The organism is Amycolatopsis sp. (genome assembly GCF_035546795.1).
GTDB lineage: Bacteria > Actinomycetota > Actinomycetes > Mycobacteriales > Pseudonocardiaceae > Amycolatopsis_E.
On sequence record NZ_DASZWC010000019.1, the window covers coordinates 1 to 56,191 of the forward strand.

General features: G+C 69.8%; 57 protein-coding genes and 3 pseudogenes (1 of these 60 cut by a window edge). 28 read left to right on the forward strand and 32 right to left on the reverse strand.

Translation table 11 applies throughout. The annotated features are described in order from the left end of the window. Positions 1-483 precede the first annotated feature (483 nt). The gene (locus tag VHD82_RS36780) at positions 484-744 is read right to left on the reverse strand and encodes a transposase (protein ID WP_414637496.1); all 261 of its coding nucleotides are present in this window, start codon (positions 742-744) and stop codon (positions 484-486) included. Between the two features lie 1,158 nt (positions 745-1,902). Between VHD82_RS36780 and VHD82_RS36785 the strand changes: the two genes are divergently transcribed. Next, positions 1,903-2,202, forward strand: coding sequence for a hypothetical protein (locus VHD82_RS36785; RefSeq protein ID WP_414637502.1), 300 nt, complete (start codon positions 1,903-1,905; stop codon positions 2,200-2,202). Here VHD82_RS36785 and VHD82_RS36790 read toward each other — a convergent pair. The 3 genes and pseudogenes from VHD82_RS36790 to ligD form a co-directional block, all read right to left on the reverse strand. Then, positions 2,160-2,480 (reverse strand): annotated as a pseudogene (locus VHD82_RS36790) (tyrosine-type recombinase/integrase); the annotation flags it as partial. The gene VHD82_RS36785 and the pseudogene VHD82_RS36790 overlap by 43 nt on opposite strands. Continuing rightward, positions 2,432-2,800 carry a hypothetical protein gene (locus VHD82_RS12225; RefSeq protein ID WP_325701369.1) on the reverse strand — a complete coding sequence of 123 codons (369 nt, stop codon included), beginning with the start codon at positions 2,798-2,800 and terminating at the stop codon, positions 2,432-2,434. The gene VHD82_RS12225 and the pseudogene VHD82_RS36790, both read right to left, overlap by 49 nt. A 24-nt stretch (positions 2,801-2,824) precedes the next feature. After that, positions 2,825-3,847: a non-homologous end-joining DNA ligase gene (ligD, locus tag VHD82_RS12230; RefSeq protein WP_325701373.1), complete on the reverse strand. Its 1,023-nt coding sequence runs from the start codon at positions 3,845-3,847 to the stop codon at positions 2,825-2,827. Between the two features lie 44 nt (positions 3,848-3,891). Here ligD and VHD82_RS12235 point away from each other — a divergent pair, with 44 nt between their 5' ends. The 4 genes from VHD82_RS12235 (at position 3,892) to msrB (ending at position 6,931) form a co-directional block, all read left to right on the forward strand. After that, complete coding sequence (locus tag VHD82_RS12235) at positions 3,892-4,620, forward strand: TVP38/TMEM64 family protein (protein ID WP_325701376.1); 729 nt, start codon at positions 3,892-3,894, stop codon at positions 4,618-4,620. A gap of 68 nt (positions 4,621-4,688) precedes the next feature. Then, positions 4,689-6,191 (forward strand): serine/threonine-protein kinase, encoded by a 1,503-nt coding sequence (locus tag VHD82_RS12240; RefSeq protein WP_414637497.1) that lies wholly within the window; start codon positions 4,689-4,691, stop codon positions 6,189-6,191. After that, positions 6,191-6,499: a hypothetical protein gene (locus VHD82_RS12245; RefSeq protein ID WP_414637498.1), complete on the forward strand. Its 309-nt coding sequence runs from the start codon at positions 6,191-6,193 to the stop codon at positions 6,497-6,499. Before VHD82_RS12240 ends, VHD82_RS12245 begins: the two co-directional genes overlap by 1 nt. 9 nt (positions 6,500-6,508) lie before the next feature. Next, positions 6,509-6,931: a peptide-methionine (R)-S-oxide reductase MsrB gene (gene msrB / locus VHD82_RS12250; RefSeq protein ID WP_325701382.1), complete on the forward strand. Its 423-nt coding sequence runs from the start codon at positions 6,509-6,511 to the stop codon at positions 6,929-6,931. Positions 6,932-6,939: 8 nt separating this feature from the next. Here the strand turns inward: msrB and VHD82_RS12255 are convergent, their stop codons facing one another. The 4 genes from VHD82_RS12255 to hemE are packed head-to-tail and all read right to left on the reverse strand — an operon-like array spanning position 6,940 to position 11,438. Beyond that, positions 6,940-8,274, reverse strand: a complete 1,335-nt coding sequence (locus VHD82_RS12255) for a CoA transferase (protein WP_325701385.1) — start codon at positions 8,272-8,274, stop codon at positions 6,940-6,942. Continuing rightward, positions 8,274-8,966 (reverse strand): hydrogen peroxide-dependent heme synthase, encoded by a 693-nt coding sequence (gene hemQ, locus VHD82_RS12260; RefSeq protein WP_325701388.1) that lies wholly within the window; start codon positions 8,964-8,966, stop codon positions 8,274-8,276. Before hemQ ends, VHD82_RS12255 begins: the two co-directional genes overlap by 1 nt. Positions 8,967-8,985: 19 nt before the next feature. Beyond that, positions 8,986-10,362 (reverse strand): protoporphyrinogen oxidase, encoded by a 1,377-nt coding sequence (gene hemG, locus VHD82_RS12265; protein WP_325701392.1) that lies wholly within the window; start codon positions 10,360-10,362, stop codon positions 8,986-8,988. Then, positions 10,359-11,438, reverse strand: coding sequence for a uroporphyrinogen decarboxylase (gene hemE / locus VHD82_RS12270; RefSeq protein WP_325701395.1), 1,080 nt, complete (start codon positions 11,436-11,438; stop codon positions 10,359-10,361). Before hemE ends, hemG begins: the two co-directional genes overlap by 4 nt. A gap of 87 nt (positions 11,439-11,525) precedes the next feature. On the opposite strand from hemE, the gene VHD82_RS12275 reads away from it, so the two are divergent. The 5 genes from VHD82_RS12275 to VHD82_RS12295 all read left to right on the forward strand — a co-directional run bounded on the left by VHD82_RS12275 (position 11,526) and on the right by VHD82_RS12295 (position 18,782). Beyond that, the gene (locus tag VHD82_RS12275; protein ID WP_325701398.1) at positions 11,526-12,089 is read left to right on the forward strand and encodes a DUF3000 domain-containing protein; all 564 of its coding nucleotides are present in this window, start codon (positions 11,526-11,528) and stop codon (positions 12,087-12,089) included. A 460-nt stretch (positions 12,090-12,549) separates the two neighbouring features. Then, positions 12,550-13,266 carry a response regulator gene (locus tag VHD82_RS12280; protein WP_139096005.1) on the forward strand — a complete coding sequence of 239 codons (717 nt, stop codon included), beginning with the start codon at positions 12,550-12,552 and terminating at the stop codon, positions 13,264-13,266. Between the two features lie 68 nt (positions 13,267-13,334). Continuing rightward, on the forward strand, positions 13,335-14,660 hold the full coding sequence (locus VHD82_RS12285; RefSeq protein WP_325701407.1) for a ribonuclease D: 1,326 nt from the start codon (positions 13,335-13,337) through the stop codon (positions 14,658-14,660). 823 nt (positions 14,661-15,483) lie between these two features. After that, complete coding sequence (locus tag VHD82_RS12290; RefSeq protein WP_325702121.1) at positions 15,484-16,677, forward strand: thiolase family protein; 1,194 nt, start codon at positions 15,484-15,486, stop codon at positions 16,675-16,677. After that, complete coding sequence (locus VHD82_RS12295; protein WP_325701410.1) at positions 16,674-18,782, forward strand: 3-hydroxyacyl-CoA dehydrogenase NAD-binding domain-containing protein; 2,109 nt, start codon at positions 16,674-16,676, stop codon at positions 18,780-18,782. The genes VHD82_RS12290 and VHD82_RS12295 overlap by 4 nt, the downstream gene beginning before the upstream one ends. Before the next feature lie 40 nt (positions 18,783-18,822). Here the strand turns inward: VHD82_RS12295 and VHD82_RS12300 are convergent, their stop codons facing one another. From VHD82_RS12300 to VHD82_RS12325, 6 genes are all read right to left on the reverse strand, one after another. Continuing rightward, positions 18,823-19,608: an aldo/keto reductase gene (locus VHD82_RS12300; RefSeq protein WP_325701413.1), complete on the reverse strand. Its 786-nt coding sequence runs from the start codon at positions 19,606-19,608 to the stop codon at positions 18,823-18,825. Positions 19,609-19,634: 26 nt separating this feature from the next. After that, positions 19,635-21,269 carry a heme peroxidase family protein gene (locus tag VHD82_RS12305; RefSeq protein ID WP_325701416.1) on the reverse strand — a complete coding sequence of 545 codons (1,635 nt, stop codon included), beginning with the start codon at positions 21,267-21,269 and terminating at the stop codon, positions 19,635-19,637. A gap of 98 nt (positions 21,270-21,367) precedes the next feature. Next, positions 21,368-22,501, reverse strand: a complete 1,134-nt coding sequence (locus tag VHD82_RS12310) for a HAMP domain-containing sensor histidine kinase (RefSeq protein ID WP_325701419.1) — start codon at positions 22,499-22,501, stop codon at positions 21,368-21,370. After that, a complete protein-coding gene (locus VHD82_RS12315; RefSeq protein WP_325701422.1) occupies positions 22,498-23,175 on the reverse strand; it encodes a response regulator transcription factor in 678 nt (225 codons plus the stop codon). The genes VHD82_RS12310 and VHD82_RS12315 overlap by 4 nt, the downstream gene beginning before the upstream one ends. A gap of 34 nt (positions 23,176-23,209) precedes the next feature. Then, on the reverse strand, positions 23,210-24,379 hold the full coding sequence (locus VHD82_RS12320; RefSeq protein WP_325701425.1) for an RNA polymerase sigma factor: 1,170 nt from the start codon (positions 24,377-24,379) through the stop codon (positions 23,210-23,212). Further along, the gene (locus VHD82_RS12325; protein WP_325701428.1) at positions 24,376-24,780 is read right to left on the reverse strand and encodes a YciI family protein; all 405 of its coding nucleotides are present in this window, start codon (positions 24,778-24,780) and stop codon (positions 24,376-24,378) included. The genes VHD82_RS12320 and VHD82_RS12325 overlap by 4 nt, the downstream gene beginning before the upstream one ends. A gap of 154 nt (positions 24,781-24,934) precedes the next feature. On the opposite strand from VHD82_RS12325, the gene VHD82_RS12330 reads away from it, so the two are divergent. Beyond that, positions 24,935-25,381 (forward strand): nitroreductase family deazaflavin-dependent oxidoreductase, encoded by a 447-nt coding sequence (locus VHD82_RS12330; protein ID WP_325701431.1) that lies wholly within the window; start codon positions 24,935-24,937, stop codon positions 25,379-25,381. Here VHD82_RS12330 and VHD82_RS12335 read toward each other — a convergent pair. The 6 genes and pseudogenes from VHD82_RS12335 to VHD82_RS12360 all read right to left on the reverse strand — a co-directional run bounded on the left by VHD82_RS12335 (position 25,378) and on the right by VHD82_RS12360 (position 30,697). Then, positions 25,378-26,061, reverse strand: a complete 684-nt coding sequence (locus VHD82_RS12335; protein ID WP_325701433.1) for a zf-HC2 domain-containing protein — start codon at positions 26,059-26,061, stop codon at positions 25,378-25,380. The two genes, VHD82_RS12330 and VHD82_RS12335, sit on opposite strands and share 4 nt — an antisense overlap. Next, positions 26,058-26,612, reverse strand: a complete 555-nt coding sequence (locus VHD82_RS12340; RefSeq protein WP_325701435.1) for a sigma-70 family RNA polymerase sigma factor — start codon at positions 26,610-26,612, stop codon at positions 26,058-26,060. Before VHD82_RS12340 ends, VHD82_RS12335 begins: the two co-directional genes overlap by 4 nt. 23 nt (positions 26,613-26,635) lie before the next feature. Next, positions 26,636-27,535, reverse strand: a complete 900-nt coding sequence (locus tag VHD82_RS12345) for an SCO0930 family lipoprotein (protein ID WP_325701438.1) — start codon at positions 27,533-27,535, stop codon at positions 26,636-26,638. A 124-nt stretch (positions 27,536-27,659) separates the two neighbouring features. Beyond that, positions 27,660-29,258, reverse strand: coding sequence for a DUF1996 domain-containing protein (locus VHD82_RS12350; RefSeq protein ID WP_325701441.1), 1,599 nt, complete (start codon positions 29,256-29,258; stop codon positions 27,660-27,662). A 788-nt stretch (positions 29,259-30,046) separates the two neighbouring features. Then, positions 30,047-30,142 (reverse strand): annotated as a pseudogene (locus tag VHD82_RS36795) (zf-HC2 domain-containing protein); the annotation flags it as partial. A gap of 6 nt (positions 30,143-30,148) precedes the next feature. Then, positions 30,149-30,697, reverse strand: a complete 549-nt coding sequence (locus VHD82_RS12360) for a sigma-70 family RNA polymerase sigma factor (protein ID WP_325701447.1) — start codon at positions 30,695-30,697, stop codon at positions 30,149-30,151. A 240-nt stretch (positions 30,698-30,937) separates the two neighbouring features. On the opposite strand from VHD82_RS12360, the gene VHD82_RS12365 reads away from it, so the two are divergent. From VHD82_RS12365 to VHD82_RS12390, 6 genes are all read left to right on the forward strand, one after another. Continuing rightward, positions 30,938-31,471, forward strand: coding sequence for a hypothetical protein (locus tag VHD82_RS12365; protein WP_325701450.1), 534 nt, complete (start codon positions 30,938-30,940; stop codon positions 31,469-31,471). Positions 31,472-31,511: 40 nt separating this feature from the next. After that, the gene (locus VHD82_RS12370; protein WP_325701453.1) at positions 31,512-32,228 is read left to right on the forward strand and encodes a DUF4142 domain-containing protein; all 717 of its coding nucleotides are present in this window, start codon (positions 31,512-31,514) and stop codon (positions 32,226-32,228) included. A 63-nt stretch (positions 32,229-32,291) separates the two neighbouring features. Then, complete coding sequence (locus VHD82_RS12375) at positions 32,292-32,903, forward strand: hypothetical protein (protein WP_325701455.1); 612 nt, start codon at positions 32,292-32,294, stop codon at positions 32,901-32,903. Then, entirely contained in the window at positions 32,900-33,142 is a 243-nt protein-coding gene (locus VHD82_RS12380) for a ferredoxin (RefSeq protein ID WP_325701458.1), read from the forward strand. The genes VHD82_RS12375 and VHD82_RS12380 overlap by 4 nt, the downstream gene beginning before the upstream one ends. Then, a complete protein-coding gene (locus VHD82_RS12385) occupies positions 33,135-34,391 on the forward strand; it encodes an FAD/NAD(P)-binding oxidoreductase (RefSeq protein WP_325701461.1) in 1,257 nt (418 codons plus the stop codon). The genes VHD82_RS12380 and VHD82_RS12385 overlap by 8 nt, the downstream gene beginning before the upstream one ends. Beyond that, on the forward strand, positions 34,384-34,524 hold the full coding sequence (locus VHD82_RS12390) for a hypothetical protein (protein WP_325701464.1): 141 nt from the start codon (positions 34,384-34,386) through the stop codon (positions 34,522-34,524). Before VHD82_RS12385 ends, VHD82_RS12390 begins: the two co-directional genes overlap by 8 nt. Positions 34,525-34,617: 93 nt before the next feature. Here the strand turns inward: VHD82_RS12390 and dxs are convergent, their stop codons facing one another. Next, a complete protein-coding gene (dxs, locus tag VHD82_RS12395) occupies positions 34,618-36,528 on the reverse strand; it encodes a 1-deoxy-D-xylulose-5-phosphate synthase (protein ID WP_325701467.1) in 1,911 nt (636 codons plus the stop codon). A gap of 305 nt (positions 36,529-36,833) precedes the next feature. On the opposite strand from dxs, the gene VHD82_RS12400 reads away from it, so the two are divergent. Both VHD82_RS12400 and VHD82_RS12405 read left to right on the forward strand, forming a co-directional pair. After that, the gene (locus tag VHD82_RS12400) at positions 36,834-38,303 is read left to right on the forward strand and encodes an aldehyde dehydrogenase family protein (RefSeq protein ID WP_325701470.1); all 1,470 of its coding nucleotides are present in this window, start codon (positions 36,834-36,836) and stop codon (positions 38,301-38,303) included. Between the two features lie 261 nt (positions 38,304-38,564). Next, a pseudogene (locus tag VHD82_RS12405) lies at positions 38,565-38,735 on the forward strand (choline oxidase); the annotation flags it as partial. A gap of 215 nt (positions 38,736-38,950) precedes the next feature. Here VHD82_RS12405 and VHD82_RS12410 read toward each other — a convergent pair. Genes VHD82_RS12410 through VHD82_RS12420 form a run of 3 tightly spaced genes read right to left on the reverse strand, consistent with a single transcriptional unit; the run spans position 38,951 to position 43,410 of the window. Next, on the reverse strand, positions 38,951-40,105 hold the full coding sequence (locus VHD82_RS12410; RefSeq protein ID WP_325701473.1) for a DUF2786 domain-containing protein: 1,155 nt from the start codon (positions 40,103-40,105) through the stop codon (positions 38,951-38,953). Positions 40,106-40,153: 48 nt separating this feature from the next. Next, positions 40,154-41,398: a class I SAM-dependent RNA methyltransferase gene (locus VHD82_RS12415; RefSeq protein ID WP_325701476.1), complete on the reverse strand. Its 1,245-nt coding sequence runs from the start codon at positions 41,396-41,398 to the stop codon at positions 40,154-40,156. Continuing rightward, positions 41,395-43,410: an APC family permease gene (locus VHD82_RS12420; protein ID WP_325701478.1), complete on the reverse strand. Its 2,016-nt coding sequence runs from the start codon at positions 43,408-43,410 to the stop codon at positions 41,395-41,397. Before VHD82_RS12420 ends, VHD82_RS12415 begins: the two co-directional genes overlap by 4 nt. Before the next feature lie 178 nt (positions 43,411-43,588). Between VHD82_RS12420 and VHD82_RS12425 the strand changes: the two genes are divergently transcribed. Together VHD82_RS12425 and VHD82_RS12430 are read left to right on the forward strand one after the other, a co-directional pair. Continuing rightward, on the forward strand, positions 43,589-44,254 hold the full coding sequence (locus VHD82_RS12425; RefSeq protein ID WP_325701481.1) for a TrkA family potassium uptake protein: 666 nt from the start codon (positions 43,589-43,591) through the stop codon (positions 44,252-44,254). Next, complete coding sequence (locus VHD82_RS12430) at positions 44,254-44,910, forward strand: TrkA family potassium uptake protein (protein ID WP_325701484.1); 657 nt, start codon at positions 44,254-44,256, stop codon at positions 44,908-44,910. Before VHD82_RS12425 ends, VHD82_RS12430 begins: the two co-directional genes overlap by 1 nt. Here the strand turns inward: VHD82_RS12430 and VHD82_RS12435 are convergent. Beyond that, positions 44,904-45,461: a TetR/AcrR family transcriptional regulator gene (locus tag VHD82_RS12435; RefSeq protein WP_325701486.1), complete on the reverse strand. Its 558-nt coding sequence runs from the start codon at positions 45,459-45,461 to the stop codon at positions 44,904-44,906. The genes VHD82_RS12430 and VHD82_RS12435 overlap by 7 nt on opposite strands. Positions 45,462-45,528: 67 nt before the next feature. Between VHD82_RS12435 and VHD82_RS12440 the strand changes: the two genes are divergently transcribed. Then, on the forward strand, positions 45,529-45,987 hold the full coding sequence (locus tag VHD82_RS12440) for a cupin domain-containing protein (RefSeq protein ID WP_325701489.1): 459 nt from the start codon (positions 45,529-45,531) through the stop codon (positions 45,985-45,987). A 180-nt stretch (positions 45,988-46,167) separates the two neighbouring features. Here the strand turns inward: VHD82_RS12440 and VHD82_RS12445 are convergent, their stop codons facing one another. Then, positions 46,168-46,887 carry a DUF3159 domain-containing protein gene (locus tag VHD82_RS12445; RefSeq protein WP_325701492.1) on the reverse strand — a complete coding sequence of 240 codons (720 nt, stop codon included), beginning with the start codon at positions 46,885-46,887 and terminating at the stop codon, positions 46,168-46,170. A 15-nt stretch (positions 46,888-46,902) separates the two neighbouring features. Next, positions 46,903-47,280: an OB-fold nucleic acid binding domain-containing protein gene (locus tag VHD82_RS12450; protein WP_325701495.1), complete on the reverse strand. Its 378-nt coding sequence runs from the start codon at positions 47,278-47,280 to the stop codon at positions 46,903-46,905. Positions 47,281-47,410: 130 nt separating this feature from the next. On the opposite strand from VHD82_RS12450, the gene VHD82_RS12455 reads away from it, so the two are divergent. Next, a complete protein-coding gene (locus tag VHD82_RS12455; RefSeq protein WP_325701498.1) occupies positions 47,411-48,103 on the forward strand; it encodes an alpha/beta hydrolase in 693 nt (230 codons plus the stop codon). Here the strand turns inward: VHD82_RS12455 and VHD82_RS12460 are convergent. The 3 genes from VHD82_RS12460 to dut are packed head-to-tail and all read right to left on the reverse strand — an operon-like array spanning position 48,090 to position 49,855. After that, positions 48,090-48,710: a LysE family translocator gene (locus VHD82_RS12460; protein ID WP_325701501.1), complete on the reverse strand. Its 621-nt coding sequence runs from the start codon at positions 48,708-48,710 to the stop codon at positions 48,090-48,092. The two genes, VHD82_RS12455 and VHD82_RS12460, sit on opposite strands and share 14 nt — an antisense overlap. Positions 48,711-48,713: 3 nt before the next feature. Further along, positions 48,714-49,370 (reverse strand): DUF3710 domain-containing protein, encoded by a 657-nt coding sequence (locus VHD82_RS12465; protein WP_325701506.1) that lies wholly within the window; start codon positions 49,368-49,370, stop codon positions 48,714-48,716. Next, positions 49,370-49,855 (reverse strand): dUTP diphosphatase, encoded by a 486-nt coding sequence (gene dut, locus VHD82_RS12470; RefSeq protein WP_325701509.1) that lies wholly within the window; start codon positions 49,853-49,855, stop codon positions 49,370-49,372. Before dut ends, VHD82_RS12465 begins: the two co-directional genes overlap by 1 nt. Positions 49,856-49,879: 24 nt before the next feature. On the opposite strand from dut, the gene VHD82_RS12475 reads away from it, so the two are divergent. Further along, positions 49,880-50,362: a DUF3093 domain-containing protein gene (locus VHD82_RS12475; RefSeq protein ID WP_325701512.1), complete on the forward strand. Its 483-nt coding sequence runs from the start codon at positions 49,880-49,882 to the stop codon at positions 50,360-50,362. Between the two features lie 21 nt (positions 50,363-50,383). On the opposite strand, the gene VHD82_RS12480 is transcribed toward VHD82_RS12475, so the two are convergent. Further along, the gene (locus VHD82_RS12480; RefSeq protein WP_325701515.1) at positions 50,384-50,692 is read right to left on the reverse strand and encodes a DUF4193 domain-containing protein; all 309 of its coding nucleotides are present in this window, start codon (positions 50,690-50,692) and stop codon (positions 50,384-50,386) included. A gap of 392 nt (positions 50,693-51,084) precedes the next feature. On the opposite strand from VHD82_RS12480, the gene cei reads away from it, so the two are divergent. Beyond that, positions 51,085-51,765: an envelope integrity protein Cei gene (gene cei, locus VHD82_RS12485; RefSeq protein ID WP_325701517.1), complete on the forward strand. Its 681-nt coding sequence runs from the start codon at positions 51,085-51,087 to the stop codon at positions 51,763-51,765. Positions 51,766-51,771: 6 nt separating this feature from the next. Here cei and VHD82_RS12490 read toward each other — a convergent pair whose 3' ends face one another. Further along, positions 51,772-52,599 (reverse strand): inositol monophosphatase family protein, encoded by an 828-nt coding sequence (locus tag VHD82_RS12490; RefSeq protein ID WP_325701520.1) that lies wholly within the window; start codon positions 52,597-52,599, stop codon positions 51,772-51,774. A 156-nt stretch (positions 52,600-52,755) separates the two neighbouring features. Between VHD82_RS12490 and ppgK the strand changes: the two genes are divergently transcribed. The 3 genes from ppgK to VHD82_RS12505 all read left to right on the forward strand — a co-directional run. Further along, positions 52,756-53,517: a polyphosphate--glucose phosphotransferase gene (ppgK, locus tag VHD82_RS12495; protein WP_325701523.1), complete on the forward strand. Its 762-nt coding sequence runs from the start codon at positions 52,756-52,758 to the stop codon at positions 53,515-53,517. 160 nt (positions 53,518-53,677) lie between these two features. Continuing rightward, complete coding sequence (locus tag VHD82_RS12500) at positions 53,678-55,132, forward strand: RNA polymerase sigma factor (protein ID WP_414637503.1); 1,455 nt, start codon at positions 53,678-53,680, stop codon at positions 55,130-55,132. 100 nt (positions 55,133-55,232) lie between these two features. Continuing rightward, positions 55,233-56,191, forward strand: partial view of an amino acid permease gene (locus VHD82_RS12505; protein WP_325701529.1) — the 5' portion only. Its footprint extends 505 nt past the window's final position; only the first 959 of its 1,464 coding nucleotides appear in the window; its start codon is at positions 55,233-55,235; its stop codon lies off the right edge, out of view.

Below are 56,191 nucleotides of genomic sequence, written 5' to 3' on the forward strand. Positions count from 1 at the left end.
GGTGACCACCCCGGCCGGTACTCCCACGCCCTCGAAGGCCAGCCCGCCGCACCCACCCGAAGGCCGTGTTCAGGTTCACCCCGACGCCTCGCGACGCCACCGAGACGTTGCCACCTTCCCACCTTCCCGCTCCAGCGCCTCGAAGAACCTCCCTCGCAACTCCGGTAACACCACGATCCCCGCAACACCCTGCAATCCAGGATGTTGCGGGGATCGCTAGAACCCGCCGGTAGCGAGGGGGCTCTGCTGTGGGAGGGGGAGCCTCCGGCAGGCGCGCAGAACCGGTTTGGGAGCGGCGTACAAATTCTGAAACTCGACCGACTGCCCTATCTGCGGGAAACGTGTCAGAGCCCCTGACGGGGGCTATTCCGATCACACGCGTAGTTACCCATCCCCAGCCGTAGCTCGGCACGCAGCTTCCGCAGGATCTCCAGCTGACGGATCCGCCGCTTCGCTGCCACCAGATCCGCGTGCTCCTGCTGCTCAGACCAGCAGGTTCACCACGGTCAATTCGGTTCTGCCCGACCCGATTGTGCAAGCACGACTCACTGATCCCGCGCTCACGTGCGGCCTCCCGCACCGGCTTGGCCGCTTCCCGAGAGTCTGCTCCAGCACCCCCAAGTCGCGGGCCACCTCAGCGATCGAACGTGACCGCTCGACCACTTCCTTCGCAACCGCCTCCCGGAACTCCGCGAATACCGCGAACGTCTCTGTCCCACAACGACTCCCGTCAGTCGACCCCAATCCCAGGCCGGGGCCGCTGTCCGAGAACCCTCCGGCACCTCAGCTCTGCGGCTGGCTTTGATCGGGACTGTGCCAAGATCGGTGTTTCCGGCCCGACACGCTGGGCTGAGGTCCGGCGGGATGGGCACGGTGAGTGATGACATCGGAGCTTGTGGGGCCAGGCGAGCCTGAGTCGAAGCCGGCGCAGGAGATGTCGCCGGAGCAGGCCGCCGCGGCGGCGATGGTGGCCGAAGCCAAACATCTCGGACGCGACTCCTGTCCGGTGCGTATAGGAGCATTGCCCGACATTCCCGACTTCCCGATAACGTCCGCCCTGTCACACTTCTGGCGGCGATGCACGCCCTTGCTCACGCCATCGCGGTCCACGACGGTTCGATCTCCATCCGCACCTGGGCCGAACAGGCCCATCTCGCCCCGAAAAGTGTTCGCCGAGCACGCGACGCCGCGGTTCAGCTCGGTCTCATCCGTCGCCGTCATGCCTACCGTGAAGGCCGCCACGATTGTGACGCCTGGGAATTGACTGGAGAACTCACCGCCGAGGTGGGGACATCGAGAGGCCGTTCCCCCACTCCGTACACCCCCACGCGTGGCTCGGCTGATCGTGACCGACTGCACCCCAGCATGATCCTGCCGCCTGAACGCCCCCAAGCAGCGCCAACCTTCATGGTTCACGCCGCCTACTTCTCAACGCGGACCGGCGAGAAGTCCACACGCGATACTGGCGTCAGCCATTTTCCCGGGATACCGCGTCAAACACGAGCGGGCCACGATCCGGATACGGAGCCAGCGTCTGTCGCATCACTCCTACATCAGCTACGCGACTACTTACAGCACCATCATCGACCAGTGGCGCGCAACCAATGGCTGGGACGATACGAAAATCGACAGCTACCTCGAAACCACCATGGACGCAATGACGGACGACGACTGGTCCTTGCCGTACCGACTTGGCTTCGTCCTGCTGTTCCCAGTTCTCTTGAGGTCAGGTGAATCCCGACCCGGGCAGGCGGCCTACCCCTCGCGTCTGCGCATGCCCGACGACGCGAAGGGCATGGTCTGGCTTTTCGACATCCTCCGCTCGTCGCCACCCCGGACTACGTCGCGCGCGTCTTTCTACAGAACCAGTAGTTACTGACGATCGCTCGCGAGCATGGTGGCGTGCGGTATCCGATCGGCAGTCCGAACCGCGCCGATGTCGACTGGAGTACGCATTACGGCGAAGTCTGGCCGGCTGTTCGGCGAGCCCTTCGCAGATACGACCCGGGGGACATTCTCGCGCCGGGACAGAAGATCGGACGGCCCGCTTGCCCTGCGCGCAATTCCAACATGTCACGGACGCCGTCGGGGCTGACGGCTCCTCGCTGGGTCAGGAAGAGAGCGTCGAGATGCGCCCAGCGTGGTGAGCGGCGGACTCGCAGGTACCGGTCGAGCGCGCGTTCGGTGCGGGCACCGAAGTAGACCACACGCTGTTTGCCTCGCTTACCGGTCACCAAGGCGGAGCCGCTGTCCAGGTCGAGAGTGCCGGGAATCGTCGTGCCCTCAACCTCGCGGTCGATCGTGAGACCGCACGACTCGGACACTCGCACGCCGGCGTCGAGCAGAAACCGGATGATGGCCTCGTCACGGCGTTCCCGGAAACCGCGTCCCTGGGCGGCTTTCAGCAGCGCCTTGAGTTCGTCGTCGGACATCACGGGGACCGGTTTCTCCGGCGGATCAGGCTTGCGGATCTCTGCCATCGGGTTGGTGTCGAGCTCACCTCGGCGGTGAGCCAGCCGATGAACCGGCGCATCCCCGCGCGACGTATGCGGATGGTGCCGGGTTCCTGCCTGCGGCCGCGGAGGTGGTTGAACCAGCCGACGAGGTTGTCCTGGGTCAGGTGGTCGACTTCGGGCTCCTGGCCGTTGTCAACCAGCAATGCCGCGAAAATGCGGGGCGCTTGGGTGTGGAGCTGGACGGCGCGGTAGGCGCGCCCTTCGGCGCGCAAGTGCCGGGCAAACGCGTTTTGGTGCGGCCATGAATCCGAAGTTGTCCGGGGAGTGAGCGACGTGCGCACCACCGGATCGCCCCTCGGGACCGCGTTTCAGCTGGTCGGATCCACCGCGCGGCTGGGCTGTACCCGCTTCGGCTCCCCCGGCATCTTCGGGTAGTCGGGCGGATACGGCATCTCGCCGAGGCCGTGGTCGCGTTCGTCCCGTTCGTACCACTCCAGGGCGGTCTCCAGGCCGAACGCCTCGCCATCCATCCCGGCGTGCGCATCACCGTGCTCGGCCAGCCAGCCGGGCACGGTGAGCACGTCGAAATCATCCGGATGCACCTCGTCGAGCTGCGCCCAGGTCACCGGCGTGGACACGGTCGCCCGCGCGGTGGCGCGCACCGACCAACTCGACGCGACCGTCCGATCGCGGGCGGCTTGGTTGTAGTCAAGGAAAACCCGCCCGGCGCGTTCTTCCTTCCACCACGCGATGGTGGCCAGCTCGGGCATCCGCCGCTCGACCTCGCGGCCGATCGCGATCACCGCGTGCCGCACCTGGATGAAGTCCCATTCGGGCCGGATCCGGGCCAGTACGTGCACCCCGCGGCCGCCGGAGGTCTTCGGGTATCCGGTCAGCCCGGCCTCGGCGAGCACCTCGCGCACGGTCCGCGCCACGCGTACCGCGTCGCCGAATCCCGTGCTGTCCGAGGGATCCACGTCGACACGCAACTCGTCGGGATGGTCCACGTCAGGCCGCCGCACGGGCCACGGGTGGAAATCGAACGTACCGAGGTTGGCCGCCCACAGGATCACCGCCTGCTCGGTCGGGCACACCTCCTCGGCCGTGCGCCCGGACGGGAACGTGATCCGCACCGGCTGCACCCACGACGGCGCACCCTTGGGCACGCGTTTGGCGTAGAAGAATTCGCCGTCCACGCCGTCGGGAAAGCGTTTCAGCGTGGTCGGGCGCTCGCCGATCGCGCGCAGCAACGGCTCGGCCACCGCCAGGTAGTACTCGGCCACCTGCCGCTTGGTGATCCCGCGCTCGGGGAAGTACACCTTGTCCGGGCTGGACAGGCGGACACTCCGCCCGCCAACCTCGTATTCGATCGGCTCGCCGTTCTTGGGCACGATCCTCACCGTAGCCGGTATCCCGCGTGCAATACCGTGGAGACGTGCCCCGTCGTGTCAAACTCATCGCCGCCCTCGTGCTGCTCGCCGCCGTCGTGGCGGCGGCGCTGCTGCTGCCCGTGCCGAGCCCGGCGCAGCTGCGGGACTGGGCCGCCGGTGCTGGCCCGGCGACGGCTTTCCTTTTGCTGGGCGCATATTCGATACTCACGGTGGCCCCGTTGCCGCGCACGGTGTTCAACCTCGCCGCCGGGCTGTTGCTGGGCGACGTCGTGGGAATCGTCGTCGCGATCGTGGCCACCGCGATCTCCGGCGCGCTCGGTTTCGCGCTCGCCCGGCTGCTGGGCCGGGATCTCGTGGCACGGCACATGCACCGGAAATCCGTGCGCGCGGTGGACGAACGACTCGCCGGCGGCGGTGTTCTCGCGGTCACGTCGCTGCGGCTGATCCCGGTCGTTCCGTTCGCCCCGCTGGGTTACTGCTGCGGAATTCTCAACGTGCGCTGGTGGCCGTACCTCGCCGGTACCGTGCTGGGCAGCCTGCCCGGCACGATCGCGGTGGTGGTGCTCGGCGACGCGCTCACCGGCGGCACCCCGCCCGCGCTTTTTGTGTGTTACCTCGCATTCGCGCTGGTCGGGGCGCTCGGAATGATCAAGGTCGTTCGGGGGGCAGCTTACGACGGGCGCACGAAGCAGCCCGCTACACTCGACGCGATGCGCGAAGAGGGTGTGCGCGCTCGGTCAGGCCAAGAAATGCAGGTAGTTTCCGAGGAGTAGTCGCCATCGACACCGGTCAACTGATCGCAGGGCACTATCGCCTCGTTGAGCACATCGGCAGCGGCGCCATGGGCGTCGTCTGGCGCGCGGTCGACGAGCGGCTCGAACGCGCGGTGGCGGTGAAGCAGATTCTCGCCCAGCCGGGGCTTTCCGAGGCCGAGCGAAGCAGCATGCGGCAACGGGCGATGCGCGAGGCGAAGAACGCAGCGCGGTTCCAGCATCCGAACGCGATAGTCGTGTTCGACATCGCGGAGCAGGACGGCGACCCGTGCCTGGTCATGGAGTACCTGCCGTCGCAGAGCCTGTCCGCGGTGATCGCCGAGCACGGCACCCTGCCGCTGGGCCAGGTCGCCCGCATCGGCGAGCAGGTCGCCGCCGCGCTGGTCGCCGCGCACCGCGCCGGCATCGTGCACCGCGACATCAAGCCCGCGAACATCCTGATCGACGAGCACGGCACCGCGAAGATCACCGACTTCGGCATCTCCCGCGCCGCCGGTGACCTGACGCTGACCCAGACCGGGCTGATCGGCGGCACGCCGGCGTATCTGGCGCCCGAGCTGGCGCGCGGCTCGGATCCGTCACCGGCCTCGGACGTGTTCTCCCTCGGCGCCACGCTGTACCACGCGCTCGAAGGCCAGCCGCCGTACGGCAACTCGACCAACCAGCTCGCGCTGCTCTACACCGCGGCCAACGGCCAGGTGATCCCGCCCAAGCAGTCCGGCAAGGCCACCGCCCTGCTGATGCACCTGCTGCGCGTGGAGCCCGACGAGCGCCCGACCATGGCCGAGGCGCGGGACAGGCTGTCCATGCTGGTCGCGGACGAGCCACTGGACTCCAGCTCGGCTGCCACCAGGGTGTCGCCGCCGCTGTACAACGCCGGGCGCCAGCCCGCCGCCGTCGCCGCCGAGCCGCCGGCCGAACGCCCCCCGTGGGCGCGCAACCCCGGCAACGTCGCGGCCCCGCCGCCGCAGCGTTCACCGCGGCAGCCCACGGCGGCGTTCATCCCGCCCTCCCGCCCCGCCGCGCCGCAACAGAGCGGCGGCGCGACGGCCGTGAACAAGCGCAAGGGCATCATCATCGGCTCGGCCGCCGCCGTGGTGGTCGTCGTGGCGCTCGTGCTGTTTCTCACCCTCAGCTCCAATGGCGACGGCACGGGCAATACCGCCCAGGGCGTGCAGACAGGCAGCCAGCAGACGTCCGCGCCGCCGTCGAGCGCGTCCAGCTCGGCTTCGTCCGCCGCGCTCGGCCAGACCCAGAACGCGGCGGGCTCGATCGGGTACGCGGAGGCGGCGGTGCCCGTGGAGAGCTACATCAACAGCGTCGGCACCGACACGGCGTGGAACCTGCTCACCCCGGCCGCGCAGGCGGTCTTCGGCGACGAGGCGGCGTTCCAGGCGTACTGGGCCGCGCACAAGATCACCGCATACCGGACCATCACCGCGGACAAGGGCGCGAACGCGGACGGCTCGGTGGACATGTACGTGACGATCAACAACGGCGCCCGCCCGGGCTGGCGGGTGGTCGGCACTTCAGCCGGGCTCCGCATCGACGCGGACACGCGCATCGGCTGATGGCTTACCTTGGTCCTATGACCGAGAGTGAGCGCAACCCTCGTTTCGACGAGGAACTGCTCGGGCTGGATCCGGCGGATCCCGAGGCCCAGGCGTTCGCCGCGCACCTGGACCGGATGCAGCGCTGCGAACCGGGGTTCACGGTCGAGTCGTCGCTGAGCAGGGTGGCGGACTTCGCCGACTCCAGCAACCGCGCGGGCGGCCTGCGGTACTGGGTCGCGGCGCTGGTCGCGGCCCTGATCGTGTTCGGGGTCGTGGTGGCCTCGTGGGACATCATCGTCCGGGCTGTACAGTGGCTGGCTCGGTAAGCTGAAGACATGGAACCTGTCACCGGAACCGCGCCCAAGGTGGTCAAGTCGGATCAGGAGTGGCGGGAGCAGCTCGGGCCGGAGGAGTACGCGGTACTTCGCCAGGCGGCCACGGAGCGCCCGTTCACCGGCGAGTACACCGACACCAAGACCGAAGGCGTCTACGAGTGCCGCGCCTGCGGAGCCGAGCTGTTCTCGAGCGACACCAAGTTCGAAAGCCACTGCGGATGGCCGTCGTTCTTCGACCCGTCCGGCACCGACGCGGTCGTGATCCGCGAGGACCGCTCGCTGGGCATGGTGCGCAAGGAGGTGCTGTGCGCGACCTGCCACAGCCACCTCGGTCACGTCTTCGAGGGCGAGGGCTACGACACCCCGACCGACCAGCGCTACTGCATCAACTCGATCTCGCTGAAACTGATCCCGAAGTCCTGATCGGGTCGTTACCTCCACGCGGGCGAATCCGCGCCGGGCCGCGGCGAGCCGTGTGCCCAGCGCGGGTTCGAACCGGGCAGTGTGCCCGGCACCCGGACGTGGGTGAGCCGCCCGAAGGGGCTGTCGATCTCGTCGAGCAGGCCGGTGACGTCCAGCTCGGCGGACGTGTTCTCCTTACGTCCCAAGGAATCCAGCCACCGGCCGGTGCTCGCCAGCGCGAGCCGGGCACGGTGGCTGCCACCGTCGACGGCCCGCCGGCGCAGGCCGGTCATCGCGGCTGCCGCCGCGACCCAGCCCGTCCCGTGGTCCAGTGCCTGCGCGGGCAGCGGGCGTGGCTCGTCCACCGCCGTCTCCGCCGCGATTCCCGAGGCCATCTGCACCAGGCTGTCGAACCCGCGGCGCGCCGCCCACGGACCGTGCCAGCCGTAGGCGGCCAGCTCCACCAGCACGATCCCCGGCCGCGCCTCGGCGAGTTTTTCGGCCGTGAACCCGAGCTCCGCCAGCGCACCCGGCCGGTAGGACTGCAGCAGCACGTCCGCCTCGGTGATCAACCGCCACAGCAGGGCACGCCCGTCGTCGGTGCGCAGGTCGACGAAGGCGGACCGCTTGCCGAGCCCGGTGTCGATGTGCAGCGTCCGCAGCCTGGGCAGATGCTCAGCGCCGACGTGCAGCACGTCAGCCCCGTGCGCCGCCAGCACCCGGCCGGCGACCGGTCCGGCGATCACGTGCGTCAGCTCCAGCACCCGCACCCCGCCCAGCGGCCTGTCCGAAGTGGACAGTGCGCGGGCCGGAGCCGCGCCGATCGGCGTGAACTCCACGATCGGCGCCGGCGCCTGTCCCTGCGGATGCGCCCGCCACTCCGCTTTGGTGCGCATCGCCGCTGCCGCGCCACCGGCCGCGACGACGGCCTCTTGCACGTCCCACGCGGTGCGCTTCGCTACGGCGGCAACGGCCTCGTCGCGGCTGTCGGGGATGCCGAGCGCGCGCTGGACCGCCTCGTTGTGCTTGGGGTAATTGCAATGCAGCTTCACCCAGCCGTCGGCCGACCGATAGTCACCGGAAAGCCCGCCCCACACCCCGCTTGGCGCTTTGCCGTCCACGCGGAGGTACCGTTCGCTGCGGAACGCGGCCGCCGCGAGCCGGGTGTCCACCGCTACAGTGCCCGGCTCGATTCCCTTGAGGCGCAACAACTCCCCGGCCGCGAGCGTGGCCGCCGCGATACTCGCGGAGGCTGCCGCCGCGACCCGGAACGGGCCCGGCAGCACCGACTCCGCACCCTCGATCACCGCGGCGCCCGGCCGGAGCTCCTCCCCGGTCAGCGACCGCCACAGCTCGCCGAGCACTACGGCAGCGCCGCGATCAACTCGGCCGGGGCCAGCTTGGTCCCGGTGTAGAACGGGACCTCTTCACGCACGTGCCGCCGGGTTTCGCTGCCGCGCAGGTGCCGCATCAGGTCGACGATCCGGTGCAGCTCGTCGGCCTCGAAGGCCAGGATCCACTCGTAGTCGCCGAGCGCGAAGGACGCGACGGTGTTGGCCCGCACGTCCGGGTAGTCCCGCGCCATCTTGCCGTGCTCGGCGAGCATCTTGCGCCGCTCTTCGTCCGGCAGCAGGTACCACTCGTAGGAGCGGACGAACGGGTACACGCAGACGTACTTGCGGGCCTCCTCCCCGGCCAGGAACGCCGGGATGTGGCTCTTGTTGAACTCGGCCTCGCGATGCAGCGCGAACTGGCTCCACACCGGCGTCGACACGCGGCCCAGCGGGGTGCGCCGGAAGCCGGCGTAGGCGGCCTGCACCTGCTCGGCTTCCTCGGCGTGCCACCAGATCATGAAGTCGGCGTCCGCGCGCAGGCCGGCCACGTCGTACACGCCGCGCACGACGACTCCCTTGCCCTCCAGTGCTTCGAGGTACTCGGTGGTCTCGCTCGCGACGGCACCCCGGTCCTCGGGGAGCCTGCCCGGCTCGACCCGGAACACCGACCACGCGGTGTAGCGGATGGTGCTGTTCAGCTCGGCGTAGTTGAGGCGCGACATGCCCCCATCTTGGCACTCCTCAGCGCCGCGGCAGCCCCGAGGTGATGCGGCTCGCGGCCGCGGTCGCCGTCGCGATACAGGCCGGCACGCCCACACCGTGCAGCGCCGCCCCGGCGATGGCCAGGCCGGGCAGGTCCGCCACCGCGCGCTCGGCCTTCCCGACGGTGTCGAGGTGCCCGACGCCGTACTGCGGCAGCCCGCCGCCCCAGCGCTGGACATGCACGTCGATCGGCTCGGCGGTGATTCCGGTCAGCTCCGCCAGATCGCTCCGCACGAGCCGCACGAGTTCGTCGTCTTCCGCGCGCAGCGCACCGGGTTCGCCGAAGCGCCCGACGGAACCGCGCACGAGCACCGGGCCGTCCAGGTGCGCCCATTTCCTGCTGGAGAAGGTGAACGCCTTCGCGGCGAGCGGCCGGCCATCCGGATACCGCTCACTCGCGCCGATCAGCACTCCCGACGCGGCGGGCAGTTCGGTGCCGGGCGGCAGCGCGAGACCGACCACCGCCATCGAGGCCAGCTCGACCCCCGCCAGCGCGGCCGACGCCACCGGCGCGACGTGTTCCAGCAGACGCCGGGCGGCGGGCGCGGGCACCGCTAGCACCACCGCGTCGACCTCCAGCCCCCCGCCGGCCAGATCGAGGCTCCAGCCGGCAGCCGTGCGGCTCAGCCCGCGCACCAGCGTGTTCAGGCGGAGCTCCGGCTTGCCCAGCTCGACCAGCCGGTCGACGAGCGTGCCCAGTCCGTGGGACAGCGTGCCGAACACCGGCTTTTCGCTGGGTGTGGCGGGCAGCAGCGACGCGGCGGCCGACGTCAGCGAGGGTGCTCCGTCGTCGATGGCCTTGGCCAGCGCGGGCACCGTCGCACGCAACCCCAGCCCGTCCGGGCCACCCGCGTAAACGCCGCCCAGCAACGGATCCACCAGCCTGTCGACCAGTTCGTCGCCGAACCGGCCGCGCAGCAGCTCGCCCAGCGCGACATCTCCGTCCAGCCGCACCGCGGGCAGCTCGGCCTCGGCCGCGACGCGGCGGCGTCCGTCGTCGGACAGCACCTCGGCGACGGCGTCCGCCGAACCCGGGATCCCCATCATCGTTCCGCCGGGCAGGCCCACCCGACGGCCACCGGCCCGCACCGTGGACTTCGCGCCGGTCGGATGCGCCAGCTCGCCGCCGAGGCCGATTTCCTCGACCAGCGCGACCGCTTCCGGCCTGCGGGCAAGGAAAGCCTCGGCTCCGACGTCGTAACGGGTGCCGGCCAGCTCGACCGTCCGCAGCTTGCCGCCCAGCGAGCCGGACGACTCGAAGAGGACGATCTCCGCGTCGGCGCCGAGCGACTGCCGCAGCCGGTACGCCGCGGTCGCTCCGGAGATCCCGCCGCCGACGACGGCCACCTTCGTCACGGTTCGAGCTCGTGCACCAGCTCGACGACCCGGGTCAGTACCCCGGGATCGGTCCCCGGCGGCACCCCGTGCCCGAGGTTGAAAATGTGCCCAGCGGCGGCGCGGCCCTCGGCGACGATCCGCCGGACCTCGGCCTCGATCACCGGCCATGACGCGCCCAGCAGCGCCGGATCCAGGTTGCCCTGCACCGCGGGCGCCGGTTCGCCGTTCGCGGTGAGGCGGCGCACCGCCTCGTCCAGCGGGATCCGCCAGTCGATCCCGACCACGTCCGCGCCGGCTTCGCGGATCGCGGTGAGCAGCTCGCCCGTGCCGACGCCGAAGTGGATCCGCGGCACGTCGTACTCGGCCACCCCACCGAGCACCTTCGCCGAATGCGGCAGCACGAACTCGCGGTACTCGCGCAGCGAGAGCGCCCCGGCCCAGGAGTCGAACAGCTGCACCGCGTCGGCCCCCGCGTCCAGCTGCGCGCGAAGGAACGTGAGCGCCATGTCGGCGAGCTTGCCCGCCAGCTCGTGCCACAGCTCCGGCTCCGAGCGCATCAACGCCTTGGTGTGCTCGAAATTGCGGCTCGGGCCGCCCTCGATGAGATAGGAGGCGAGCGTGAACGGCGCCCCGGCGAAGCCGATCAACGGCGTCCGGTCCAGCCGCCCGACGAGCAGCCCGACGCCTCCGGCCACGGCCGCCACCTGCTCGGCGTGCAGCTCCGGCAACGCCCGCACGGCGGCGGCGTCGCGGATCGGCGCGGCCACGATGGGCCCGGTCCCGGGCACGATGTCGATGTCCACACCGGCCGCGTAAAGCGGCACCACGATGTCGCTGAACAGGACTGCCGCGTCCACGCCGTGCCGCCGGACCGGCTGCAGGGTGATCTCGGCGAGCATCTCCGGTTCGAAACAGGCCTTGAGCATCGGCACGCCCTCGCGCAGGGCGCGGTACTCGGGCAGCGAACGGCCGGCCTGGCGCATGAACCAGACCGGCAGCCGCGAGGGCCTGCCGCCGCGGGCGGCAACCAAGAGGGGTGCCTCCGAGAGGTCGCGCTGTGCCGCGGGACGGCGCGACGGAGCAGTAGTAGACATCGGTAAATATCGTGCCACGCGGCCGCGGGCGGCCGTTCCTCGGCGCGTCTACGCCTTCCCACCGGTGTTCGGATTTACAGTCGGCTGGTGACCGCGATGACGCAAGCACCAGAGATGTTCCGTGAAGCAGTCGCGGCCCTGCAAGCCGTCCGGCCCCGCCCGGAAATGACCCTGGAGAGCGTCCGCGCTCCGCAGCGCCTCGCTCCCTGGGCCTACGCGCTGAGCTGCGAGGTTACCGGCCCGGCCGACGTGCCTGCCACCGGAAGGCTGGTGCTGCTGCACGATCCCGAAGGCCCCGAAGCCTGGAACGGCGTGCTGCGGATGGTCATTTATGTGCGCGCGGAAATCGACCGCGAACTGGCCACCGACCCGTTTCTGCCCGCCGTCGGCTGGTCCTGGCTGACCGATGCGCTGGAGACTTCCGGCGCTTCGTGGACCGCATTGGGTGGAACTGTGACGGAGACCTCATCGGCCCGATTCGGTGACATCGCGGGCCCGGCCCGCACCGACGATCTGGAACTGCGGGCGTCCTGGACCCCGGCCGACGAGCACCTGAGGCCGCACGGCGACGCGTTCCTGCAGCTCATGTCGAGCGTCGCGGGCCTGCCGCCGGTCGGTGTCACACTCTTCGGGTCCCGGCAGGGTTCCTGAACCTCCGCAACCGGCGAAATTCGCACCGAACCTGGACGGGCGACGCGCGTCCTCTGATGGGCCACCTGGACGGGTGCTCCGCCCCGTTTGAACGCCGGGAAAACGGCCTACATCAATCTGATGAACAGACTCCCCCGAGCAGTGGTCGCGCGCTAGATTGGTGAACGAGCAGATGCACGCTCGGTATGCACGCGCATCCGGCGTCAACGCATCTAGCTCTATCGTGTTCGAAGCGCAAATCGTTAGCCACTGCGTGTGGATTAACCCGAATGTGCTACATGGACACCACTTAGTAACTACCCGATTGGGATAGATACCCGTTCGATCCCCCCGCTGACCCTCTCGGGCGGCTAGAGTGCCTTTTCGACGACACCACTTTCGGTCTAAAGCTGGCGCGGCTGATTGGCCGAAAGTCCCGGTGCCGGTCGGGGGGCACGACCGACTCCAGGGAGGTAGTGACGTGGCTGCCGTCGGCTTATCTCAGGCCGTCAGATCCACGCCAGCCGGTGCTTTGCCGGCGAGCATGGTTCCGCACCCGCGGGAAGAGCTGTTTTCCGTGCTGGTGGTCGATGACCACCCGTTACTGAGGGAGGCTATTGCCGCACGACTCGCTCAAATGGGAGCGGGCACCGTACACGAGGCTGCCACGGTAGCCGAGGCCAGAGCTCGGGCGACCGCAACCGGTCCCTGTGACCTGGCGATTCTCGATCTGGGGTTGCCCGATGGTTCGGGCATCGAGCTGGTTACGGAACTTCGCAACCATGGCTGGCCCCGGATCGTGGTGCTCGCGTCCTCGGACGACCCGTACGCCGTACGTTCGGCGTTCCAGGCGGGCGCCCAGGCATACCTGCTCAAGTCGGCCTCACCCATGGTGGTGACGGACGGCGTGCGCCGGGTGCTCGAGGGCGGCGTGTACGCGGACCCGAGTGTGGCGCCGGTGCTGGCCACCGGTACCAGGGTCCCCGGCACGGACAACACGCCGCGGGAGCTGTCCGCGCGCGAGGTGGAGGTTCTCCAGCTCGTGGCGGACGGTCAGTCCAACAAGGAGATCGGCGAGGAGCTCAGCCTCTCCGCGCTCACCGTCAAGTCGCACCTGTCTCGGATCGGGCGCAAGCTCGGCACCGGTGACCGGGCGCAGATGGTGGCGCTGGCGATGCGCGCGGGCGTCATCCGCTGACAGACGCAGAAGGCTCTGCGGGACGGGCTAACCAGGCGCGGTCCGCCCGTCCCGTAGGGTTGAAAGCTGTGGAAACCGCTGATCACGAGCCCGCCGAACCGATCCTGCTGAAGGAACCGGTCGACGGGACCCCACCAGTGGTCGCCGACCCCGAGGACCTGGCACGCGCGAGCGAGCGGCTCGCGGCGGGCACCGGGGCCATCGCGGTCGACACCGAACGAGCTTCGGGATACCGGTACTGGCCCAAGGCCTACCTGGTGCAACTCCGCCGGGAAGGCGCGGGCACCGTCCTGGTCGACCCCATCGCGCTCGACGGCGAACTCGAACCCCTACGCCAGGCCATCAACGGCGAAGAGTGGGTGCTGCACGCCGCCTCACAGGACCTGCCCTGCTTGTTCGAGCTGGGTCTTACTCCGGCCAGCCTGTTCGACACCGAGCTGGCCGGCCGCCTCGCCGGCTACGACCGTGTCGCACTCGGCACCCTGGTCGAAAAGCTGCTGGGCTACACCCTGGAGAAGGGACACAGCGCGGCAGACTGGTCGAAACGACCGCTGCCCGTGGACTGGCTCAACTACGCCGCCCTCGACGTCGAGCTGCTCGTGCAACTGCGCGAAAAGCTGGAGGCGGAACTCGCCGTCCAGGGCAAACTCGAATGGGCGCACCAGGAGTTCGAGGCGGTGCGCACCGCTCCGCCGCCCGCGCCCCGCGCCGAGCCGTGGCGCCGCACTTCGGGCATCCACAAGGTCCGCACAGCCCGCGGCCTCGCCGCCGTCCGCGCACTCTGGGAGGCACGCGACGAGCTGGCCCGCAAACGCGACCGCGCGCCGAGCCGGGTGCTGCCGGACAGCGCGATCGTCAACGCTGTGCTGGCGGAGCCGAAGACGGTGGCCGAATTGCAGGCGCTGCCGGTATTCGGCGGGCGGGTGCAGCGGCGCTATACGGCGAACTGGTTCCGGCATCTGCAGGCCGCACGGGCTTTGCCGCGCGAAGAACTGCCGAACCCGGCGCAGCACAACGACGGCCCGCCGCCGGCGAACCGCTGGGCGGACAAGGATCCCGACGCCGCCGCGCGTCTTGCCGCCGCCCGCGCGGCGCTGAACGCGATCGCCGAGCACCGTCGGCTGCCGCCGGAGAACCTGTTGCTGCCGGACCTGCTGCGCCGCACCTGCTGGCGCCCGCCGGAGGACAAGAGCGCCGAGAGCGTGGCCGAAGTGCTGCGCGCCGGTGGGGCGCGCCCGTGGCAGGTGGAGCTGACCGCCGAGCCGCTTTCGAAAGCCCTGACGGCGACGGCGCCGGACAAGGGCGCCCCAGGCGAGAAGGGTGCGGCGGCGGAGACAGATGCCGGCGCAGCCGATACGGATGTGGCGCCCGATGAAGGGGCAGCGGCGCAGTAGCCTTCGCTGGGGCCGGGTTACTTCGGGGGGCCGGGTTGCTTCGCGCGGCCGGGTTGCTTCGCGCGGCCGGGTTACGCCGCTGCTTCGCCAGGTCGAGTTGTGCCGCTGCTTCGCGGACCGAGTTGCTTTGCCGCCTTCGCGGGGCTGGGTTGCTTTGCCGCTGTTGGGGCTGGCGCCTCGCGTGCTTCGCGGCTTCGGGAGCCTGGCTGCTTCGCGAGGCTTCGTAGCGCCGGAGGGCTTCGCGGCGGGAACGCTTCGCTGGATAGGCGGTTTCGCTCGGGCCCCATGGCTTCGCGAGGCGCGCTGCTTCGAAGCTTCGCGGTGCCGGAACGGTTCGCGAGCCCAGGCTGCTTCGCGAGACTCCGCGCTTCGGGAGCCCTCCCACCTTCGCGGCCTCGCAAAGCCGGACCCCTTCGCGAAGCCCGGCCCGCTTCGCAAGTCTCGCCGCTCCACGGCTTCGCCCTGGCCGCTTCGCGCACCCTCCCAGCTTGGCGGCTTCGCGAGGCTGAGCGGCTTCGCAGAGCCGGGCCGCTCCGCCGCTTCGCGCGCCCCGCGCCGCTTCGCGCGCCAGCGCCGGCTTCGCCAGCCGCGCAGCTCCGCCACTCCGCGCGCCCCGCGCCGCACCCCTCCGGGGAACACAAGCGGCGCGGAACCACCGGGCGAGCCGGCCAAGCCGGCCGAGCCGGGGGTGACGCACTCGACAGGGGGAGCTGACTGGTTACCGACGGGTAACCAGGGCTATGGTGCGGGAGTACAACCCCGAATTTTCCCGTAAGGAGACACCGTGGCCGCAACACCCATGGCGGCGTCCACAGCGCGCGCGGTGCGCAACGTGGCCTTCGTCGAAGGGGTTCGCACTCCGTTCGGCAAGGCAGGCGAAAAGGGCATCTACGCCGGTACCCGGGCCGATGACCTGGTGGTCAAGGTGATCCGCGAGCTGATCCGCCGTCACCCCGAACTGCCGCCCGAGCGCGTGGACGACGTGGCGATCGCCGCCACCACCCAGATCGGCGACCAAGGACTCACGATCGGCCGCACCGCCGCGCTGCTGGCCGGCCTGCCCAAGTCCGTACCGGGCTTCGCGATCGACAGGATGTGTGCGGGCGCGATGACGGCGGTGACGTCGGTCGCGGGCGGCATCGGGTTCGGCGCGTACGACATCGCGATCGCGGGCGGCGTGGAGCATATGGGCCGCCATCCGATGGGCGAGGGCGTGGACCCGAACCCCCGCATCGTGGCCGACAAGCTCGTCGACCCGACGGCGCTGGTGATGGGCCAGACCGCCGAGAACGTGCACGACCGCTTCCCCGAGATCACCAAGCAGCGCACCGACGCCTATGCGGCGCAGAGCCAGGAACGCTTCGCCGACGCCGTCAAGGCGGGCAAGATCGGGCCCGAGCTGGTGCCGGTCGCCATCCGCAACGCGGAGCTCGGCTGGGGCCTGGCCACGGAGGACGAACCGCCGCGGCCGGGCACCACGGTCGAGCAGCTGGCGAAGCTCAAGACGCCGTTCCGCCCGCACGGCCGGGTCACCGCGGGCAACGCGGCCGGCCTGAACGACGGCGCGACGGGCGCGATTCTCGCCGACGAGGACACCGCACGCGAGCTGGGCCTGCCGGTCGGGATGCGGCTGGTCGGCTACTCCTTCGCCGGGGTCGAGCCCGAGGTGATGGGCATCGGACCGGTGCCTGCCACCGAGAAACTGCTCGCCCGCACCGGACTGTCCATTTCGGACATCGGGTTGTTCGAGATCAACGAGGCGTTCGCGGTGCAGGTGCTGGCGTTCCTCGACCACTTCGGCATCGACGCCGAGGACGAGCGGGTCAACCCGTGGGGCGGCGCGATCGCCTGCGGGCACCCGCTGGCCTCCTCGGGCGTGCGGCTGATGACCCAGCTCTCCCGCGAGTTCGCCGAACACCCCGAGGTCCGCTACGGCCTCACCACGATGTGCATCGGGATCGGCATGGGCGGCTCCGTGCTGTGGGAGAACCCGGCCTACGACGGGAGTGACAAGTGACTTTCACCGCCGAACAAGCGAAAGCCGCGTTCCCGGACGAGGTGGTGACCACCGCGGTCACCCGGCTCGTGCACGTACCCGGGCTGGACAAGCCGGTAGCGCTGATCACGCTGGACAACGGCCACGACCACACCCGGCCCTCCACCTTCGGGCCGCAGGGGCTGGTCAGCCTGAACGCCGCGATCGACGAGGCGTTCGCCGAGAAGCCCGCCGCGATCGCGGTCACCGGCAAGCCGTTCATCTTCGCCGTCGGCGCGGACCTCTCCGGTGTCGAAGCCGTGTCGGATCCGGCGCTGGCAAGGGAAATCGCCGAGACCGGGCACACGGTGTTCCGCCGGCTGACCGATTCGCAGATCCCGACCTTCGCGTTCGTCAACGGCGCGGTGATGGGCGGCGGGCTGGAGCTGGCGCTGTCCTGCCACTACCGCACGCTCTCGGAGAACACCGCGGCGATCGCGTTCCCCGAAGTCTTCCTCGGCCTGTTCCCGGGCTGGGGCGGCACGCAGCTGCTGCCGAACCTGATCGGGCCGGACGCGGCGGTGACCGTGATCATCGAGAACGCGTTGAACCAGAACAAGATGCTGAACGTGGCCAAGGCGGCCGAGCTCGGCATCGTGGACGAAGTGCTGGGCTCGGCGGATTACCTGGAGCAGTCGCTGCTGTGGCTGGCGAAGGTGGTCGGCGGCGAGGTCACCCCAGCCCGCCGCGAGATCGATCGCGGCGAGGCCTGGGACAACGCCATCGCCCGCGCGAAGTCCATTGTGGACGGTAAGACGCATGGCGCGTCGCCTGGTGCGACGAAGGCCGTGGAGCTGCTGGAACTCGCCCGCGCCAACGATCTCGACGCGGGTTACGCGGCCGAGACCGACGGCCTGGCCGAGCTGCTGATGAGCGACACGCTGCGCGCCGGGCTGTACTCGTTCAACCTGGTCAACAAGCGCGCGAAGCGGCCGGCCGGCGCGCCGGACAAGTCGTTGGCACGCAAGGTGAACAAGGTCGGCATCGTCGGCGCGGGCCTGATGGCCTCGCAGCTGGCGCTGCTGTTCGTGCGGCGGCTCAAGGTGCCGGTGGTGCTCACCGACGTGGACCAGGCGCGCATCGACAAGGGCGTGTCGTATGTGCACGGTGAGATCGACAAACTTCAAGCCAAGCTTCGTATCTCGCCGGACGAGGCCAACCGGCTGAAGGCGCTGGTCTCCGGCTCGCTGGACAAGGCGGCCTTCGGCGACGCGGACTTCGTGATCGAAGCCGTGTTCGAGGAGCTGGGTGTCAAGCAGCAGGTGTTCGGGGAGCTGGAGCAGTTCGTCTCCCCTGAGGCGATCCTGGCGACGAACACGTCCTCGCTGTCGGTCAGCGAGATGGCGGCGAAGCTGGAGCACCCCGAGCGTGTGGTCGGGTTCCACTTCTTCAACCCGGTCGCGGTGCTGCCGCTGCTGGAGATCGTGCGCGGCGAGCGGACCGACGACGCGTCGCTGGCGACGGCGTTCGCGGTGGGCAAGCAGCTGAAGAAGTCCAGCGTGCTGGTCAAGGACGCGCCGGCGTTCGTGGTGAACCGGCTGCTGCTGCGTTTCCTCGGCGAGGTGCTGACGGCGATCGACGAGGGCACGCCGTTCGACGTGGCCGATCACGCACTGGACCCGCTGGGGCTGCCGATGTCGCCGCTGGTGCTGACGCAGCTGGTGGGCCCGGCGATCGCGCTGCACGTCGGCGAGACGCTGCACGCCGCGTTCCCGGACCGGTTCCGGGTGAGCGAGAACCTGAAGCGGTTCGTCGACGCCGGCAAGACCGGCGTGTGGCAATGGGATTCGGCCGGGAACCAGCAGGTGGACCCCGACGTCGCGAAGCTGTGGCAGCAGGGTGACAAGGTCTCCACCGCCGAGGAGGTGCGCGAGCGCGCGCTGACGGCGATCGCCGAGGAGATCAAGCTCATGCTCGACGAGGGCGTGGTCGCCGAGGCGCAGGACATCGACCTGTGCCTGATCTTGGGTGCCGGCTGGCCGTTCTGGCTGGGCGGCATCACCCCGTACCTCGACCGCGAGGGCATCTCGACGAAGGTCACCGGTAAGCCTTTCCTGGCTCCCGGCGTCGCCTCCGTGCCCGCCTGACGCTCGTGGCCCCGCCCGCGCCTTGCGTGGGCGGGGCCGGCTAGTGGGCTTCCAGTGTCGCGATCGCGGCGATGTCCTGGGCGTCCAGCTCGAAGTCGAAGATGTCGATGTTCTCCTTGATCCGCTTGGGAGACACCGACTTCGGGATCGCGACCAGCCCCATCTCGAGATGCCAGCGCAGCACGACCTGCGCCGGGCTCTTGCCGTGCTTCCCGGCGATCGTGGTGATCATCTCGTGGGTGAGCTGCCTGCCGCGGGCCAGCGGGCTCCACGACTCGGTCACGATGCCGTGGTCGGTGTCGAACTTCCGCAGCACCGCCTGCTGTTTCGCCGGATGCAGCTCCACCTGGTTCACCGCCGGCACCACGTCCGACTCCTTGAGCAGCCGCTCCAGCTCCGCGGTGCCGAAGTTGGACACCCCGATGGCCCGCGCACGCCCGTCCGAGGCGATCTTTTCCAGCGCCCGCCACGTTTCCACGTACAGATCCTGATCGGGCTCGGGCCAGTGGATGAGATACATGTCCACGTAGTCCAGCCCGAGCAGGCGCAGGCTCTCGTCGAACGCCCGCAACGCCTTGTCGTATCCGTGCTCGGTGTTCCACAGCTTCGTGGTGACGAACAGCTCCTCGCGCGGCAACCCGCTCGAGCGCACGGCCGCGCCGACCCCGCGTTCGTTGCGGTACAACGTGGCGGTGTCGATACTGCGGTACCCGGCCTCGATCGCCGTGTGCACGACCCCTCCGACCTCGTCGTCCGGGATCTTGTACACCCCGAGACCGAGGCTGGGTATCTCCACGTCGTTGTTCAGGCGGATCGAAGGAACCATGTCCGAACGATAACCGCGATCTCAGCTCACGGCTTGTCTCCGAGCGGGTTGAGGTTCTCCACCTTCCCGTCCGCGGCCACCAGCAGCAGATCGGCCATGGTGAAGCTGCCTTCGCGCTCGCCCAGCGTCGGCCGCCATTCCGGCTCGCGCAGGATCGAGTAGGCACCAGCCTCCATGCAGCGGTGGAACACCTCGGCCACGATCCGCCCGCCGACTCCGTTCAGGTGACCGTCGTGCAGTTCGGCCTCGCGCAGCACGTAGAACCACAGCGGCGTGTCCGCGACCAGTTCCTCGACCAGCGCCTGGTCCAGCCCGGCGAGGCTGGCCCCGCCACTGCCGGTGATCAGCTCGTCGCGGGTGAGCGGGGTCGCGCCGAGCAGCTGCGCCATCTGCTGCCCGGTGGCCAGTTCGACCATGTTGGCGCGCTTGAGGTTTCGGTAGGCGAGGTTGCGCTGGACGTCGTCGAGCGCGAGCCCCTGTTCGGTGCCGCCGAAGGTGCCGGCGGGCAGGTCACCGAGCCCGTTCGCGAGCAGGGTGTCGATCCGGCGGGCCGGGTTGAGCCCGGGGCCGAACAGGTCCGGCCGTCCGGTGGGGCGGAAATCGTGCAGCCGCCGCCAGTCCACGATCCAGTTCGTCGGCAGCCGCAGGTTGCTGCCCGCGTTCGGGTTGTCCAGATCGGCGAGGTTGTTGGTGGCGGTCAGGATGCCCGCGGTGCCGGTGAAGGTGAACAGGAGGAACAACGTTGCCGGGGTGATCCCGCCCGGCTCGAAGATCCGGTTCCACGAATAGGAATCGCGCACCATGCTGTGCCCGATCCGATAGGCGGCGACCGAAAACTCGATCGGCATCGTCGCCGGGCCCTCGTGCACGTCGGGGTCGAAGTACTTGCGCCCGTTGGTGAACACGTCGGAGACGACGACCGGGTTGACGATCCGCGGCAGGAAGTCCTCGCGCAACATCCACTGGTAGTGCCGGACGACCTCGGCCCGCGCCCGTTCGAACAGCAGCGCGCTGGGCACGGATTCGGCGGCGAGCCGGTCCACGACTCGGTTGTGGAAGTTGAGGAAGGCCACGTGAGTCTGTGCCACGGCAAGGTTTTCGTCGTTGCGCGCGTCGGGGATCAGCGCCTGGCGCTCGGCGCGCTTGTTCGGCCCGATGCCCACGCGAGGCAGGTCGAACCCGGTGCGGTTGACGTTGGTGCCGGCGTCCCCGGCGATCGCGACCGTGGTGCCGATCTTGAGCTTGATCCCGTCCTGGGCATAGAACTTCTTGTCCACCGGGTGCGCCGGCCCGCGCCCGTAGACGGAGTCGAGGTCCAGTGACGGGGACCGGCCCTGGACCAGTTCCGCCACCGTGACGTCGTCCCCGAGCGCCACGGCCGTACGGTCCAGGGTCAGGTCGTGGTCGACGAACTGGCCGAGGTAGGTGAATCCGGCCGGTACCGCGCCGTCCGGCGAATCGTTGCGCGCGGTCATGGCCTTCGCCAGTTCCTGTAGCAGCGCGTTGGTGGCCTGCGGGCCCTTGTCGCCGAGGCGCGAGAACCGGAAACGCCGCGGCTCGGCGATGGCCGATGGCCACCAGTGCGCGGGTTTGCCGTCTTCGCCGAACCCCAGTTCCCCTTCGTTGACGACGTAGTAGGTCTCTTGGACGTGTCGCTTCATCGCTCCTCCTCCAGCGGATGCGCACGACAGTCCACCCGGGCGCAGCGCCCCGGACACCACCAAAAGAGCTATTTGCGTTGTCCTGAAAGGAAAGTGACCTAAGTCCCCACCGGCAGCAGCACCGTGACCGACAATCCCCCACCTACCACCGGTTCGGCCGTGACCACCCCGCCGTGCGCTTCCACCGCGGCGCGCACGATCGACAGGCCCAGCCCGGCACCGGTGCGCGCGGTGCGCGCGACCCCGGCCCGCCGGAATGGTTCGAACAACTCGGTGACCGTCACCGGATCCACCAGACCACCGGAGGAACGCACCCGCAAGGTCTGCCACCGCTCGCCGGTCTGCGTGACGACCTCGATCCAGCCGCGTTCCACGTTGTGCCGCACGGCGTTTTCCAGCAGGTTGCCAGCGATCCGTTCCAGCAGCGCGGGATCGCCGTGCACCGGCGCGGGCTCGGTGTGGAATGTCGCGTGGATGCCACGCTGATCGGCTTCGCCGCGCACGGCACGCCAGGCGCGGGAGACCAGCTCCATCAGGTCCGTCGGTTCCTTCACCACCAGCCCCGCGCCGTCGGTGCGCGCAAGCAGCAACAGCGAACCGACCAGCTGCCCGGCGCGTTCGGTCGCGTCGCGCACCACGTTGCCCATTCGCCGCAGCTCGGCGGCGTCGGCTTCGGGATCGGACAGCGTCACGTCGAGTTCGGTGCGGATGACCGAGAGCGGGGTGCGTAGCTCGTGGCTGGCGTTGGCGACGAAATGGCGTTGCGCCTCGAACGCTCCCTGCAGCCTGTCCAGCATCGCGTCGAAGGTGTGGGCCAGCTCGGCCAGCTCGCCCTTCGTATCGACCTCGCCGATGCGTTCGCCGAGGGATTCGATGGACAGCCGACGCGCCGTCCCGGTGATCTCCCGCAGCGGCCGGAGCACGCGGGAGGTGAACGTCCAGGCGAGGATCGCGGTGGCCGCGACCACGCAGAAGAACGCGATCGAGCCGAACACCAGCACCTTGTCGCGCGCGTGGTCACGCATGTGCGCGGCGAGCGCCGACGCGTCCACGTCGACGCCGTCCACGCGCACGAGCGTGCCCGGGGGCATCTGCGGCACGGCCGCCACCGCGTCGCCGACCAGCACCCACGCCAGCCACAGCAGCACCAAGCTCACGCCGGCGGCGAGGCCGGTCGAGAGCAGGGTGATTCGCGCGCGCAGACTGCTCGGACGCAGGCCGCCCGGCCTCACTCGCTACTGGTACCGGCGTCGCGTACCCGGTATCCCGATCCCACCACGGTCTCGATGATCCCAGGCTCGCCCAGCTTCTTGCGCAGGGTCATCACCGTGACCCGCACGGTGGTGGTGAATGGGTCCGCGTTCTCGTCCCAGACGCGCTCCAGCAGCTCCTCGCTGCTGACCACCGCGCCCTTGGCCGAGAGCAGCACCTCCAGCACGCCGAACTCCTTGCGGGTCAGCTCCACCGGCCCGCCGGCGCGGCGCACCGTGCGCCGGGCCGGGTCCAGCTCGACGTCACCGGCGGTGAGCAGCGGCGGGGCCGCGGGCGTCGCCCGGCGGCCCAGCGCCCGCACCCTGGCGACCAGTTCGGGGAAGGCGAACGGCTTGGACAGGTAGTCGTCGGCGCCGAGGGACAGCCCCTCCACGCGGTCGGACACCGTGCCGCTGGCGGTCAGCATCAGGACCCTGGTCAGCTCGCCGGAGGCGACGATCTCCTTGCACAGCTCGTCACCGGACATCCCGGGCAGGTCGCGGTCGAGCAGCACCACGTCGTACCGCGTGATGCTCGCCTTCTCGTGCCCGTCGTCACCGTTGAGCGCGATGTCCACGGCCATGCCCTCGCGGCGCAGCCCGCGCGCGATCGCGTCGGCCAGTGGCTCTTCGTCCTCGACTACCAGAATCCGCACGTCAACCACGGTGCCACAGTTTCCTGAGAAGCACCTATGACGCTCCTGGACGATCGTTCCCGCGATCGGCCAGCTGCCGCACCCGCGTGGCCTCCCGCGTGAGGTGGTCGCGCTCCGGCACGCTGGTGGCGGCGCGGGAAGCTTCGGCGTACAGCTCGGCGGCCCGCTCGAGATCACCGGCGCGTTCCCGCAGGTATGCCGTCACCGCCGCGTAGCGCGGCAGGTCGGGGCTCACGTCAGCCAGCGCCGCCAGGCCGGCCTGCGGACCATCCGCCTCCCCGACAGCCACCGCGCGGTTGAGGCGCACCACCGGGCTGTCGGTGAGGCGCAGCAGTTCGTCGTACCACTCCACGATCTGCACCCAGTCCGTCTCCGCGGTGCTCGGGGCGTCCGCGTGCAGGGCGGCGATCGCGGCCTGCGCCTGGTATTCGCCCAGGCGGTCGCGGGCCAGCGCGGCCTGCAGGATCGCCACCCCCTCGGTGATCAGGCCGGTGTCCCAGCGCGATCGGTCCTGCTCGGCCAGCGGGACCAAGCGACCTCCCTGGCCGGTGCGGGACGCACGGCGCGCGTGGTGCAGCAACATCAGCGCGAGCAACCCCACGACCTCGGGATCGTCGGTCAGGGCGACGAGCTGGCGGGCGAGCCGGATCGCCTCGGCCGCCAGGTCGACCTCCCCGCCGTAACCCTCGTTGAAAACGAGATACAGCACGCGCAGCACCGTGCCCAGATCGCCGGGCTGGTCCAGCGGCAGCCCCTGAAGCTGACGCTTGGCCCGGCTGATCCGTTGCGCCATGGTCGCCTCGGGGACGAGATACGCGGTCGCGATCTGCCGCGTGGTCAGGCCGCCGACCGCGCGCAGCGTCAACGCCACGGCCGAGCCCAGCGACAGCGTGGGGTGCGCGCACAGGAAGTAAAGCCGCAGCGTGTCATCCGTGGCGGGCGCCGGGCCGGCGAGGGGTTCGGCGTCCACGGCGAGTTCCCGCCCCCGCCGCGACGTCTCGGCACGGATGGCGTCGAGGAACTTGCGCCACGCGGCCGCGACGAGCCAGGCCTTCGGATCGCGCGGCGGATCGGCGGGCCAGGTTTCCAGCGCCCGGATCAGCGCCTCCTGCACGGCGTCCTCGGCCGAGGCGAAGTCCGCTCCGCGCCGGACGAGGACACCGATCACCGCGGGCACGAGCTCCCGCAGCGACGACTCGTTCACTCGGCCGTGCAGGATGCGGTGTAGAACGGCCGGACCTCGAGCCACTCACGGACCGGCACTCCGCCGGGGCCGGGCGCGCCGGAGAGCTCCCCGGCGAGCTCGACAGCACGATCCCAGGACTCCACGTCGATGATGTACCAGCCGGCGATGAGGTCCTTGGTCTCGGCGAACGGGCCGTCGGTCACCGGCGGGCGCCCTTTTCCGTCGTGCCGCACGAACGCGCCCTCGGGCGTCAGCGCCTGGGTGTCGACGAACTCGCCCGTCTCTTTCAAGCGCGCCGCGAAATCGCCCATGTACCGCATGTGCGCGTCGACCTCCTCGGGCGTCCACCGGTCCATCGGCGGATAGTCGACAGCCGGGGCCGGGCCACCGCGATAGTGCTTGAGCAGCAGGTACTTCATGGTGGTTCTCCTTCTTCGTCACGCGGCCCGCCGTGGCCGCTCGCCCCAGGGACGGAGCCGGCACCACATTCTCGACATCAGGCGGCCACGAGGGCCACCCGGCGCGGGAGGATCATGTCTACGCTTGTCCGAAGAGCCAGAAGGGACCACCAGTATGGCCATCGCCGATGACCTCGACCGCGCCACCGACTCGGCGTGGGACTGGGTCGCCGAGCAGACCCGGAAGTACCTGGCCTCGGGCGGAACCGAGGGGCACGAGTCGGACGGCGTTCACACGCTCGTGCTCGCCACGACCGGGCGCAGGACCGGCCAGCCGCGCCGCAACTGCCTGATCTACGGCACCTCGGGCGACGACTTCGTCGTCGTGGCCTCCAAGGGCGGCGCCGACGACGATCCGGCGTGGCTCAAGAACCTCCAGGCGGACCCGAGCGTCGGGGTGCAGGTAGGCAACCGCCGGTTCACCGCCCGCGCCCGCGTCGCGTCACCGGCCGAGCGCGAGGCCCTCTGGCCCCAGATGACACGCATCTTCCCGCTGTACGACGAGTACGCGCAGAAGACCAAGCGCGTGATCCCGATCGTCCTGCTCACGCCACAGCACTAGACCGGCACCGACACGTACTTCTCCCCGGCGAAGTTCTCCACTTCGACCGCCTGGACGTCGGCCGGGGCGATCAGCGCGGCGCCGTCGAGCTGGGTGCCGTTGCGCTCGCCTGCCTCCGACACGAGCCAGCTCCCGGCCTCCTCCCGGCTGCCGTCGTGTGCGACCACGAAGATCCGGCACTTCTCGCCCTTCGGGATGCCGGATACCGACGCGTCCACCCGCACCCAGCCCGCGGCAGGCTGCACGGACACTGTCATCTTCGCCCCGGTCGAAGCGTCCGTCGCGGACGCGGTCCTGGTGCCGGCCGGAACCTGTTGCTGCGCCACGGTTTCCGGCGCGGTGGTCCGGCCGACCACGACCCCGCCGCCGACGAACACGATCGCCACCGCCGCGGCGGCCACGCCGAGCACGGTCCGGCGCCGCCGCGTCCGGTCCCGGGTTTCCTGGCGGACCTGCCGCAGGGTCCGCTGCAACAGCAGGTCCCCGCCGTCCGGTGGCCCCTCCACCATCGCCTCCGGGGGCAGTTCGTCGAGTGCGGCGCGGGTCATCCGCAGTTCCGCCAGTTCGGCCTGGCAGCGCCGGCACGAAGCCAGGTGCTGCTCCATCGCACGCATCTCCTGCCGGTCCAGTGCTCCGAGCACGTAGGCGCCCAGTGACCCCGAATCATGGGGTGCGGTCATCCGGTCACCTCCGGTATCGCGATCTGCCGGCTCCCGCCGAAAGTCTGTCGCATCGCTCTGAGCGCGTAGTACGACCTGGATTTGACGGTTCCGGGCGGGACCCCGAGGGTCTGTGCCGCCTCCGCGACGCTGTGGCCGCGGAAGTAGATCTCGGTCAGCACGTCGCGGTGTTCCGGCGACAGCCGGTCCAGCGCGTCGAGCACGACCATGGAGTTGACGACCGTGTCGGCGTGATCGGCCTGTACCGCCGTGGTGACGGGGGTTTCGGCCACTTCGGCGGGCCGGGCGGCCTTCGCGCGATACCGGTCGGTGGCCAGGTTGCGGGTCACCGTGAGCAGCCAGCCACGCACCGATCCCTTGCCGTTGAGCAGCGCGTCCGGATGCCGCCAGGCGCGGACCAGGGTTTCCTGGACCACGTCCTCGGCGGCCGCCCGGTCGTTCGTCAGCCGGGTCGCGTAGGCGAGCAGCGCCCGCCCATGCTCCTCGTAGAGCGATCGGATCAGTGCCTCGTCGGCGACCGCCGTTCGTTTGCGGGCCCAGGGAGCCGGCATCCGGTCACTCCTTAATCGGTTGGTCAGTAGCCGCCGGTGCCGGCGGTGACGGGTTCCTTGCCCGCGGCGACCTTGCAGCCTGCGGGCTCCACCTCGAACCAGGTCTCGCCGACGGCGTGGCCGTTCGCCTGCCCCGGCGCGGTGTCCTTGCTGTAGCGGTACATCGGCCAGCCGCCGACGGTCACCTGCGCGCTGCCGTCGGAGCGGGTCACCTTGCCGACGAGCTTCGGGTCGACCCCGTTGATCTTGACCTCGCCGACGGCGAGCAGCGGCGGCCAGGTCGTGGCGCACGCACCGTCGCAAGTGGACTTCGAGGGTTTCTTGCTGTCCTTGGTGAACAGGTAGAGCGTCATCCCGTTCTGGTCGGTGAGCACCGTGTCCAGGCCGGGGATGTCGGTCGTGTTGATTTCGGTATCGATGACGGGGGCGGCCGCCTTGCCGCCGGCCGGGGTGACCGCGGCCCAGGTCCCGCCGACGCCCTGGCCGGTGGCCTGGCCCGCGGCGGTGTCCTTGGCGTAGCGGTAGATCGGCCAGCCGTTCACGGTGACCTGCTGGGTTCCGTCGGCGCGGGTCACCGTGCCGACGAGGCTCGCGTCGAGGCCCTGCACGTCCACCGAACCGGTGGCGATCACCGGCGGCCACGTCGTGGCGCAGGCCCCGTCGCAGTTCGACTTCGGCGGTCTGCTCGTGTCCTTGTCGAACCGGTACAGGGTCATCCCGTTGGCGTCGGTGAGGACCTGGCCGAGGTCGGCCACGCCCGCGGCGGTCAGTTTCACCGTGCCGGGCGAGGTCGCGGCCTGCTTCTGGATCGCGACCGGGGCCTGCGACGGGGTGGTCGCGGGGCTGCCGGCGCCCGAGGTGCAGGCACCGAGCAGGCCAAGACTGAGGACGGCGGCTGCCGACACGATGAGGCGCGCGGACATGGGTTTCTCCTTGTTCGGCTCGGCGGGCCGCCCGCCTTCCGGGTGACCCACCGAGCACACGTGTCCCGCTCTGCCCCGGTTCAGTCTTTTCCGGCCGATTTTCCCGGGCCTGGGACGGCCTGCGTCACTCCTTGCAGTTGCGGCCGCCGTTCACGCAGGTCACGAGGCGCCACATGATGCACTGCGACATGACGTTGGCGAAGTCGTCGTGGTCGGACAGCGGGTTGTGGTGTTCCTCCGGGAAGGAGTCCACTTTGTACTGTCCGGCGACCTGCACGTCGTGCGGGATGTCGTAGGTCAGTGTGACCCGCAACTGCGGTACCGCAACGAAACCGTTGCCGCACTTACCGTTCGCGTCGGGGAACACGATGTGTGTGCGGTGGTTGGCGCTGTCGGTGTTCTGCCCGTCCCAGCAGCTCGGGAAGTCGTGGATGCGCTCCACCTTGCTGCCCTCCGGGCAGATCGGGTACTTGTCGATCAGCCGGTCCTCGAACCCGGTGCAGGTCCACGCCGCGCGGGCGTTGGTCGGACCGTTGGCGCCTTCCTTGGCGTCGCCGGAGAGCACGCGCAGGAACTGTGGCATCGCACGAACCTTGGTCGCCGGGCTGCCGCGGAAGGTCAGCGAGACGGTGGCGGGTTGTTGGATTTCCCCGTCATTGCCCGCGACTTCGTTGTTTTCGTCCGGGCCCGGTAGTTCCGACGAGGTCGTGGTGGCCGCCGCCGAAGTCGACGAGTCGGTCGTCGTGGTGTCGGCAGTGGTCGTGGTGCCGGCTGCCGTCGTGGTGTCGGCAGTGGTGGTTGTGTCCGTTGTCGTCGTGGCCGCGGCGGTCGTGGTGGTGGTCTCCGCGGGCGGGGTGGTCGTCGCGGCGGCGCCGGACGAGGTCGCCGTGTTCTTCCCGCCACGCCCATGCCCGCGGCCCCGGTTCTTCACGCCGCAGCCGGACAGGTCCCGGCCCCGGCCGACCTGCTGCCTGGTGGCCCGGTTGATCCGCTCGATGCTCGCCCTTCGTTTGTCGCGCAACGGTTGCAGCACCTGGTTCTGCGCCGCTTCGTCCGTCGCGGCGGCCATCTGCTGGTTCGCCGCGTCCAGTTCCTGGTCCATGGCGTTGAGCTCGGTCTCCACGGTCGCGGCCGCGGCGTCGCTCATGTCGTCGATCTGGCTGGCCACGTCCGGGCAGTCCACCTGTGGCGTCTGCGCGTTGGCCTGCGCCTGCGCGCGTTCCGCGGTGACCTGGGTTTCCTCCGGCGACTGGGCCGCGTTGGTCTCTTCCTCGTCACCGCGGTCGATCCGCACGACGGGCCAGAAGTACGCGGACTGGTCACCGTTCTTGCACGTGGTCCCGCCCGCCAGCAGGCTTTCGTTGGTCGAGTCGGCGTTGGTGGTCAGGTTGCCCACGTAGTCGTGCAGGTGCTGGGCGCCGTTGCGGACCCCGGGCTGGGCGATGAAGTTGTCCGGGTTGAAGTGCCCGTTCTCGTTCTTGCCGCAGTTCACGGTGAACGTGCCGGTGGAGGCGCCGCGCGCGTTCTGCGGGGCTTTGACGTTCGGGGCCACCGTGGTGATGTCCACGAAAAACGCCTTGTCCACCGGATCCGCGTTGGCGTTGCCGGTGTCGGTCGTGGTGGTCGCGAACGCGACGCCACCGGCGGCGACCACGAGTCCGCTCAGCGCGGTGGCGATCTTCGTTCTCCGGGTGATGCGATGCCGGCCTTCGGTGCGGGCCATTACTCACCTCGTTGGGTTTTTGGCCCCACGGCGGGGAAAACGAGCAGCCGCGGGGACAACAGTGATGAATGGGTTTGTGACGGAGAAGGCCCCCGAGGCCCGTCACTGAGGAATACGGAGACCACGCCCAGGTAGTTCAAAACGCGACCTGGCTGTTATCTCGACGTTATAAAGCCAGTTCAGCGTGGGATGCTGGCGAGCACCGTGCCGGTGTTGTCCCGGATCTCGAAGCGCGAGATCTCGGCCGGCAGCAGACCGGCGCCGCCCGAGATGCGCAGCGGCAGCACGTCCGCGGTGGTTTCGGCGGGCACCGTCCAGCCCGCCACGGTCACCTCGGGACCGGCCCACGGCACGGCGACCAGCTGACACTGCTGCGGACCGGAAACGCCGTTGAGCACGAGCTGAACACTCGAACCCCACACCGTCTGCTGCACGATCACCTGCGCCTGTAAGCCCTTTCCGGACTCGCCGCCGTTGAACAGGCTCGTACCGGGCGTGGTGCTCACCGGAGCGGGCACGCTCGCGGCCACCGGGGCGGGCGCGGGGTAGGAATCGTTGCCGGACAACAGGGCGACGGTCACCAGCGGGCCGGCCACGATGAGCAACACCGCGGCAGCGGTGACGATCCGGGCGATGAGCTTGCGCCGGCGGCGCGCGAGGGCGACCTCGTCGAGCAGACCACCCAGGGCGCGCGGTTGCGGGATCGGCGGATCCGGCCAGTATTTACGAACTTCGGCCAGTATCTCGGGAAGTTCGTACATCTCCAGCAGATCGAGCTGGCAGTGCGGGCAGTCGAGCAGATGTGCCTCGAAGACCGCGTTCTCGGACTCGTCGAGGACGCCGAGAACATAGGCGGCGATATCGGTGTGCGCGGCCCCTCCCACCTCACGTCACCCCCGATCTCGTAAGGCCCGCCGTAGCGCGCGTACCGCGTGGTAAATGCGGGACTTGACGGTACCGGGAGGTATCCCGAGGGTGGCCGCGACCTCGTTCACGGTTCGGTCACGGATGTATGTCTGCAGGACGGCTTCTCGTTGCTCGGGCGAAAGATTGCCCAGTGCCTCGTAAACGACCATCGCCGCCAGGGTGCGGTCCGATTCGTCGGGCACTCCGACGGAGTCGGGCTCGGCCTCCTCGACCTCCTGCGGCCGCGCCTGGCGGCTGCGCCAGCCGTCGATGACGATCCGGCGCGCCACGGTGTAAAGCCAGGCGCGCAGCATTTCCGGTTCACGGTCGAGTTTGTCGGCGTTACGCCAGGCGCGGATGAGGGTCTCCTGGACCACGTCCTCGGCCCACAACCGGTCACCGGCGGTCAGCGTCAGCACGAACGCCAGCAGCGGCCGCCCGAACTCCTGGTAGAGCGCGGCGGCCAGATCATCATGGCCGTCGTCGGCCTCCGGCTCGACGACGGCTCGCAGCGTTCTGCTGTGGCGTCCCACGGCCGACATCCTGGCGGGGAACCGGTTGTGAGTCCAGTACCAAAAAAACCCGGAAAATCTTTGAACCGCGCGCAACCCGTTGTCGTATCCCCCGGCGAAGGCCCCGAATGAGCGTTGCCCCCCGACTTCGCTCCGCATCCACTATGGACAGTTTTGTCCACAGTGGACCTAATACGCCCTCTTGCAGGCAATACCGCTGCGATGGCACACGCCCTGGCCCCCGACAGGGAAGGATTTCCGATGCTTCGCAAACCCCGTTCCATGATCCCGTTGTGTGCGGCAGGAGTCACCCTGATCGCCTCCTGCACCGGCTGTGACATGGCGAGTTCTTATTCCTCTTCAACCGCGTCCGCCCCCGCCACGATGCCGATGGACCAGGTGCAGCCCGCGCTCAACGCGGTACGCGCCTTCGATCTCGGCCAGATCGTGGTGGACGGGCAGGGATACACCGTTTACCGCTACGACAAGGACGGCACGAACCCGCCGAAGGCCACCTGCACCGGCACCTGCGCGCAGATGTGGAAACCGGTCCCGGCCGCCGCCACCCAGCAGCTGGAAGGGATCGACAGGACCAAAGTCGGCTCGCTGACCAGGGAAGACGGCACCGACCAGGCCACGCTCGCGGGCTGGCCGCTCTACCGCTACGCCAAGGACGAGATGCCCGGCGAAACGGCTGGGCAGGGCGTCGGCGGAGTCTGGTATCCGATCACCCCCGCCGGCGGGAAAGTGCTGACGGTCGCCAATCCGGGAACCTCCGATGTGTTCGGGCTCTGACCGGAAAGCGGTCCGGATATTCCTGTTGACGATTTTGGTCGTGTTGAGCCAAATGGCCGCACCCGTATTGGCCTCGGCACAGACAGCGACGCTCAGCGCGTCGGACCAGGATCTGCTGATCCGGGTCCGCCAGGCCGGATTGTGGGAAATGCCGGCGGGCGACATGGCGCGCAGCCGGGCGGACAATCCGAATGTCCGCCAGGTCGGCATGACGCTGATGGTGGATCACGGCAGGCTCGACGTCGCGGTGCGGGAAATGGCCGCGAAATACAACGTCACGCTGCCCGATCAGCCGACCTCCGACCAGCAGAGCTGGCTCGCCGAAATGCGCGCGGCCACGAACTCGTCGGATTTCCAGCGGATCTTCGCCAACCGGCTGCGCGCGGCGCACGGTGTCGTCTTCGGCGTTATCGCGGCCGTGCGCGCCGACACCCGCAACGACGAGATACGGGCGTTCGCCGCGACCGCGAACCAGGTCGTGCTGCGGCACATCACGTTGCTGGAAAGCACCGGGCTCGTCGACTACACGAAGCTGCCCCAGCCGACGGTGAACAGCACCGCGGCCACGTCCGCCGCCTCGGCACTGGACATGTCCGCGACCGGCATCCTCACCACCGTCGTGCTCGGGGCGCTGTTGTGCGGAGCGACGCTGCTCCTGCTGTGGCTGATCCGCAATTCCGCGAGAAGAAGAACTCGATCAGGAGACCACGATGCCCTTACCCGCGACCCCGAGCCGGAGCAGGAACCGGCTCACTAGGGAGCGCCCGGCGAGCCTCGGGACGATTCCTCGGAAAGCGCTTTCCGGAAGGCGGCCGCGGCCATGACCGTTTCCGACAGCCTGTCCTGGGCGCTGATGCCGCTGGCGCAGCAGTCCTCGGACGCCGGACTGCGCAGCGCTGCGCAGTTGTCGGCCCGGATCTCGTACGTCTTCATGTGCCTCACGCTGTGCTGGGGCGTGCTCACCGCGACGGGCTGGGTCCGCAACATGACCGGCCGGAAAGCCCTGCGTGGCGGGCACATGGTGCTGGCGACGCTGACACTGGCGTTCGGCGTCGTGCACGCCGCATCGTTCTACTTCCTGTCGTTCGGCGCTTTCTCCGTCGCCAGGCTGACGGTGCCCTTCCTGCCCAGCGGCCTCGCCCGGCACAGCCTCGGCATCATCGGGCTGGAACTGATGATCGCCATCGCCGTCACGGCCGGGATGCACCGGTTCATCGCCTACCGGCGCTGGCTGTGGCTGCACCGGCTGGCCTACCTGGCCATCCCGCTGCTGGCGGTGCACTCGTTCTTCGGTGCGATCGCCAACGGGCATCTGGCCGTGCTGTGGCTGGCCGGGATCACGTTGCTGGTCCCGACGATCACCATGTCCGTGCTGCGTTTCCTCCCCTCCCGTGTGCTCGAACGAATCGGCCTTGTCGAGGAACTGGTATGAAAACTCTCAACCGTCTGCGAGGTCCGCGCATCAGCGTGGACAACGATCGCTGTGAGGTCTACGGCATCTGCGTGTGGGAAGCACCGCGACTGTTCCAGCTCGACCGGGACGGGCGGCTGCGCTACCGCCGCCAGCTGACCGAGCCGGATTTCGACCAGGCCGCCGCGGCGGCCCGCTCCTGCCCCATGCAGGCCATCGTGCTGCGGGGCATGGCGGAACAGGTGAGTGCCGATGAGTGACGGCGACAGAATCGTCATCGTCGGCGGCGGCGTCGCGGGCCTGCGCGCCGCCGAACGGTTGCGCGAGCTGAAGTTCGACGGCGAGATCATCATCGTCTGCGACGAGCGCCGCCGCCCGTACCACCGGCCGATGGTGTCCAAACAGCTGGTGACCGGCCAGATCCGGCCGCTCGACGTGGAACTGAAGTCCTACACCGAACTGGACGCGCACTGGCGGCTGGGTACCAGGGCCACCCACCTGGACACCGGCCAGCGCGTCGTGCACCTGCCCGGTAAGGAGGAACTCTGGTACGACGGGCTGATCATCGCCACCGGCGTGGTGCCGCGGCACCTGCCCGGCTCGCCGCGGCACGATCCGAGAGTGCGCACGCTGCGCACCATCGAGGACGCGGTCTCGCTGCGCCGCGCTCTGGTCAAGAGCAGCAAACCCGCCGTGGTCATCGGCAGCGGGCTGATCGGCTGTGAGTTCGCGGCGAGCATGCGCACCCTCGGCCGCGACGTCACCCTCGTCGGGCACGCGAAGGCGCCGCTGTACCGGTTCGGTCCGCGGGTGTCGGAGGCGGTGGCGGAGACGCACCGCAAACACCGGGCAGGCCTGGCGATGAACTCCGAGGTGCGGCACTGGATCAGCACCAAGGAAGCCTTCGGCCTGCACCTGACGAACAACAAGCTGGTAGTGGCCAGCTGCGTGGTGCTCGCCATCGGCAGCGTGCCGGCGGTGGACTGGCTGCGCGGATCCGGGCTGACGCTGGACGACGGCGTGCTGTGCGAGCCGACGTTGTTCGCCGTCGGCGGTGAGGACGTAGTCGTCGCCGGTGACGCGGCGCAATGGCCGAATCTGCGTTTCGACGACGTGCCACGGCGAGTGGAGCACTGGCTCAACGCCGTCGAGTCCGCACGCGCCGCCGCCGAGAACCTCATGGTCGGGCGACGGCTGGCGAAGCCGTTCACGCCGCTGCCGCGGGCCTGGTCGAGCATCTACGAGCACCGGCTGCAGATGGCCGGGATGCCCGCGCTCGGCGAGGACACCGTGTCGCTGGCCGACGGGGTCACCGGGTTCGTCCGCAACGGGCAGCTCGTCGGCGCCTGCGGCTGGGACCGGCCCCGCGCGATGCTGCACTGGACCGCTGAACTCGAACGCCGGCTGCCCGTGCCGGAGCCGGTGCCCGCGACCATGCGGACCGAGGCGCTGCCTTCGCTGGAGGACGCGGTGTTCTCCGAAGAGGAATGGCTGACCGTCGGTGGCTGACAGTCGCGTCAACGAGATCGAAAGGGGGTCCATCGAGGACCGGGATGCCCTCGCGCACGACGCGGGCACACTCGGCGGCCGCCTGCGGCAGACCATTCACTTCGACGACGGCGACATCGCGGTGGTCGAGTAACGCGGCGGGGGCCGGCCCAGGGTGACACTCCACCCCCCGAGGGTGTCACCCTGGGTTTCCCGCTGCCTGGGCACCGCGGCGGTCACGCCATGATCAGTTCCCCGGAGAGTCCGCCGCCTCGGCCTGAGGTTCACGAAGCAGGTTCGACGCCCACTCCGTCACCCGGCGCGCCACGTCCTGCGCGGTCAGGCCGACCCGGGCGAGCACCTCTTCCCGCGACCCGTGCTCGTGGAACTGTTGCGGCACAGCGAGATCACGCAACGGCACGTCGCACTCGGCGTCCCGCAGCAGGGCCGCGAGCGCGGAACCGAAACCGCCGTGGCGACCGCTGTCCTCCACCGTCACGACCAGCCGGTGCCGCTGCGCCAGCTCGACGAGCTGCTCGGGCACCGGCAGCACCCAGCGCGGATCCACCACTGTGACCGCGATTCCCTGGTCCGCCAACCGCTCCGCGGCCGCCAGCCCGAGCTGCGCGAACGCGCCCACCGCGACCAGCAGCACGTCCCCGTCCTCAGCAGGCTTGCGCAGCACATCGACCACACCGGTGCGCTCGACCGCGGGGATCGACTCCGGCACGCTGCCCTTGGAGAACCGCAGCACCGTCGGCCCGTCGGAAACCGAGACCGCTTCGCGCAGCTCCTCGCGCAGCGTCTCGGCGTCACGCGGGGCGGCGACCTTGATGCCCGGCACCATGCCCAGCAACGACAGATCCCACATTCCGTGGTGGCTCGGCCCGTCCGGGCCGGTGATCCCGGCACGGTCCAGCACCAGGGTGACCGGCTGGTGGTGCAGCGCCACGTCCATCAGCAGCTGGTCGAACGCGCGGTTGAGGAACGTGGAGTACACCGCGACCACCGGGTGCAGCCCGCCCATCGCGAGCCCGGCGGCGGAGGTGACCGCGTGCTGCTCGGCGATTCCGACGTCGTACCAGCGATTCGGGAAACGGTCGGCGAACTCGTGCAAACCGGTGGAGCGCAGCATCGCGGCGGTGATCGCCACGACGTCCTCGCGCCCGGCCCCGATCTCGGCCAGTTCGGCCCCGAACACCGAAGTCCAGCTGAGGCCCTTGGGTTTGGGCAGCCCGGTCTCCGGGTCGATCGGGTCGGTCTGGTGCATCTGGTCGGCCTCGTGATTGACCGCCGGCGGGTAGCCGTGGCCCTTCTCGGTGACCGCGTGCACGACCACCGGGCCGCCGAACGCCTTCGCGGCCTGCAGGGCCTTCTCCAGCGCCACCAGGTCGTGCCCGTCGACCGGGCCGAGGTATTTCAGGCCGAGGTCGGAGAACATCATCTGCGGGATCAGCGCGTCCCGGATGCCGGCCTTCGCGGCGTGCAGCGCGGCGTAGATCGGCTTGCCCACCACCGGGGTGTGCAGCAGGAACTCACGGCCACCGTCGAGCATCCGCTCGTACCCTGGCTGCAACCGCAGCGAGGCGAGGTGCTCGGCGAAACCGCCGATGGTCGGCGAGTAGGAGCGGCCGTTGTCGTTGACCACGATCACCACCGGGCGGCCGGGCTCGACGGCGATGTTGTTCAGCGCCTCCCAGCACATCCCGCCGGTCAGCGCCCCGTCGCCGACCACGGCCACGGTGTGCCTGCCGCCGCCGGCCAGTTCGAACGCCTTGGACAGACCGTCCACATAGGACAGTGCGGTGGAGGCGTGGCTGTTCTCCACGAAGTCGTGCTCGCTCTCGGCGCGGACCGGGTAGCCGCCGACCCCACCGGGCTGGCGCAGCAGGTCGAACCCCTCCTGCCGGCCGGTGAGGATCTTGTGGACGTAGCTCTGGTGCCCGACGTCGAACACGATCGCGTCCCGCGGGGAGTCGAAGACGCGGTGCAGCGCCATCGTCAGCTCGACCACGCCGAGGTTCGGGCCGAGGTGCCCGCCGGCGCGGCGCACCCGGTCGATCAGGAAGTCCCGGATCTCACCGGCCAGCTGCTCCAGTTGCCCTTGCCCCATCCGCTTGAGGTCGGCAGGCCCGTGCACAGACTCCAGTAAAGTCAACTCTCCACCTCACCCTGTAGATCCGCAGACCGTCCGGCCAGTCTACGGACGGCCGAAACCCCCGCGCCGCCCCACGCGGCCTTCCTCACGTGGCCCGGATGTCCGAACCTTCCCCCGCACGCGGTCCTCACGTGATCACGAATGGGAGCCAGGTGATCACGGTCGGTGGCTTGAGGCCCCGAACGTGGGCCAGTCACCAATCCGATCGAAAGTAGGCGGATACGGAATGCAGCCGACCCACCGGCCGGGAGGAACTCCCGCGTAGGATTCTCGACCGGTCAAAACTCGCCGGTAAAGGAGGCCTGGTGGCGGACTTTTTCCTCGACGGCGAGTGGGTGTCCGCGCGCCACGGTGGCCGGCGCGAGATCCGCTGTCCTGCCGACGGTTCCCTGGTCGGCGTGGTCGACGAGGCGACGGCCGACGACACCGGGGCGGCTATCGCGGCGGCTCGCGCGGCGTTCGACTCCGGCCCGTGGCCGTCCACCCCGGCGCCCGAACGCGGTGACCTGCTGCTGCGGGTGGCCGGGCTGATCGAGCGGGACAGGGACACCTATGCCCGCGCCGAATCGCTCGACACCGGCAAACGCCTGGTGGAAAGCGAATACGACATGGCCGACATCGCGGCCTGCTTCCGCTACTTCGGCAAGCTCGCCGGCCAGGACGCGGGCCGGGTCGTCGACACCGGCAGCCCGGACGCGATCAGCCGCATCGTGTACGAGCCCGTCGGCGTTTGCGGACTGATCACGCCGTGGAACTACCCGCTGCTGCAGGCCGCTTGGAAGGTCGCGCCCGCGCTGGCCGCGGGCAACACGTTCGTGCTCAAGCCCAGCGAGCTCACCCCGCACACCGCGATCCTGTTGATGCGCACCCTCACCGAGGCCGGGCTGCCCGCGGGCGTGGCGAATCTGGTGCTGGGCGCCGGGCCCGGCGCCGGCGCCCCGCTGTCCGAGCACCCGGACGTCGACCTGGTGTCGTTCACCGGCGGGCCGGCCACTGGCAAGCGGATAGCGGCGACCGCGGCGGCGACGGTGAAGAAGGTCGCGCTCGAACTGGGCGGCAAGAACCCCAACGTGGTGTTCGCCGACACCGACTTCGAGACGGCCGTGGACTACGTGCTCACCGCCGTGTTCCTGCACTCCGGCCAGGTCTGCTCGGCGGGCGCGCGGCTGATCGTGCAGGAGGAGATGCACGACGACCTGGTGGCCGAGGTGGTGCGCCGCGCGGAGCGGATCCGGCTCGGCGGCCCGTTCGACCCGGAAGCCGAAACCGGCCCGCTCGTTTCGGCGCAGCACCTGGCGAAGGTGGAGAAGTACGTCGAGACCGCGCTCGCCGAGGGCGCCGTGCTGCGCACCGGCGGCAGGCGTCCCGACGACGAACGCCTCGCGGGCGGGCACTACTACCTGCCGACCGTGCTGGACAACGTGAAGCAGGGCAGCTTCGCCGTGACGGAGGAGTCCTTCGGCCCCGTGCTCACCGTCGAGACCTTCACCGACGAGGACGACGCGGTGCGCATCGCCAACGACACGCACTACGGGCTGGCCGGCGGGGTGTTCACGTCGGACGCGTCGCGCGCGCAGCGGGTGGCGAACCGGCTTCGGCACGGGACGGTGTGGATCAACGACTTCCACCCGTACCTGCCGCAGGCCGAATGGGGCGGGTTCAAGCAGTCCGGCTTCGGCCGCGAGCTGGGGCCGACCGGGCTGGCGGAGTACCAGGAAGCCAAGCACATCTACCAGAACCTGCGGCCGGGCCCGTCGGGGTGGTTCCGCAAGTGAGCGAGTTCGCCCGGCGGCCGGTCTGTCCGATGTGGACGATCCGGCGGTGCTGGAGCTGGACCGTTGCGCGAAGGTGCCGGGCGGGTGTTCCTCGCACAGCTCGCGCACGCTTTCTGGGCCCCTGCCGGGATGCCGGCCGGCCCGCATGCCGACAGCAGCGCGACACCGCACGGGTTTCGCGGCAGCACCGAGCGGATCGTCACCGGGCCATCCGTGCTCGGCATTCGGTCCACTTTGGATGTTCGAACTGTCCGGGATCGGGCCGAGCATTTGCGCGAGGTGGGCGTGGACGTGCTTGTGGACTCCCCTGGCGTCGGCTCGAACCTGCAGGACCATCCTGAGGGGCTGGTCCAGTGGGTAGCTGCCCGGCCGATGGTGACCGAATCGACGCAATGGTGGGAGATCGGCATCTTCACCACCACCGAGCCCGGCCGGACCTGATGGTCGGTGCCGTTCGTTGCTGGGGGCGCCGCGGTGAGGTGCTGGTTGCGGTGCGACAGCAACGGACGCGCGCAGGGCGCCGTGTGCCCCACCCCCGCCCCGACCTTTGAGTGTTCACGCGGCTTGGGATGCGGGGGTGAGCTGGGCGTGCGATGCGTTGCCGGGTGTCCGTTTTGGCGCGAGGCCTGGGTGGCGCCTCCTTCTCCTTACCCTGTCAGGCGTCTGCGCTCGGGAGTCAGCTTCGCCTGGTCGGCGGCGGCGCGGCCGGCCTGCCAGCCGGCACCGTTGCTGACGGAGTGGGTGCGGCGGCCGACATCCGGGAACAGGCGGCCGAACAGCGCATCCACCTCCGCGGTCCGGCGCGCGAGCACCGGCAGCAGTCGCTCGTCGGACAGCTGTTCGCCACCGGCTTTGTCCGCCTCCGCGAGCCGCTCCCCGATGCGCACCGCGTACGACAGCAGGAACGCGTGCCGGAAAGACCGCGTGCGCGACTGGCCGCTCAGCGACACGTGCCGGCCGGCGGCGAGCATCGCCTCCGTCGCCTGCACCAGCAGCGAAGTGGCAAGCAGTTCGACGATGTCCAGATCCACCTCATGCCCGACCACGGCGAGGAAACCGAGCTTCTCGTACGACACCGCGCGGCACCGGTTCGCCGACGCCACCGCCGTGACGAGCGAGGATTTCGGTGCCACGTAAGGATCATCGAGCCAGAACCGCCGCGCGGAGCCTGCCACCCGGGAATCGACCAGCGCCTGTTCGAACGAGTAGCGGCTCATCAGCTCCTGCGCCTTCGCCGACAGGGCCTCCGCCTCCTCGGGGTACGGCGTGGACTCCGCCTTCGCCAGCAACGACCGCACCCGGGCGAGCATTTTCTCGTCCACGCCCTCCTCGGCCGGCAGCGGCAGATCGGGCAGCTGGGGCAACGTGGCCAGCGCCGCCAACGTCGTAACAGCACGGGAAAGCGCGTACTCGGCCGAACAATCCCGCCGCCGCGCCCATTGGCTCAGCCGGGGCTCGCCGGCCTGCCACCACACCGACGCCTCGATCCGCTCCAACTGCGACAGCCAGGCCTGTGGCACCGTCGCCGCCGGACTGCGATCCACCTCGGCCGCGACAGCGTCACCCGCCAGGGAGGCACCCTCGGAACCCGCCCGGCGCAGAGCGATCCGATGCACGTCGTAGGGCTGCCACCCGCGCCGCAACAGCCTCGCGGCCACCTCCAGCAGCACCAGATCGGCCCCGGTCGCCACCAGCCGCGCCCGGCCCGGACGCGCGCTCAGCTCACGCACCACCGGGTCACGCAAGCGCGTGTCCGCCGCCGCGCGCAACAGCAGCCCGGTGATCTCCTCCAGCTCCCGCATCCGGCCTACCCCGGCGCCCGGCCGAGCGCGCCGGCGGCACGGTCGAAATCAGTCAGTCGGTCCACGCGCGACATCATGCCCCGGCCCACCGACAGTTTCGGGCACGACGAGAGCCACGCACTCGACGTGATGGGTCATCGGGAAGGCGTCGAAGGCACGCAACCGCTCCAGCCGGTACCCGTGCGCGGAGAACGTCGACAGGTCGCGGGCCAGTGCCGCCGGGTCGCACGCCACGTAGACCACACGGGACGGCTCATGCTCCACAATGGACTCGACGACCGCCCGGCCGGCCCCGGACCTCGGCGGGTCCAGGACGACCACCGAAGGCCGCCCTGGCAGCTCCCGCACCACGTGCTCCACCCGCCCGGACCGCCAGCGCACCTGTGGCAGATCGCTGAGCGCCCGTTCCCCGTCCGACACCGCGCGGCGCCCGGACTCGACGGCCACCACCTCACCGCCCGGCCCGACCTGACCGGCCAGTACCGACGCGAACAGGCCGACCCCGGCGTAGAGATCCCAGACCAGACCGTCCCGTGGCGCGTCCGCCCATTCACCCGTGACCGCCGCGAACGTCTCCGCCGCCGCGGGATGCACCTGCCAGAAGCCGTGCGCGTCCAGTTTCCAGTCGCGACCGGCCGCGTGCTGTACCGCCAAGCCGCCCCGGATCTGCCGTGCCCGGCGCTTCCCGCGCACGAGGCCCAGCTCGCGTACATGTGTCTGCCCGTCGCCGTCGCTGGTGACCTCCAGCTCCGAGCCCGGCCGCCAGCGCCGCGACAGCACCGGCTCCAGCGCCCCCGGCACGGAGATCGGGCAGTCGTCGAGCGCGATCACCCGATGGCTGTGGTGCGCCCGCAGCCCGGCCCGCCCGTCCTTGCCCGCGACCAGCCGCACCCGGCTGCGCCAGTCCAGCGGACCACCCGGAAGTGCTTCCACCACAACGGAAAGCTCGATCCCGGCCAACCGCCGCAGCTGCTCTTCGACCACCCGGGCCTTGAGCTCACGCTGGAAATCCGGCTCGGCGTGCTGCCAGTCGCAGCCGCCACACAGACCCGGCCCGGCCAGCGGGCACGGCGGCGAAACCCGTTCCGGCGCCGCCTTGAGCACCTCCACGGCGTCGGCGCGGCAGAACGAACCGCCCTTGTCCTCGGTGACCTCGATGCGCACGACCTCACCCGGCAGCGCGTGCCGGACGAACACCACGCGGCCCTCGACGCGGGACACGCAGTGCCCACCGTGTGCGACCGGTCCGACCTCGGCCTCGAACGTGCGCCCCGCCCAGCTCGCCGTCGTCACCGCCCGCTTCCCTTGCCGGTGGTGTCGTACAGCCCGCGCCGCACGTCGCCGGCCGCGGGCCGGGCCCGCATCGCCCGGCGCACCGCCGCTTCGGAGGAAGCCAGCTGCCAGGGCACACTCGCCACGATCACGCCGGGCTGGAACAGCAGCCTGCCCTTGAGCCGCAACGCACTCTGGTTGTGCAGCAGCTGTTCCCACCAGCGCCCGACCACGTACTCGGGGATGAAAACCGTGACGACGTTGCGCGGATTGTCGCCGCGCACGCGCTTCACGTAGTCCACGACGGGTTTGGTGATCTCGCGATACGGCGACTCGAGCACCTTCAGCGGCACCTTGAACCCGTGCTTCTCCCATTCGGCGGTGAGCTGCCTGGTCTCGTCGTCGTCGACGTTGACCGTGACCGCCTCCAGCACGTCCGGCCGGAATGCCTTGGCGTAGGCCAGCGCCCGCAGCGTCGGCCGGTGCAGCTTGGAGACCAGCACGACCGCGTGGTTGCGCGACGGCAGCACGCTGGGCGCCTCACCGTCCACTTCGGCCAGTTCGGTCGCGACCCGGTCGTAGTGTCTGCGGATCGCCGTCATCAGCAGGAAGATCGCCACCATCGCGGCGATCGCGATCCACGCGCCCAGCAGGAACTTGGTGATCAGCACGATCACCAGCACGGTGCCGGTCATGGTCAGCCCGATCGCGTTGACCGTCTGCGACCGGCGCATCCGCCGCCGCACCGAGGGATCGGTTTCCCTTGCCAGCAACCGGTTCCAGTGCCGGATCATGCCGGCCTGGCTGACCGTGAACGACACGAACACGCCCACGATGTAGAGCTGGATCAGCCTGGTCACCTCGGCGTCGAAAGCGATGATCAGCACCAGCGCGAACGCGGCGAGGAACAGGATGCCGTTGGAGAACGCCAGCCGGTCGCCACGGGTGTGCAACTGCCGCGGCAGGAAGCGGTCCTGCGCCAGGATCGAGCCCAGCACCGGGAACCCGTTGAACGCGGTGTTGGCCGCCAGCAACAGGATGATGCCGGTCGCGAAGGAGACGTAGTAGAACCCCGGCGGGAAGTGCGCGAAGACCGCGTGCGCGATCTGGGTGACGATCGTCTTCTGCTCGTAGCCCGCGGGCGCGCCGGCGAGCTGCCGTGCCGGGTCCTCGGCGAACTTGACGTCGGTGATGATCGCCAGCGCGATGATCCCGATCAGCATGGTGACCGCGAGCACACCCATCAGCAGCAGTGTGGTGGCCGCGTTCTTGGACTTGGGCTTGCGGAACGCGGGCACACCGTTGCTGATCGCCTCGACCCCGGTCAGCGCCGCCGCGCCGGAGGAGAACGACCGCAGGATCAGGAAGACGAAGGCGAACCCGGCCAGCGAGTTTTCCTCGTGCAGCTGGAAACCCGCGCTCTCGGCGTGCAGCGGGGTGCCGCGCGCGGCCTCGAACAGCCCCCACGCCACCATGATCAGAATGCCCGCGATGAACCCGTATGTCGGGATTGCGAAGGCCTTGCCCGATTCGCGGACGCCGCGCAGGTTCAGCGCGGTCAGCACCGCCACGATGAGGACGGCGAAAATCACCTTGTGCTGGGCGACGAACGGGATCGCGGAACCGATGTTCGCCACGCCCGAGGACGTGGACACCGCGACGGTCAGCACATAGTCCACCAGCAGCGCGCTGGCCACGGTGAGCCCGAATCTGCCGCCGAGGTTGGTGGTGGCCACCTCGTAGTCCCCGCCGCCGCTGGGGTACGCGTGCACGTTCTGCCGATACGACGCGACGACCACCAGCATGACCAGCGCGACGGCGATGCCGATCCAGGGCGCCAGCGTGTACGCGGACAGGCCGGCGACGCTCAGCGTGAGGAAGATTTCCTCAGGCGCGTAAGCGACACTGGAGAGGGCGTCCGACGCGAAGATGGGCAGCGCGATGCGTTTGGGGAGCAGGGTGTGCGACAACCGGTCACTGCGGAACGGGGCGCCAAGCACAAGCCGCTTGGCGACAGTCGCGAACTTCGGCACCCCCGAAGAGTAACTGTGACGCGCAGCGCCTCCGTTCAGGGCGGTCGTGGTCGACGGTGACCGGACACATGCGTAACTGTGATGACGGGCAGGGTGTCACGTTCCGCCGGACAAGGTAGGTTCTGCGCTGGCGTAACGCGGGTAACCGCCATACGGGTGACTAACAGGAGGCAAGCGGGTGCACGTGGTGATCATGGGATGTGGCCGGGTAGGCGCGTCCCTGGCCGCGGCGCTGGAGCGCCTGGGTCATGAGGTCGCGGTGATCGACAAGGTGCAGGAAGCCTTCCGGCGCCTCGGCAGCGACTTCCAGGGCAGGCAGATCCTCGGCATCGGGTTCGACCGGCAGGTGCTCATCGACGCCGGGATCGAAAGAGCCGGCGCGTTCGCCGCCGTGTCCAGTGGCGACAACTCCAACATCATCTCCGCGAGGGTCGCCCGCGAGAACTTCGGCGTGGAGCACGTCGTGGCCCGCATCTACGACCCCAAGCGTGCCGCGGTCTACGAGCGGCTGGGGATCCCCACGGTGGCCACCGTGCCGTGGACCACCGACCGGTTCCTGCGCACCCTGCTGCCGGACGGCGTCGCATCGGCGTGGCGCGACCCGACGGGCAACATGGCGGTGCTGCAGCTGCCGTTCCACGAGGCCTGGGTGGGCCGCAACGTCCAGGACCTGCAGGAGGCCACCGGCGCGCGGGTGGCGTTCATCATGCGGTTCGGCACCCCGGTGCTGCCGGACTCGAAAACCGCGCTGCAGGCCGATGATCTGGTCTACGTGGCGGCGCGCTCCGGCACGGTCGGCGACGTGAGCAGCGTCGCGGCGAAAGCTCCCGAGGAGGAGAACTGATGCGGGTGGCGATCGCCGGTGCCGGCGCCGTCGGGCGTTCGATCGCGACGGAACTGATCGACGGCGGGCATCAGGTGATGCTCATCGAGCGGCAGTCCGCCCAGTTCGAGCCGGACACGGTGGAGCAGGCGGACTGGGTGCTCGGCGACGCCTGCGAGGTGTCCACGCTCGAAGAGTCCGGTGTGGAGCGTTGCGACGTGGTGATCGCCGCGACCGGGGACGACAAGGTCAACGTCGTGGTCTCGTTGCTGGCCAAGACGGAGTTCGCGGTGCGCCGCGTGGTGGCCAGGGTGAACAACCCGGCCAACGAGTGGCTGTTCACCGACGCCTGGGGCGTGGACGTCGCGGTGTCCACCCCGCGCATGCTCGCCGCGATGGTCGAGGAGGCCGTCAGCGTCGGCGATCTGGTGCGGCTGATGACCTTCCGGCAGGGGCAGGCCAACCTGGTCGAACTGACCCTGCCGCCGGAGACGCCGCTGGCGGGCCGCCCGGTCAGCGAGATCGCGCTGCCCCGGGACGCCGCGCTGGTGACGATCCTGCGTGGGGAGCGGGTGATCGTGCCGCAGCCGGAGGATCCGCTGGAGCCCGGTGACGAGCTGCTGTTCGTGGCTTCCTCGGAGGTCGAGGCCGACGTCCGGGCCGCGCTGGGCTACTGACGGAACCCGTGGGCGGCGAGCTCGTTGAAGCGCCGCCAGTCGCCGCTGCCGGTGCGGATCACCGCGGACAGGCCGCAGACGATGAGGTAGACGTCCGCGGTGGTGAGGTCTTCGCGTAGCGCGCCGGCTTGTTTGCCGCGCTCGATCAGCTCCGCCACGACCTCCTCCAGCACCGCGCGGGCGGCGCCGGTCGGCGGTGTGCCGGGCGCGTCGCGGACGGCTTGGATCGCGGCGGACAACCCGGGGTCGGCCGTGAGCACTTCCCCGACGTGCTGGAGGTATTTCTCCAGTCCGCGCACGGGAGAGCGCAGGCATTCGGCGCGGGCGTACTCGGCGATCTCCGCGAAGCGCTGATCGGCCGCGGCCTCGACGAGCGCCTGCTTCGTCGGGAAATGCCGGTAAACCGTGCCCACACCGACACCGGCGGCGCGCGCGATTTCGGGCAGTTGGACGTCCTCACCACGCTCGGCGAACAGCTCGCGCGCAGTGGCGAGCACCTTGCCGCGGTTGCGTTCGGCGTCGGCCCGGACCTTCTTCGGCGAGGTTGACAAACTCTCCCCATCTCGATTATCTGGAAACGGACTCCGATTCCGTTACGCTACCAGAGAGGCACCCGCCATGAGTGACCGTTTCCTGCTCCTGGAGGCCGGCGAAGCCCGGCCGAGCCGCGTTCCGCTGCCGCCCGCTTTCGCCGTCAAGGCGACGACCGAGGACACCGAAGGCAAGCTCTCACTGCTGGAGGTGACGCTGGGGCAGGACATCCCACGGCACGTGCACCACCACGCCGACGAGGCGATCTACGTGCTTTCCGGCGAGCTGGTCGTGGAGTACGACGACCGCACGCACAAGGCGGGCGCGGGGGCGTTCGTCCTGCTGCCGCACGGGATTCCGCACGCGCTACGCCGCGGCTCCACCCCGCCGCCGCGGGTGCTCCAGATCTCCGCGCCCGGCGGCTGGGAGCACTACGTGGAGGACCTTTTCGAAGCCGGGCCCACGGTGTTCACCGACGGCGCCCTGGACCCGGCGAAGATCAACCCGATCGCCGCCCGCCACGAAATCACCTACGAGGAGAGCTGAGGCGTCTTTTCAACGGGGCAGGAGCCGCTTGCCGTCACCTTGCACTCCGCTGCCGAATTCTGCGGCGGCTCCTGGCGAGGGCAGCGCCGACATGGTGAGGGCACTGTCGTCCGCCAGGGATGATGGCCGGGCCGGCGGGTGGGGATTCAGGCTGAGCCGATCCCGGAGTCAGGGGCCGACTTACGCTTCGTTCGGGCGATGGCTGTACTTGAGGCGGAGGGCGGCCTCGGTATCCGCTTCGGCGGCTTCCTTGGCCTCCTCCAGCTCCTTGAGGCGCTTGTCCGAGCGGCGCACCGCCCACACCACCACCAGCAGCGCCAGCGCGTACAGCGGGTACCCCATCGCGATCTTCGCGAAGGCCAGCCAGCCGGTGTGGTCGGAGTTGTACAGCCAGCGCTGTACCACGAACCGGGCGGCGAACACGGCGGCGAGCGCCAGTGTGGCGACGTCGTAGCCGAAGCGGGAGGGCTTGTCCTTGTGCCAGGCGGTGCCGGTGCCGTTGAGGAAGTTCCAGATCACCCCGGCCAGCGGCCAGCGCACCACCACCGACACCACGAACACCCCGCAGTAGACGAGGCTGGCCCAGATACCGAACAGGAAGAAGCCCTTCGCGGAGCCGGTGCGGTAGGCGATGAACGCCGCGATGGCCACCCCGAAGAACCCCGAGATGGCCGGCTGCAGCGGCTCCTTGCGCACCAGGCGCAGCACGGCGATCGCCACCGCGCTGCCCAGCGAGCTCCAGATCCCGGCCTGCAGCCCGAAGAAGGCGTTGGCCAGGACGAACACCACCACCGGCACCGACGAGTAGATCAGCCCGGACACGCCACCCATCTGTTCCAGGAGGGTGGCTTCCTTCTCGTCCTCGGCCTTGTGCTCGTCGGTGGGGGCGGGGTCAGTCACGTTTTCGATACCAACTCAGGATGTCGTCTGCAGCTCGTAGAACGGGTTGTACAGCACCTTCTGACCGTCGCGCTCGGCCATCCGGCCGCGCACCTTGATCGTCCGCCCAGGCTCGATCCCCGGGATCCGGCGCCGTCCGAGCCAGACTAGCGTCACGCCTTCGGTTCCGTCGAACAACTCAGCCTGCAGAGTGGCGGCCTCGTTCGTGGGACACAGGTTGACGCTGCGGAGTCTGCCGAGCACGGTCACTTCTTCACCCGACCGGCAGTCACAGGCGCGCTGCGCCCCGACCGCCTCGGATTTTTCCGATAGATCGTCGGCGTCGAGCTCGTCGACGTCGCTGGTCAGCTTCTTCACCAACCGGCTGAAGTAGCCGCCGTCTTTGGCGGACATAGGCGGTGCTCCTACTGCTCCGGGGCCCCCGACTTGAAATACGGCCCGTACCTGAACAACGGTAGCCTTGTGGCTTTCGTTCCAGGCAAGGGAAACGGGTTTGGCGCAAGATCGCAACGTGATGTCGGCTATGTCCGCCGGCCCCGCCGTGCTGATGCCGGGCACCGGGTCCGACGAGATCTTCGTCCGCAGTGTTTTCGCAGGTCCGCTGGCCGCGATCGGGGTGACGGCGGTTACCCCGGCGCCCGAGCCCGGTGATCGGCTCGCGGTGGGCTTCCTCACCCGGCTCGACGAGCTGGCCACCGCGCCGCTGCTGGTCGGCGGGATCTCCTTCGGCGCGCACCTCGCGGCCGAGTGGGCGGTCCGCAATCCGGACCGCTGCGCCGGCCTGCTGCTGGCCCTTCCCGCCTGGCACGGCGAGCCGCGGGACGCGCCAGCGTCACTGGCCGCGAAAGCCTCCGCCGAGCTGGTCGAACGCGAAGGCCTGGAGCGCGCGCTGAAGTTCTCCGTGGACGGCGTGGCCCCCTGGCTCGCGGCCGAGCTGAACCGCGCCTGGCGGCGGCACGGTGACGGGCTGGCGGCGAGCCTGCGGGTGGCAGCCGATCGTCCCGCGCCGACGCTGGAAGCGTTGGCGGAACTGGACATTCCGGTCGGAATCGCGGCCTGTTCGGACGATCCCGTGCACCCGGCGCGGGTCGCGCACGAGTGGGCCGCCGCGCTGAAGCACGGCACGGTCCGCGAGACGGCGCTGGCCGCGCTGGGCCAGGACCGTGAGTCGCTGGGCCGCGCCGCGGTGGCGGCCTGGCAGGTCAGTCGGCGGTAGCGACGAAGGCGCCGAGGCCGATCATCACCGCGCCGCCGGCCACGCGCTGCCGGATCCGCCAGCGCGGATGCGCCAGCAGCCGCTGCCCCAGCTGACCGGCGAACAGCGCCACCACCAGGTCCGCGAGCGACGCCAGCGCCATCGCGATCACCCCCAGCAGCAGGAACACCAGCGGCGCCGGCGCCTGCTCCGGGTGCACGAAATGCGGCAGCAGCGCCATGAAGTACAACGCCGTCTTCGGGTTCAGCAGCTCCGACAAGATCCCCTGCACCAGCGGCGAACGCGCCAGGTTCCCCGCCGCGCCGTCGTCACCCTCGTCGTGGCGCTGCCGGATCGCCTGCACCCCGAGGTAGAGCAGGTACGCCGCGCCCGCGTACTTGACCACGGTGAACGCGACGGTCGAGGCGGCCAGCACCGCGGACAACCCGAGCGCGGCCGCGACGACGTGCGTGGTGGCGCCGATGCTGTTGCCCACCACCGAGCGCAGTCCCTCGGACCGGCCGCCGCGCAGCGAACGGGCGAGCACGTACAACAGGCCCGGCCCCGGCGTGATCGCGAAGATCGTCGCCGTGACCAGGAAGATCAGCCATTCGTCGGCGGTGGGCACGGCTCAGGCCTGCTGTTCGGCGATGTGCTGGGCAACCGCGTGGGGCAGCGTGATGGGCAGCGGGGTGCGCACCGGCATCGGCGCGTCCCCGCGCACGACGATGGTGTCGCGCACGATGTCCCGCAGCACGCCCGGCGCCTCCGCGGCCTGTGACTGCGGGCCGGCGATGACCCCGCGCAGCATCCAGCGCGGCCCGTCGACACCCACGAACCGCAGCGCCACATCGCCGATCAGCGCGGACAGCTCCACATCCCACTTGCCGTCACCGGAGGTGATCTTGGCGCCGTCGGCGCGCAGCTGCTCGGTCAGCTCGGCGGCGACCTCCTGCCACAGCCCGCCCGACCGCGGCGCGGCGTAGGCGCTCACCGTGACCTGGCCCTGCGCGGTGACCACGTGCACCGCACGCACCCCGCCCGCCTCCGGGTCCATCTCGACCTGCACCTGGGCGCCCTCGGGCACCGGCACGCGCACGGAACCGAGGTCGATCCGCGGCACCCCGTCTTCCTCGGCGTCGGCCACGTCGAACGGGCCGTCGGTGACGACCGGCAGCGGCGCCTCGTACTCGTCGTCGTCCTCGATGTCCTCGACCGGATCCGGCGCGGCGTGTCTGCCGCGGCGTTCCTCGGTGACCGGGCGCCGCTTGCGTCCGAAAATGCCCACTAGCCCCTCGCTCCTTCTTCCCCAGACACGCCGTCAAGCCTGGCATGCCCGCCCGTGGATCCGTAACCGCCGTCCCCTCGCTCGGACGCTTCGAGCTCGGCGACCTCCACGAACTCCGCGGTCTCCACCCGTTGCACGACCAGCTGCGCGATCCGGTCACCACGGACCAGTTTCACCGGCTCGGTGAGATCGTGGTTGATCAGGCACACCTTGATCTCGCCGCGGTACCCCGCGTCGATCGTGCCCGGGGTGTTGACCACGGACAGCCCCGCCCGCGCCGCGAGTCCCGAGCGCGGATGCACGAAACCGGCGTAGCCCTCGGGCAGCGCGATCGCGATCCCGGTGCCGACCACCGCTCGCGCGCCGGGCGCGAGCACGACGTCTTCGGTGGTCACGAGATCGGCCCCGGCGTCGCCGGGGCGTGCGTAACGGGGAAGTGGCACACCCGGATCGAGCCGGGTGAGCAGGACCTGCACGGTGGACACGGGCGGCGAGACTACCCTGAAGGCGTGGGTGAGAGCGCAAGCGCGGCCGGAACGCCGGTGAGCACGGCAGCCAAACAGCATTCGGAACGGCTTTACGTCCCGTGGTGGGGCTGGCCGCTGCCGATCATCGCCGCCGGCCTGCTGGCCGCCGAGGTCGACATGGGGATCACCGGGCTGCCCCAATGGTTGCCCTTCGTCGTGCTGATCCCGCTGATGGCGGCGTGGCTGATCAGCCTCGGCCGGACCAGGATCGCGGTCACCGACGGCGAGCTGTGGGCGGGCAAGGCCCACCTTCCGCTGCGGTTCGTCGGCGAGGTCGAGGTGATCGACAAGAACCACAAGCGCAAGGCGCTGGGCCCCGAACTGGACCCGGCGGCGTTCGTCGCACACCGCGGCTGGGTCGGCCCGGTGCTGCGAGTGCACCTGACCGATCCGGCGGATCCCACGCCTTACTGGATTGTCAGTTCGCGCAGGCCGGAGGCGCTGGCCGAGCTACTGCGCCAGTAGCCCGACCCGGTGCCCCTCGCCCTACGCGCAGTCCCGGCAGATCATCTGGCCGCCCGATTCCTCGGCCAGCCGGCTGCGGTGGTGCACCAGGAAGCACACCGAACAAGTGAACTCGTCCGCCTGCTTCGGCACCACCTTGACCGTCAGATCCTCCCCGGAGAGCCCGGACAGATCGGCGCCCGGGAGCTCGAAGTTCTCCGCGGTCGCGTCCTCGTCCACGTCCACGACGCCGGACTGGTTTTCGTTACGCCTGGCCTTCAGCTCCTCCAACGAGTCTTCGGCCAGCTCGTCGGCTTCGCTGCGGCGCGGAGCGTCGTAGTCGGTCGCCATTGTCCCTCACCCCTGCGATCAGCTTCGGTATCACTTGTCGAAGAATTCGCGATGCGCTTCGCGTATCCTTCGTGCCGCTGGACAACGTTCCAGCGCCCCTGTTTGTGCCCGGCGGGCGTAGTGAGGCAGGTCTCTCTTCCACAACTGGTCAGGGGACCCGAACTACGGCCGGAGCCCGCAGAGGGTAGCTCACGGCATACCCGAACCCGCAACGGGTTAGTCGATGCCCTCCATACGTCACCCGCCAGGGGGAATGGCCGGTCACGCGACAACGGGGCCGACCCACCCGAATGGCGGCGTCGGCGCTGGTGCAGTGTAACGCTTAGGCTGACCGGGGACGACGGTCCAGATAGCTGTAACGAAGTGTCGGGATCGGGGAAGGGAACGGGCAGGTGGCGTCGGGGATCGGTTTCGGCAACCGCAGAAAACGGGGCTACCGCAAACGCCGGCCACTCCCCGCGTTGATCGTCATCGCGGTGCTCGGGCTCGTCGCGATGGCCGTGTGGGTGCGCGCCATCAGCAGCCGCTCGGACATCGACGAACTGCTGCGCTGCGATCCGGCGCCCACCCCGGCACAGGGCATGACATACACCTCACTGAGCCATTCGGCACTCGACGACACCGCGCCGATCCCGCCGGAGAAGATCGCGGTCAAGGTGCTCAACGCGAGCCAGGCCCGCGGCCAGGCCTCGATCACCACCGAGAGCCTGCGCGAACTCGGCTTCACCCAGATCGGCGCGCCGGAGAACGACCCGGCCTATCCCAACGGCGTCGAGGCCAAGTGCCACGGCCAGATCCGCTTCGGCGACAACGGGGTGTCCGCGGCGCGCACGCTGAGCCTGGTGCTGCCGTGCGTGGAGCTGGTCAAGGACACCCGGGCGGACGCCTCGGTGGATGTGTCCATCGGCAGCGGGTTCGGCGACGTACGGCCCACTCAGCAGGCGCGGGACGTGCTCCAGCAGCTGCAGGCCTGGTCGGCACAGCACCCGGGCGACGGCAACGAGCAGTCGGCCGGTTCGTCGGCGGTCATCGATCCCGCGCTGCTGTCCGCCGCCCGCAACGCGGCCTGCTGAGCGCGCTCACACGTCCTTGAACCCGCACTCGACGAGTGCGGCGTGCAGCGGCGCGGCGATACCGGGCGCGGCGGCGAAAGTCGCATCCGTACCGAGCGCCGTGTCCTCGCCCGGCAGCGAGACGACGGCACCGGCTTCGGCGGCGATCAGCGCGCCGGCCGCCCAGTCCCACCGATGCAGGCCGTGTTCGACGTACGCGTCCGTCCAGCCCGCCGCGACAGCGCACAGGTCGAGCGAAGCGGCGCCGGGGCGGCGGATGTCCCGGACGCGCCCGAGCAGCTCAGCGACAGCCCGCGCCTGGCGCGCACGGCGCTCGGCCGCGTACCCGAAGCCCGTCGCGACCAGAGTCAGATCCAGCCGCTGCGCTGCTGAGACGTGCAACCGCCGGCCGTCCAGCCACGCGCCCTCGCCCCGCGCGGCCGTCCACACCCGGCCGTCGACGGGCTCGACGACCGCGCCCGCGACCGAGACCCCGTCCACCTGCGCGGCCACCGAAACGACGAAAGCCGGTGCGCCGTAAAGGAAATTGACCGTGCCGTCGATCGGGTCGACCACCCAGGTCACCCCCTCGCCCGCGCTACCGCCCTCCTCCTCGCCGAGCACGTGCTCCCCCGGCCGCAGTTCGGCAAGCCGCTCCCGCACCAGCCGCTCGGACGCGCGGTCCACCGCGGTCACCACGTCGGTGTCGGTGGACTTGGTGTCGACCTGCACGGACTGGCCTGTCAACATGGCCTCACGGGCCTGGCGCACGAGGGTCGCGGCCGCACCGGCCACCTGGACAGCGACGTCTTTGAGTTCGGTCTCGAAGGCTCCCACGCATCCATGTGACCACATCCGGTGCCGTGCCGTTCTTTACCAGTCCGACTACAGCCACGGCGGAAACAGGTCTCTACGAGCACATTCGCCGCGGACGCGTATCCGCCTGCTTCCGGTCGGACTAGTAAAGTCTCGTGGATAGGCTTCTGAATCGAGTAGGAAGGGAAAACGCCAATGACGGCGACCCGCGGTTTCGGTATCGACATCGGCGGCAGTGGTATCAAGGGCGCCCTCGTCGACCTGGAAAAGGGCGAGCTCATTGGCGACCGCCTGCGGATCGACACGCCCCGCCCGTCGACACCCGAAGCGGTCGCCGACGTGGTGGCCAAGGTGGTCAAGCACTTCGGCTGGGACGGCCCGGTCGGCATCACGCTCCCCGCGGTCGTCAAAAAGGGTGTCGCGCACACCGCGGCCAACATCGATCCGGCGTGGATCGGCACCGACGCGGACGCGCTCTTCGCCGAGCGCATCGGCCGGGACGTCAAGGACGTCGCGATGCTGAACGACGCGGACGCGGCGGGCATGGCCGAGATCCGGTTCGGCGACCCCGCGGCCCGCACCGGCGTGGCCACCCTGCTCACCTTCGGCACCGGCATCGGCAGCGCCGTCTTCCACGACGGCAAGCTCGTGCCCAACACCGAGTTCGGCCACCTCGAAGTGGACGGGCACGACGCGGAGAAGAAGGCCGCCGCCTCGGTCAAGGACAATGAGGAACTGACCTACCACCAGTGGGCCAAGCGGGTTAACCGTTACCTGACCGTGCTGGAGGACCTGATCTGGCCGGATCTGTTCATCGTCGGCGGCGGGGTCAGCAAGAAGGCCGAGAAATGGGTCCCCCACCTCGAGATCCGGACCAAGATCATCGTGGCATCGTTGCAGAACAACGCCGGGATCGTGGGCGCGGCCGCGGCGGCCGTCGAGGGCATCGAGCACTGACCCGGCACGGGACGCGGGCCGGGTGCGGGCATGATCGCCCGCAACGCACCGGCGTATCGTCGTTACAATGGAACACGGCCCACGGTCGCGGAAGCAAAGCCGCAGGCCGCGGGACGTTCCCCGAATTTGAGGCAGCCGGGAGCCACCAGCCCGGTTCGCCCTGATCGACCGCTGCGAAAGGGCGTACGTGGCAGCCGCAAAAACCGCTACCCGAAGCGGCACGAAGACATCGAGCGCCGCCCAGGCTTCGTCGGCCGGCGCGAGCGCGGAACCCGACGCAGGCGCTGAGGACGCCGTCACCACGCGGACCGGCCAGGCCGAAAAGAAGCCGGCCAAGAAGGGCCCGGCCGCCAAGAAGGGCGCCCGCAAGCCCGGCACCAAGGGCAAGGGCGAGGACTCGGGTGAGCCCGACGGCCCCGGTGGCGAGGAGCTGGAGGACGTCGATCTCGACGCCGACCTGGCCGACCTCGAGGAAGAGGTCGAGGTCGACGTCGTCGACGCCACGGTGACCGAGGAGACCGACGACTCCGACGAGGAAGAGGAGCGTCCGGTCCCGCGGTCCGAGCGCGGCAGCGGCCGGAGCACCACCAGCCGCGACAGCAACGCCGGCAAGACCTCCAACGACCCGGACTTCGTCTGGGACGAGGAGGAGTCCGAGGCGCTGCGGCAGGCCCGCAAGGACGCCGAGCTGACCGCCTCCGCGGACTCGGTGCGCGCCTACCTCAAGCAGATCGGCAAGGTCGCGCTGCTCAACGCCGAGGAGGAGGTGGAGCTCGCCAAGCGCATCGAGGCCGGGCTCTACGCCGCCGAGCGCGTCCGCGTCGCCGAGGAGGAGGGCGAGAAGCTCGCCACCCAGATGCGGCGCGATCTCAAGTGGATCGTCCGTGACGGTGAGCGCGCCAAGAACCACCTGCTGGAGGCCAACCTCCGGCTGGTCGTCTCGCTCGCCAAGCGCTACACCGGCCGCGGCATGGCGTTCCTGGACCTGATCCAGGAGGGCAACCTCGGCCTGATCCGTGCGGTCGAGAAGTTCGACTACACCAAGGGCTACAAGTTCTCCACGTACGCGACGTGGTGGATCCGCCAGGCGATCACCCGCGCGATGGCCGACCAGGCGCGCACCATCCGGATCCCGGTGCACATGGTCGAGGTCATCAACAAGCTGGGCCGCATCCAGCGCGAGCTGCTCCAGGACCTCGGGCGCGAGCCCACCCCGGAGGAGCTGGCCAAGGAAATGGACATCTCGCCGGAGAAGGTGCTGGAGATCCAGCAGTACGCCCGCGAGCCCATTTCGCTGGACCAGACCATCGGCGACGAGGGCGACTCGCAGCTCGGTGACTTCATCGAGGACTCGGAAGCCGTGGTCGCGGTGGACGCGGTGTCGTTCACGCTGCTGCAGGACCAGCTGCAGTCGGTGCTGCAGACGTTGTCCGAGCGCGAGGCGGGTGTGGTGCGGCTGCGGTTCGGCCTCACCGACGGCCAGCCCCGCACGCTGGACGAGATCGGCCAGGTCTACGGGGTCACCCGGGAGCGGATCCGGCAGATCGAGTCGAAGACGATGTCGAAGCTGCGCCACCCGTCGCGATCGCAGGTCCTGCGCGACTACCTCGACTGACAGCGCTTTCTCCTGCGGAGGGCCGCCACGTTCCCACGTGGCGGCCCTCCGTCGTTTTCGTTACCCTGCGGCGCCGCCCGTGATCTTCTAACCTCGGCGGATGGGCATCACGCGCACGCTCGACGTGGACGAAATCCTTGCCAGAGGGGAATCCGGAACCCTCAAGCGCCGGTTACGCGGCCGGGACCTGGTCGGGTTCGGGGTCGGCATCATCATCGGTACCGGCATCTTCACCCTCGCCGGGGTGGAGGCGAAAACCCACGCGGGGCCGGCCGTGATCCTGTCGTTCGTGATCGGCGCGGTCGTCGCCGGGCTCGCGGCCCTGTGCTACGCCGAGCTCGCGTCGAGTGTGCCGACCGCGGGAAGCGCTTACACCTACGCGTTCGCGACGCTCGGTGAAGTGTTCGCGTGGATCATCGGCTGGGACCTGCTGCTGGAGTTCGCGCTCGGCGCGGCCGTGGTTTCCCGTGGCTGGTCGGGATATCTGGCGAACCTGCTCGGGCTGCCGTCGCGGTGGTTCGGCGAGGACGCGACGGTCAACGTCGGCGCGGTGGTGATCATCGCGATCCTGACCGCGGTGGCGGTGGCCGGGATCCGCGAGTCGGCGCTGATCACCAACGTGCTGGTGATCGTGAAGGTCGCGGTGTGCGTGCTGATCGTGGCTGTCGGGGTGTTCTTCGTCAAGGGCGCCAACCTTTCCCCGTTCATCCCGCCCGCCCAGCCGGCCTCCGGCGGAGGCAGCGTGCTCAAGCAGCCGGTGGTCGAAGCCGGTCTCGGGCTGGAGCCGTCGATCTACGGCTTCGCGGGCGTGGTGAGCGCGGCGGCGATCGTGTTCTTCGCCTATACCGGCTTCGAAGCGCTGGCGAACCTCGGCGAGGAAACCCGCAACCCGAGCAAGGACCTGCGCGTCGGGATCCTCGGCGCGCTGGGTGTGTGCGCGGTGCTCTACGTCGCGGTTTCGGTCGTGCTGACCGGGATGATCCCGTTCACCGACATCGACACCGGCGCGCCGCTGGCATCGGCCTTCGACTCGGTCGGCCTGCACTGGGTTGGCGCGCT

What these genes read in the sequence shown, in the direction of transcription:
- VHD82_RS12240 (WP_414637497.1), top strand. Translation starts at nt 4,689, where the DNA reads ATGGGCGTCGTCTGGCGCGCGGTCGACGAGCGGCTCGAACGCGCGGTG.
- VHD82_RS12245 (WP_414637498.1), top strand. Translation starts at nt 6,191, where the DNA reads ATGGCTTACCTTGGTCCTATGACCGAGAGTGAGCGCAACCCTCGTTTC.
- msrB (WP_325701382.1), top strand. Translation starts at nt 6,509, where the DNA reads ATGGAACCTGTCACCGGAACCGCGCCCAAGGTGGTCAAGTCGGATCAG.
- hemQ (WP_325701388.1), bottom strand. Translation starts at nt 8,966, where the DNA reads ATGTCGCGCCTCAACTACGCCGAGCTGAACAGCACCATCCGCTACACC.
- hemE (WP_325701395.1), bottom strand. Translation starts at nt 11,438, where the DNA reads ATGTCTACTACTGCTCCGTCGCGCCGTCCCGCGGCACAGCGCGACCTC.
- VHD82_RS12300 (WP_325701413.1), bottom strand. Translation starts at nt 19,608, where the DNA reads ATGGTTCCTTCGATCCGCCTGAACAACGACGTGGAGATACCCAGCCTC.
- VHD82_RS12305 (WP_325701416.1), bottom strand. Translation starts at nt 21,269, where the DNA reads ATGAAGCGACACGTCCAAGAGACCTACTACGTCGTCAACGAAGGGGAA.
- VHD82_RS12325 (WP_325701428.1), bottom strand. Translation starts at nt 24,780, where the DNA reads ATGAAGTACCTGCTGCTCAAGCACTATCGCGGTGGCCCGGCCCCGGCT.
- VHD82_RS12330 (WP_325701431.1), top strand. Translation starts at nt 24,935, where the DNA reads ATGGCCATCGCCGATGACCTCGACCGCGCCACCGACTCGGCGTGGGAC.
- VHD82_RS12335 (WP_325701433.1), bottom strand. Translation starts at nt 26,061, where the DNA reads ATGACCGCACCCCATGATTCGGGGTCACTGGGCGCCTACGTGCTCGGA.
- VHD82_RS12340 (WP_325701435.1), bottom strand. Translation starts at nt 26,612, where the DNA reads ATGCCGGCTCCCTGGGCCCGCAAACGAACGGCGGTCGCCGACGAGGCA.
- VHD82_RS12345 (WP_325701438.1), bottom strand. Translation starts at nt 27,535, where the DNA reads ATGTCCGCGCGCCTCATCGTGTCGGCAGCCGCCGTCCTCAGTCTTGGC.
- VHD82_RS12350 (WP_325701441.1), bottom strand. Translation starts at nt 29,258, where the DNA reads ATGGCCCGCACCGAAGGCCGGCATCGCATCACCCGGAGAACGAAGATC.
- VHD82_RS12365 (WP_325701450.1), top strand. Translation starts at nt 30,938, where the DNA reads ATGCTTCGCAAACCCCGTTCCATGATCCCGTTGTGTGCGGCAGGAGTC.
- VHD82_RS12375 (WP_325701455.1), top strand. Translation starts at nt 32,292, where the DNA reads ATGACCGTTTCCGACAGCCTGTCCTGGGCGCTGATGCCGCTGGCGCAG.
- VHD82_RS12380 (WP_325701458.1), top strand. Translation starts at nt 32,900, where the DNA reads ATGAAAACTCTCAACCGTCTGCGAGGTCCGCGCATCAGCGTGGACAAC.
- VHD82_RS12385 (WP_325701461.1), top strand. Translation starts at nt 33,135, where the DNA reads ATGAGTGACGGCGACAGAATCGTCATCGTCGGCGGCGGCGTCGCGGGC.
- VHD82_RS12410 (WP_325701473.1), bottom strand. Translation starts at nt 40,105, where the DNA reads ATGCGGGAGCTGGAGGAGATCACCGGGCTGCTGTTGCGCGCGGCGGCG.
- VHD82_RS12430 (WP_325701484.1), top strand. Translation starts at nt 44,254, where the DNA reads ATGCGGGTGGCGATCGCCGGTGCCGGCGCCGTCGGGCGTTCGATCGCG.
- VHD82_RS12440 (WP_325701489.1), top strand. Translation starts at nt 45,529, where the DNA reads ATGAGTGACCGTTTCCTGCTCCTGGAGGCCGGCGAAGCCCGGCCGAGC.
- VHD82_RS12450 (WP_325701495.1), bottom strand. Translation starts at nt 47,280, where the DNA reads ATGTCCGCCAAAGACGGCGGCTACTTCAGCCGGTTGGTGAAGAAGCTG.
- VHD82_RS12455 (WP_325701498.1), top strand. Translation starts at nt 47,411, where the DNA reads ATGTCCGCCGGCCCCGCCGTGCTGATGCCGGGCACCGGGTCCGACGAG.
- VHD82_RS12480 (WP_325701515.1), bottom strand. Translation starts at nt 50,692, where the DNA reads ATGGCGACCGACTACGACGCTCCGCGCCGCAGCGAAGCCGACGAGCTG.
- VHD82_RS12490 (WP_325701520.1), bottom strand. Translation starts at nt 52,599, where the DNA reads ATGTGGTCACATGGATGCGTGGGAGCCTTCGAGACCGAACTCAAAGAC.
- ppgK (WP_325701523.1), top strand. Translation starts at nt 52,756, where the DNA reads ATGACGGCGACCCGCGGTTTCGGTATCGACATCGGCGGCAGTGGTATC.